The 53,990-nt window shown below is 65.1% G+C and carries 63 protein-coding genes and 1 pseudogene (1 of these 64 running past the window's edge); 34 read left to right on the top strand and 30 right to left on the bottom strand.

The window, feature by feature from the left end; genetic code table 11:
* Positions 1-412, top strand: partial view of a chloride channel protein gene (locus VB777_RS16495; protein WP_197170546.1) — the 3' portion only. The gene continues 1,664 nt to the left of window position 1, outside the view; the window shows 412 of its 2,076 coding nt (coding positions 1,665-2,076); its start codon lies beyond the left edge, outside the window; its stop codon occupies positions 410-412.
* Here the strand turns inward: VB777_RS16495 and VB777_RS16490 are convergent.
* The 5 genes and pseudogenes from VB777_RS16490 to VB777_RS16470 all read right to left on the bottom strand — a co-directional run bounded on the left by VB777_RS16490 (position 342) and on the right by VB777_RS16470 (position 4,099).
* Positions 342-551, bottom strand: coding sequence for a hypothetical protein (locus VB777_RS16490; RefSeq protein WP_323250317.1), 210 nt, complete (start codon positions 549-551; stop codon positions 342-344). The two genes, VB777_RS16495 and VB777_RS16490, sit on opposite strands and share 71 nt — an antisense overlap.
* A 150-nt stretch (positions 552-701) precedes the next feature.
* Positions 702-1,181 carry a L,D-transpeptidase gene (locus VB777_RS16485; RefSeq protein ID WP_322758462.1) on the bottom strand — a complete coding sequence of 160 codons (480 nt, stop codon included), beginning with the start codon at positions 1,179-1,181 and terminating at the stop codon, positions 702-704.
* 360 nt (positions 1,182-1,541) lie between these two features.
* Positions 1,542-2,129, bottom strand: a complete 588-nt coding sequence (locus VB777_RS16480) for an inorganic diphosphatase (RefSeq protein WP_322758461.1) — start codon at positions 2,127-2,129, stop codon at positions 1,542-1,544.
* 70 nt (positions 2,130-2,199) lie between these two features.
* Positions 2,200-2,466: pseudogene (locus VB777_RS16475) on the bottom strand (carboxypeptidase M32); the annotation flags it as partial.
* A gap of 118 nt (positions 2,467-2,584) precedes the next feature.
* The gene (locus VB777_RS16470; RefSeq protein WP_323250314.1) at positions 2,585-4,099 is read right to left on the bottom strand and encodes a carboxypeptidase M32; all 1,515 of its coding nucleotides are present in this window, start codon (positions 4,097-4,099) and stop codon (positions 2,585-2,587) included.
* 553 nt (positions 4,100-4,652) lie between these two features.
* Between VB777_RS16470 and VB777_RS16465 the strand changes: the two genes are divergently transcribed.
* The 3 genes from VB777_RS16465 (at position 4,653) to VB777_RS16455 (ending at position 6,905) form a co-directional block, all read left to right on the top strand.
* A complete protein-coding gene (locus tag VB777_RS16465) occupies positions 4,653-5,174 on the top strand; it encodes an SLOG family protein (protein WP_323250312.1) in 522 nt (173 codons plus the stop codon).
* A gap of 50 nt (positions 5,175-5,224) precedes the next feature.
* Positions 5,225-5,842 carry a siphovirus Gp157 family protein gene (locus VB777_RS16460; RefSeq protein ID WP_323250311.1) on the top strand — a complete coding sequence of 206 codons (618 nt, stop codon included), beginning with the start codon at positions 5,225-5,227 and terminating at the stop codon, positions 5,840-5,842.
* 85 nt (positions 5,843-5,927) lie between these two features.
* A complete protein-coding gene (locus VB777_RS16455) occupies positions 5,928-6,905 on the top strand; it encodes an RAD52 family DNA repair protein (protein ID WP_323250309.1) in 978 nt (325 codons plus the stop codon).
* 68 nt (positions 6,906-6,973) lie between these two features.
* Here VB777_RS16455 and VB777_RS16450 read toward each other — a convergent pair whose 3' ends face one another.
* The gene (locus VB777_RS16450; protein ID WP_323250307.1) at positions 6,974-7,450 is read right to left on the bottom strand and encodes a hypothetical protein; all 477 of its coding nucleotides are present in this window, start codon (positions 7,448-7,450) and stop codon (positions 6,974-6,976) included.
* A gap of 77 nt (positions 7,451-7,527) precedes the next feature.
* On the opposite strand from VB777_RS16450, the gene VB777_RS16445 reads away from it, so the two are divergent.
* The 4 genes from VB777_RS16445 (at position 7,528) to VB777_RS16430 (ending at position 11,309) form a co-directional block, all read left to right on the top strand.
* On the top strand, positions 7,528-9,873 hold the full coding sequence (locus VB777_RS16445) for an ATP-dependent RecD-like DNA helicase (RefSeq protein ID WP_323250305.1): 2,346 nt from the start codon (positions 7,528-7,530) through the stop codon (positions 9,871-9,873).
* 54 nt (positions 9,874-9,927) lie between these two features.
* On the top strand, positions 9,928-10,296 hold the full coding sequence (locus VB777_RS16440) for an AbrB family transcriptional regulator (protein ID WP_323250303.1): 369 nt from the start codon (positions 9,928-9,930) through the stop codon (positions 10,294-10,296).
* A gap of 81 nt (positions 10,297-10,377) precedes the next feature.
* The gene (locus tag VB777_RS16435; protein ID WP_323250301.1) at positions 10,378-10,908 is read left to right on the top strand and encodes a GNAT family N-acetyltransferase; all 531 of its coding nucleotides are present in this window, start codon (positions 10,378-10,380) and stop codon (positions 10,906-10,908) included.
* Positions 10,905-11,309, top strand: coding sequence for a PPC domain-containing DNA-binding protein (locus tag VB777_RS16430; protein ID WP_197163954.1), 405 nt, complete (start codon positions 10,905-10,907; stop codon positions 11,307-11,309). The genes VB777_RS16435 and VB777_RS16430 overlap by 4 nt, the downstream gene beginning before the upstream one ends.
* Here the strand turns inward: VB777_RS16430 and VB777_RS16425 are convergent.
* From VB777_RS16425 to VB777_RS16415, 3 genes are read right to left on the bottom strand one after another with little or no spacing between them, the layout of a single operon-like run.
* On the bottom strand, positions 11,287-11,484 hold the full coding sequence (locus tag VB777_RS16425) for a hypothetical protein (RefSeq protein WP_323250298.1): 198 nt from the start codon (positions 11,482-11,484) through the stop codon (positions 11,287-11,289). The genes VB777_RS16430 and VB777_RS16425 overlap by 23 nt on opposite strands.
* Positions 11,485-11,509: 25 nt before the next feature.
* Positions 11,510-12,019, bottom strand: a complete 510-nt coding sequence (locus VB777_RS16420) for a hypothetical protein (protein WP_323250296.1) — start codon at positions 12,017-12,019, stop codon at positions 11,510-11,512.
* Entirely contained in the window at positions 12,006-12,716 is a 711-nt protein-coding gene (locus tag VB777_RS16415) for a hypothetical protein (RefSeq protein WP_323250294.1), read from the bottom strand. Before VB777_RS16415 ends, VB777_RS16420 begins: the two co-directional genes overlap by 14 nt.
* A gap of 352 nt (positions 12,717-13,068) precedes the next feature.
* On the opposite strand from VB777_RS16415, the gene VB777_RS16410 reads away from it, so the two are divergent.
* Complete coding sequence (locus VB777_RS16410; protein WP_323250292.1) at positions 13,069-13,284, top strand: hypothetical protein; 216 nt, start codon at positions 13,069-13,071, stop codon at positions 13,282-13,284.
* A 215-nt stretch (positions 13,285-13,499) separates the two neighbouring features.
* Here the strand turns inward: VB777_RS16410 and VB777_RS16405 are convergent, their stop codons facing one another.
* From VB777_RS16405 to VB777_RS16395, 3 genes are read right to left on the bottom strand one after another with little or no spacing between them, the layout of a single operon-like run.
* Positions 13,500-13,985, bottom strand: coding sequence for a GNAT family N-acetyltransferase (locus tag VB777_RS16405; RefSeq protein ID WP_323250290.1), 486 nt, complete (start codon positions 13,983-13,985; stop codon positions 13,500-13,502).
* On the bottom strand, positions 13,972-14,253 hold the full coding sequence (locus VB777_RS16400; RefSeq protein WP_323250289.1) for a DUF1778 domain-containing protein: 282 nt from the start codon (positions 14,251-14,253) through the stop codon (positions 13,972-13,974). Before VB777_RS16400 ends, VB777_RS16405 begins: the two co-directional genes overlap by 14 nt.
* Positions 14,254-14,293: 40 nt before the next feature.
* Positions 14,294-16,432 carry an AAA family ATPase gene (locus VB777_RS16395; RefSeq protein ID WP_323250287.1) on the bottom strand — a complete coding sequence of 713 codons (2,139 nt, stop codon included), beginning with the start codon at positions 16,430-16,432 and terminating at the stop codon, positions 14,294-14,296.
* Positions 16,433-16,602: 170 nt separating this feature from the next.
* Between VB777_RS16395 and VB777_RS16390 the strand changes: the two genes are divergently transcribed.
* The 9 genes from VB777_RS16390 (at position 16,603) to VB777_RS16350 (ending at position 29,793) form a co-directional block, all read left to right on the top strand.
* Positions 16,603-17,523, top strand: a complete 921-nt coding sequence (locus tag VB777_RS16390; RefSeq protein ID WP_323250285.1) for a hypothetical protein — start codon at positions 16,603-16,605, stop codon at positions 17,521-17,523.
* Positions 17,524-17,682: 159 nt separating this feature from the next.
* Entirely contained in the window at positions 17,683-21,198 is a 3,516-nt protein-coding gene (locus VB777_RS16385; protein ID WP_323250283.1) for a helicase-related protein, read from the top strand.
* 3 nt (positions 21,199-21,201) lie between these two features.
* Positions 21,202-24,105: a DUF1156 domain-containing protein gene (locus tag VB777_RS16380; RefSeq protein ID WP_323250282.1), complete on the top strand. Its 2,904-nt coding sequence runs from the start codon at positions 21,202-21,204 to the stop codon at positions 24,103-24,105.
* A 15-nt stretch (positions 24,106-24,120) separates the two neighbouring features.
* A complete protein-coding gene (locus VB777_RS16375) occupies positions 24,121-27,456 on the top strand; it encodes a DUF499 domain-containing protein (RefSeq protein WP_323250280.1) in 3,336 nt (1,111 codons plus the stop codon).
* Positions 27,457-27,498: 42 nt separating this feature from the next.
* Entirely contained in the window at positions 27,499-27,813 is a 315-nt protein-coding gene (locus tag VB777_RS16370) for a hypothetical protein (protein WP_323250279.1), read from the top strand.
* A 4-nt stretch (positions 27,814-27,817) separates the two neighbouring features.
* Positions 27,818-28,495: a TerB family tellurite resistance protein gene (locus VB777_RS16365; RefSeq protein ID WP_323250277.1), complete on the top strand. Its 678-nt coding sequence runs from the start codon at positions 27,818-27,820 to the stop codon at positions 28,493-28,495.
* A gap of 30 nt (positions 28,496-28,525) precedes the next feature.
* The gene (locus tag VB777_RS16360) at positions 28,526-28,885 is read left to right on the top strand and encodes a hypothetical protein (RefSeq protein ID WP_323250276.1); all 360 of its coding nucleotides are present in this window, start codon (positions 28,526-28,528) and stop codon (positions 28,883-28,885) included.
* A 29-nt stretch (positions 28,886-28,914) separates the two neighbouring features.
* Complete coding sequence (locus tag VB777_RS16355; RefSeq protein ID WP_323250273.1) at positions 28,915-29,169, top strand: hypothetical protein; 255 nt, start codon at positions 28,915-28,917, stop codon at positions 29,167-29,169.
* Positions 29,170-29,229: 60 nt separating this feature from the next.
* Positions 29,230-29,793 carry a hypothetical protein gene (locus tag VB777_RS16350; RefSeq protein WP_323250271.1) on the top strand — a complete coding sequence of 188 codons (564 nt, stop codon included), beginning with the start codon at positions 29,230-29,232 and terminating at the stop codon, positions 29,791-29,793.
* A 45-nt stretch (positions 29,794-29,838) separates the two neighbouring features.
* Here the strand turns inward: VB777_RS16350 and VB777_RS16345 are convergent, their stop codons facing one another.
* The gene (locus VB777_RS16345; RefSeq protein ID WP_323250268.1) at positions 29,839-30,477 is read right to left on the bottom strand and encodes an HNH endonuclease signature motif containing protein; all 639 of its coding nucleotides are present in this window, start codon (positions 30,475-30,477) and stop codon (positions 29,839-29,841) included.
* 344 nt (positions 30,478-30,821) lie between these two features.
* Here VB777_RS16345 and VB777_RS16340 point away from each other — a divergent pair, with 344 nt between their 5' ends.
* Together VB777_RS16340 and VB777_RS16335 are read left to right on the top strand one after the other, a co-directional pair.
* On the top strand, positions 30,822-31,757 hold the full coding sequence (locus VB777_RS16340) for a zincin-like metallopeptidase domain-containing protein (protein WP_323250266.1): 936 nt from the start codon (positions 30,822-30,824) through the stop codon (positions 31,755-31,757).
* A gap of 158 nt (positions 31,758-31,915) precedes the next feature.
* Positions 31,916-32,128, top strand: a complete 213-nt coding sequence (locus VB777_RS16335) for a hypothetical protein (protein ID WP_157911048.1) — start codon at positions 31,916-31,918, stop codon at positions 32,126-32,128.
* A gap of 47 nt (positions 32,129-32,175) precedes the next feature.
* On the opposite strand, the gene VB777_RS16330 is transcribed toward VB777_RS16335, so the two are convergent.
* The 3 genes from VB777_RS16330 to VB777_RS16320 all read right to left on the bottom strand — a co-directional run bounded on the left by VB777_RS16330 (position 32,176) and on the right by VB777_RS16320 (position 34,110).
* Complete coding sequence (locus VB777_RS16330; RefSeq protein WP_323250264.1) at positions 32,176-32,667, bottom strand: hypothetical protein; 492 nt, start codon at positions 32,665-32,667, stop codon at positions 32,176-32,178.
* A gap of 5 nt (positions 32,668-32,672) precedes the next feature.
* Positions 32,673-33,122 (bottom strand): hypothetical protein, encoded by a 450-nt coding sequence (locus VB777_RS16325; protein ID WP_323250262.1) that lies wholly within the window; start codon positions 33,120-33,122, stop codon positions 32,673-32,675.
* A gap of 64 nt (positions 33,123-33,186) precedes the next feature.
* Positions 33,187-34,110, bottom strand: a complete 924-nt coding sequence (locus VB777_RS16320; RefSeq protein WP_323250259.1) for a major capsid protein — start codon at positions 34,108-34,110, stop codon at positions 33,187-33,189.
* A 77-nt stretch (positions 34,111-34,187) separates the two neighbouring features.
* On the opposite strand from VB777_RS16320, the gene VB777_RS16315 reads away from it, so the two are divergent.
* The 4 genes from VB777_RS16315 to VB777_RS16300 all read left to right on the top strand — a co-directional run bounded on the left by VB777_RS16315 (position 34,188) and on the right by VB777_RS16300 (position 36,003).
* Positions 34,188-34,934, top strand: coding sequence for a C39 family peptidase (locus tag VB777_RS16315; protein WP_323250257.1), 747 nt, complete (start codon positions 34,188-34,190; stop codon positions 34,932-34,934).
* A gap of 17 nt (positions 34,935-34,951) precedes the next feature.
* Positions 34,952-35,209, top strand: coding sequence for a hypothetical protein (locus VB777_RS16310; protein ID WP_323250255.1), 258 nt, complete (start codon positions 34,952-34,954; stop codon positions 35,207-35,209).
* An 83-nt stretch (positions 35,210-35,292) separates the two neighbouring features.
* Positions 35,293-35,613, top strand: coding sequence for a hypothetical protein (locus VB777_RS16305; protein ID WP_323250253.1), 321 nt, complete (start codon positions 35,293-35,295; stop codon positions 35,611-35,613).
* Between the two features lie 174 nt (positions 35,614-35,787).
* Positions 35,788-36,003 carry a hypothetical protein gene (locus VB777_RS16300; RefSeq protein ID WP_323250251.1) on the top strand — a complete coding sequence of 72 codons (216 nt, stop codon included), beginning with the start codon at positions 35,788-35,790 and terminating at the stop codon, positions 36,001-36,003.
* A 33-nt stretch (positions 36,004-36,036) separates the two neighbouring features.
* On the opposite strand, the gene VB777_RS16295 is transcribed toward VB777_RS16300, so the two are convergent.
* Together VB777_RS16295 and VB777_RS16290 are read right to left on the bottom strand one after the other, a co-directional pair.
* A complete protein-coding gene (locus tag VB777_RS16295; protein WP_323250249.1) occupies positions 36,037-36,321 on the bottom strand; it encodes a hypothetical protein in 285 nt (94 codons plus the stop codon).
* Between the two features lie 5 nt (positions 36,322-36,326).
* A complete protein-coding gene (locus VB777_RS16290; RefSeq protein ID WP_323250247.1) occupies positions 36,327-37,193 on the bottom strand; it encodes a hypothetical protein in 867 nt (288 codons plus the stop codon).
* A gap of 195 nt (positions 37,194-37,388) precedes the next feature.
* Between VB777_RS16290 and VB777_RS16285 the strand changes: the two genes are divergently transcribed.
* Positions 37,389-37,673 (top strand): hypothetical protein, encoded by a 285-nt coding sequence (locus tag VB777_RS16285; protein WP_323250246.1) that lies wholly within the window; start codon positions 37,389-37,391, stop codon positions 37,671-37,673.
* A 15-nt stretch (positions 37,674-37,688) separates the two neighbouring features.
* Here the strand turns inward: VB777_RS16285 and VB777_RS16280 are convergent, their stop codons facing one another.
* From VB777_RS16280 to VB777_RS16270, 3 genes are read right to left on the bottom strand one after another with little or no spacing between them, the layout of a single operon-like run.
* The gene (locus tag VB777_RS16280) at positions 37,689-38,288 is read right to left on the bottom strand and encodes a hypothetical protein (protein ID WP_323250244.1); all 600 of its coding nucleotides are present in this window, start codon (positions 38,286-38,288) and stop codon (positions 37,689-37,691) included.
* Positions 38,289-38,318: 30 nt separating this feature from the next.
* Positions 38,319-38,810, bottom strand: coding sequence for a hypothetical protein (locus tag VB777_RS16275; protein ID WP_323250242.1), 492 nt, complete (start codon positions 38,808-38,810; stop codon positions 38,319-38,321).
* Positions 38,807-40,234 carry a DUF4055 domain-containing protein gene (locus VB777_RS16270; protein WP_323250240.1) on the bottom strand — a complete coding sequence of 476 codons (1,428 nt, stop codon included), beginning with the start codon at positions 40,232-40,234 and terminating at the stop codon, positions 38,807-38,809. The genes VB777_RS16275 and VB777_RS16270 overlap by 4 nt, the downstream gene beginning before the upstream one ends.
* A 304-nt stretch (positions 40,235-40,538) precedes the next feature.
* On the opposite strand from VB777_RS16270, the gene VB777_RS16265 reads away from it, so the two are divergent.
* A complete protein-coding gene (locus VB777_RS16265; RefSeq protein WP_323250238.1) occupies positions 40,539-41,450 on the top strand; it encodes a hypothetical protein in 912 nt (303 codons plus the stop codon).
* Between the two features lie 112 nt (positions 41,451-41,562).
* Complete coding sequence (locus VB777_RS16260; RefSeq protein WP_323250236.1) at positions 41,563-42,096, top strand: DUF6155 family protein; 534 nt, start codon at positions 41,563-41,565, stop codon at positions 42,094-42,096.
* A 31-nt stretch (positions 42,097-42,127) separates the two neighbouring features.
* Here the strand turns inward: VB777_RS16260 and VB777_RS16255 are convergent, their stop codons facing one another.
* The 8 genes from VB777_RS16255 to VB777_RS16220 form a co-directional block, all read right to left on the bottom strand.
* Positions 42,128-42,661: a sigma-70 family RNA polymerase sigma factor gene (locus VB777_RS16255; protein ID WP_323250234.1), complete on the bottom strand. Its 534-nt coding sequence runs from the start codon at positions 42,659-42,661 to the stop codon at positions 42,128-42,130.
* A gap of 22 nt (positions 42,662-42,683) precedes the next feature.
* A complete protein-coding gene (gene terL, locus VB777_RS16250; RefSeq protein WP_323250232.1) occupies positions 42,684-44,351 on the bottom strand; it encodes a phage terminase large subunit in 1,668 nt (555 codons plus the stop codon).
* On the bottom strand, positions 44,351-44,899 hold the full coding sequence (locus VB777_RS16245) for a hypothetical protein (protein ID WP_323250230.1): 549 nt from the start codon (positions 44,897-44,899) through the stop codon (positions 44,351-44,353). The genes terL and VB777_RS16245 overlap by 1 nt, the downstream gene beginning before the upstream one ends.
* Positions 44,896-45,255, bottom strand: coding sequence for a hypothetical protein (locus VB777_RS16240; RefSeq protein ID WP_323250228.1), 360 nt, complete (start codon positions 45,253-45,255; stop codon positions 44,896-44,898). Before VB777_RS16240 ends, VB777_RS16245 begins: the two co-directional genes overlap by 4 nt.
* 3 nt (positions 45,256-45,258) lie before the next feature.
* The gene (locus tag VB777_RS16235) at positions 45,259-45,606 is read right to left on the bottom strand and encodes a hypothetical protein (RefSeq protein ID WP_323250226.1); all 348 of its coding nucleotides are present in this window, start codon (positions 45,604-45,606) and stop codon (positions 45,259-45,261) included.
* A 97-nt stretch (positions 45,607-45,703) separates the two neighbouring features.
* Complete coding sequence (locus tag VB777_RS16230; RefSeq protein ID WP_323250224.1) at positions 45,704-46,396, bottom strand: hypothetical protein; 693 nt, start codon at positions 46,394-46,396, stop codon at positions 45,704-45,706.
* Positions 46,397-46,775: 379 nt separating this feature from the next.
* Complete coding sequence (locus tag VB777_RS16225; RefSeq protein ID WP_323250222.1) at positions 46,776-49,301, bottom strand: AAA family ATPase; 2,526 nt, start codon at positions 49,299-49,301, stop codon at positions 46,776-46,778.
* On the bottom strand, positions 49,288-49,464 hold the full coding sequence (locus VB777_RS16220) for a hypothetical protein (RefSeq protein ID WP_231597000.1): 177 nt from the start codon (positions 49,462-49,464) through the stop codon (positions 49,288-49,290). The genes VB777_RS16225 and VB777_RS16220 overlap by 14 nt, the downstream gene beginning before the upstream one ends.
* A gap of 88 nt (positions 49,465-49,552) precedes the next feature.
* Here VB777_RS16220 and VB777_RS16215 point away from each other — a divergent pair, with 88 nt between their 5' ends.
* From VB777_RS16215 to VB777_RS16185, 7 genes are all read left to right on the top strand, one after another.
* Positions 49,553-49,903 (top strand): DUF2786 domain-containing protein, encoded by a 351-nt coding sequence (locus VB777_RS16215; protein ID WP_323250220.1) that lies wholly within the window; start codon positions 49,553-49,555, stop codon positions 49,901-49,903.
* Entirely contained in the window at positions 49,849-50,403 is a 555-nt protein-coding gene (locus VB777_RS16210) for a hypothetical protein (protein WP_323250218.1), read from the top strand. The genes VB777_RS16215 and VB777_RS16210 overlap by 55 nt, the downstream gene beginning before the upstream one ends.
* A 74-nt stretch (positions 50,404-50,477) precedes the next feature.
* Positions 50,478-51,161, top strand: coding sequence for a helix-turn-helix transcriptional regulator (locus VB777_RS16205; RefSeq protein ID WP_323250216.1), 684 nt, complete (start codon positions 50,478-50,480; stop codon positions 51,159-51,161).
* Positions 51,162-51,287: 126 nt separating this feature from the next.
* Complete coding sequence (locus tag VB777_RS16200; protein ID WP_323250214.1) at positions 51,288-52,052, top strand: hypothetical protein; 765 nt, start codon at positions 51,288-51,290, stop codon at positions 52,050-52,052.
* Complete coding sequence (locus VB777_RS16195) at positions 52,049-52,333, top strand: hypothetical protein (RefSeq protein ID WP_323250213.1); 285 nt, start codon at positions 52,049-52,051, stop codon at positions 52,331-52,333. The genes VB777_RS16200 and VB777_RS16195 overlap by 4 nt, the downstream gene beginning before the upstream one ends.
* On the top strand, positions 52,326-52,577 hold the full coding sequence (locus tag VB777_RS16190) for a hypothetical protein (protein ID WP_323250211.1): 252 nt from the start codon (positions 52,326-52,328) through the stop codon (positions 52,575-52,577). The genes VB777_RS16195 and VB777_RS16190 overlap by 8 nt, the downstream gene beginning before the upstream one ends.
* Positions 52,567-53,220, top strand: a complete 654-nt coding sequence (locus VB777_RS16185; protein WP_323250209.1) for a hypothetical protein — start codon at positions 52,567-52,569, stop codon at positions 53,218-53,220. The genes VB777_RS16190 and VB777_RS16185 overlap by 11 nt, the downstream gene beginning before the upstream one ends.
* 171 nt (positions 53,221-53,391) lie before the next feature.
* Here the strand turns inward: VB777_RS16185 and VB777_RS16180 are convergent, their stop codons facing one another.
* Entirely contained in the window at positions 53,392-53,589 is a 198-nt protein-coding gene (locus tag VB777_RS16180; protein ID WP_323250207.1) for a hypothetical protein, read from the bottom strand.
* Positions 53,590-53,990: the final 401 nt, after the last annotated feature.

The following is a 53,990-nucleotide window of genomic DNA, read 5'->3' as shown; positions in this document are numbered from 1 at the left end:
CGCCAAACAGCATTGGACGACCCAGCAGATCGCCCAAGAGGGCCCATCGCACCGCCTGGATAAGCAAACGAACCGTCCCGCCGACGATTGCGCCATGGACAGTGAGCCGCGGCTGCTGGATTGCCGCCGCGGCGAACTGGTCTGGTTACCACTTTGCGCCAGCCTGGCTCAACTGGAGGAACAGTTGCTCTCCCAAGGACTGCGCCAGCTGCCGGTCTTCGACCTGCCGCAATCCCGGGAGGGGGCTTTGCCCCATGGGCTACCGGCCCGAGGTCTGCCGCTGAGCCGACTGCGGGGACTGGCCAGCCGGGATGGCATGGCCCTGGCCCTGGCCCGTCAGATCAGCTGGCCAGATCGCAGGCCTGGGGATCCAACGGACCCGCCACCGGATCCACCTGGGACAGACGGCTGAGAATGCGATGCAGATCGAGCTCGGAGAGCTCGCCATTGCTGCACCACTTCAGAGCTGTGCTGTTGAGCGGATCAAAGCTGTGGGGGTGATCCGAGGGATGCAACGGAAATCCAGCGCGAAGGGGAACAGAACGGGCCATGGAGCCGGCGGAGATCGAAAGCGTGCAATCGCGCCAACAGCAACGATTGCGTTGATTCGATCACGAAGATGCTCATGACACTACGGGCTGATCCCGTCCTACCTAGGCCTTCGCGGGTGGATCTGCAGAATGTTTTTGGTTCCTGCCCGATCAGCGGGTCACCACCACAGGCGTCCCCACCTCGACCAGGTCAAACAGCTTGCGGACATGGTCGGACAACATGCGCACGCAGCCATTGGTGACCGCCGAGCGGGAACTCACGGTCCAGGACCAGGCGCTGGGAGTGCCATGGATGCCGTACTGGTTTACGCCACTGCTCTTGAAGCCGAGCCAGCGATCACCCAGCGGACCATTGGCACCCACGACAGGGTTGATCTTGCCGCTCTTCGTGCTCTGGTACTGAGGATTGACCACCTTGTTCTCAACCTTGAAGCGGCCCGTGGGGGTGGGGGTCCTGGGATCACCGATGGCGACTGGCCAGCTGCTGATCACCTTGCCGTTCTCCCGCAGGCTGATGGTGCGCCGCCCAAGCTCCAGGAGGATCTCACGGGTGATCGGCGCTGTGGCAGCGTCAGCAGCCCCAGGTCCAGCCGGAGCGGCCCCTGGAGGCGGCGTGTCAGGGGAAACCACCGTCGCGGGAGTCGTTGCTGCGGGAGCCGTTGTTGCGGGAGTCGAAAGGCTTGTCTGGGGCTGGTTGACAGCGGGTCCGGTGGCAGGTGACTCGCCAGCTGAAGGCAAAGACGACGTGGCCTCTTCCGCCACCACGGCGGTGGCGCCCAGACCCAGGGACCCAGCACTCGCCAGTACAGGCAGGGCTATCAGTGCCGCGACAGACCGGGAGTGAAGAAAGCGCACCATGGCTGTCAAGGTGATTGGAAGAGACAACGTCATTGCAAAGAAGACTAGGGAGCCCCGCTGAGTGGCGCTTGGAACCGAAGGCTCCTTGGCCCCCAGCCCTGCCGGCCTCTGGTCGGGAGGCTCCGATGAGGATCAGCCGACCAGCTGGGGCTCGATGACCTCGAGATAACGCGCTTCGCACTCTTTGATGATCTTCACGGCTTCAGCACTGTCGAAGAAGCCATTGACACGGCAGGTGCCAGGCTTCTTGAGATCTTTGTAGTGCTCCCAGTAGTACTGGGTTTCCTTGAGCCAGTGATCACCGAGCTGGGTGTAGCAGGTGATGTGGTCCATGCGCTTGTCATCAGCCAACACGGCAATCACCTTGTCATCCACTTCACCGCCATCATCAAATTTCATGATGCCGATGATGCGGGCTTCCACCAGGCTGCCGGGCACCAGAGGTTCGGTCACGCTCACGATTTCGATATCAAGCGGGTCGCCATCCTCATCCCAGGTGCGGGGGATGCAGCCATAGGCAAAAGGATAGGCAAGGGAGGAATAGCCAACACGATCAAGCTTGAGTTGCCCGGTTTCGGTGATCAGCTCGTATTTGTTAATGGTGTTGCTGTTCAGCTCCACAATCGTGTTCAGCCGCAGTTCCGCTTCATCGGCGAAGGCCGGCAGCACATGCAGCAGATTCATCATCATGCGGCTTGGGGCTTGATCAATGTTCGCCATGAAGCACTTCAAAACGGCTGGCGGGCATCCTACGGATCGCCCCAGACCGCTTCGCCATCCCATCAGGCACTCAGTCCGGAGCCAGCAGACGGAGCACCTTCTGCCTGAGATAGGTCAGGAACGGATCCGCACGCAAGGGCTGGCCGGTGACCATCTCCACCAGCTCCTCGCCGTTCACCGAGCGACCCAGCGGCCAGACCTGCTCCGCCAGCCAGCCGCGCAGCCTCTCCTCCTGACCCTCCGCCACGCATTCCTCGATCGGACCAGTCCGCCGCTCCATGGCTTCGGCCAGCTGGGCACTGATCAGATGGCCCAGGGCGTAGGAGGGGAAATACCCGAAGAGTCCTTCAAGTCAGTTCCAACGGACCTACAGGTGGCCTGACCTGTTGCCCCGTCCGGGTTCTGAGGTCTGAGACGGCGAAGACAGGACCGGATGAGCAGCCTTGGTTCAGCTCCTACTGGAGCTCGGCCACCTTCGCCCTGAGGTAGGTCAAAAAGGGCTGGGCGCTGAGGGGGTGGCCCGAGACTTTCTCGACCAGTTCTTCGGAGTTGACCGACCGACCGAGCGGCCAGACGGTCTGGCCGAGCCAGGCTTGGAGCCGGTTCTCATCTCCGCAGGCGATCAGGGCCTGGATCGAACCATTTTCCTTCTCAAAAGTCTCCGAAAGCTGGGCGCTAATAAGGTGTCCAAGGGCATAAGAGGGGAAATAACCCATGAGTCCTTCTGCCCAATGGATATCTTGAAGGCACCCCTCGGAGTCAGTCTGGGGCTGGATTCCCAGCAGGTCCTGCATCCGTTGGTTCCACTGCTGCGGTAACTCGTCCACCGGCATCTCCTGTTCGAGCAGGGCCAGCTCCAGCTCGTAGCGCAGCACGATGTGCAGGCAGTAGCTGAGTTCATCGGCCTCAACGCGGATCAGACCGGGCTTGAGCGGGTTGAGGGCGCGCCAAAAGCCGAAGGCGCCATTCCATGGATCGCTGCCGAGTCCGTCGCAGAAGCGCGAATGCCAGCGCTCAGCGAAGGCGCGGCTACGGGCCACGCGGCACTCCCAGAACAGACTCTGGCTTTCGTGGACCCCCATGGACGTGGCTTCTCCGAGGGGCCAGGGGAAGTAGTGGTCGTCGCTGCGGGGCAGTCCCTGCTCGTAGAGCGAGTGGCCCCATTCATGGGCCGTGGCCAGAAACGCCGAGAGGGGCTGGCCCGGCACCACCCGAGTGGTGATGCGGAAGTCCTGGGGACCAACAGTGCAGGAAAAGGGGTGCGCTGAGCGGGAGCGTTGGCATCGCGCGGGGTCGTAGCCCCAGCTGTCGAGCAGCTCGCTGCAGAGCTGCTCCTGCAAGGCCTCAGGCAGATCGATGGCTGGGGGCTGGGTACTGCCGATGGACCTCACCTGGTCCAGCATCGCCGGCAGCTCATCCTTCAGCGGCGCAAACAGCTCGGCCAACCTTGTTTTGCTGATGTCGGGTTCAAAGGGTTGGGCCAGGATTTCCCAGGGACTGCGCGTCACCGGTTCGGCAGCGGCCAGCTGGGTGGCCTGCTGGCGACGCAGGGCGATCAGCTCCTGGAGAGCCGGGGCAAAGGTCGAAAAATCGTTCCGCTTGCGGGCGTCCTGCCACACCGCATTGCCGCGCGACTGAGCCTTGGCCAGCGCACTGACAAGGGCCGGATCGAGGCAGCGCTGACGTTCAAGCTCCAGGCGCAGCAGTTGCAGGTTGCGGCGGCGTTCGGGTGAGACCTCTGTATCGAGCTCGCTCTCCGCTGCCGCCACCAGCTCGGCGTATTCCGCACTGCTCTGCCGTTCGTGGAGCTGGCCGGCCAGAAGAGCCAGCTGCTCGCCGCGCCAGGACGCACCAGCAGTCGGCATCACAGTGTTCTGGTCGTAGTAGAGGGCGCTGCTGATTGAACCCAGCAGGCGTGTCTGATGCAGGTGCTGGTGAAGCTGAGAGAAAGCAGAGCCTGCGGATGGCATGGGCAGACGGAACCAATGGGCTCAGCATGGCGTCGCAGGTAGCCCAAGCGCTGCGGCTGTCGAGGCCAGAACCGTCAGTCCTTCAGGTGACCGGGCCAAGCCCGGAACACTGCGCTTGGCGCACCGCAGGGCTCCGGTTGGCGACGGCCGTCCTTCAGCGTGCCACGGCTGCGCCGTGGCGTGCATCGGCCAGCCGCCGCCGCCCTCCGCTCCGGGGCCGGTGTGGGGGTGGGCAGGCATGGCGGCCCTCCCGCGGCTGCGGTGGCCGGGGCTTCGTCCGCCTCGATGGGGCTTGGGTGATGCCTCAGCTTCCCTCGCGCGGCTGCGCGGCCGGCTGGGCATTCCGTGCTGAATCTGGCGGGTCTGCTTATTAGCTTTCCGATCCATCAGCGCATGCCTTCGCTTTGCGTAGATCCATTGCCCCGCAGCCGCTCTGCCCGCTGCTTAGTGGGTTTGTACTGGTAGAATAAGAGCTGCGCCAAAGGCCACGAGCCCATCGCCTGCGGCAACGAAATCCTCGGACAACTTGCCCCGTTCGTTTGCTCTGTAGCCCATGAGCTTGTTCTCTGCTGCAGTGGCCCAGGCCGCTGCATTGCCTTCCCTTGGCCTCCTGTCGCCGCCGGCGTTGGCCCATCGCTCGGTTGTCATCGTTGCCGCTGGTGGCCGTGATCTCGTCTGGCCCCAGGAGCGCATCGCATCTGCTCTCCTTCAGCGCAGCGGTGGCCGGCCTGTCCATCTGTTGCTCCATGGCGGTGCCCGTGGTGCGGATCGCGCCATCGGCCGTGCGGCCCAGCAGCTCGGCTGGCGGGTCCAGGCCCTCGCTGCTGATTGGCGCCGCCATGGCCGCGCTGCCGGTCCGATCCGCAATCGCCTCCTGCTGGAGCAGGCCCTGGTGGAGGCCCAGGCCCACACCTCCCCAGCATTCAGCGCTTCGGTGCTGGTGATCGCTTTCCCCGGTGGGGCAGGCACGGCCTCGCTGGTGCAGCAGGCCCGCCGTTGCTCCTCCAGTTCGCCGGTGCCGGTGGTGGTGATGGAAGTGCCGCCGCCCTTCTCGCCGGAGCCCCTCGGCGCCTGAGGCGCACCGCTGCCCCGTTCTTCTCGTCCCTCATCCCCATTCACCACCCCATGGCCGTTCTCACCGCCCCCGCAGCTCCTCTCGCCCCGGCTCTCCCTCAGGCCGCTGGCCCTTCCTGCACCCTGCAGCGATCCGGCTCGCTCTGGCAGCTGGGCATCGAGGCCCAGGAGCTCACCACCGCCATCGGCCAGCTGGCTGAACAGCTCGAAACCGATGACGACAGCCGCGCCCAGGCCCTCGGCGAGCTGGAAGCCGCCCTGCTGGCCGAGGAAGGGAACAAGGCCGCCCTCGCCGCCAAGGCCGATGCCACCTGCTGGGTGATCGAGCACCTGCGCGGCCAGGCCGCCTACCGGCAGCAGCAGGCCAAGCGGCTCACGGAGCTAGCCCGCTCTGATGCCTCCCGCGCCGATGCCCTGGAGGACTCCCTGGTCCTGGTCCTCACGCGGCTGCAGCCCACGGCCACCCGCTTCTCGTTCCCGAACCACGAGCTCAGCAGCCGCAAGTCTCAGGCGGTCGAGATCGAGAACGAGGCCCTGCTCGATCCCGAGTGGCTCTGCGTCAAAACCACCTTCTCAGCCGACAAGACCGCCATCAAGGCGGCTCTCAAGGCAGGCCAGCAGATCACCGGCGCCCAGCTGATCTCCCGCCGCTCCTGGCGCATCTGTTGAGCGGGGCACAGCCCCCTCGCGACTGGGGGTTCTGGCTGGGCAGCCGGGGCCCCCTTCCCTCCTCACACCATTGCTTCCCATCGCCATGACCGTCGCCGCTCCTTCCGCCAACGGCACCAGCCGCCCCGCTGCTCAACGTCCCGTCCAGCGGCCTGCCTCAGCCCTGGAGCTGATCCGCTCCGTCGATCGCGCCGTGGAGGCTCCAGCACCCACCTCAACACCGGAAGCCCCCCAGGCTCCGCCTTCCGGCTTTTCCCCCGAGCAGCTCGCGGCGCTTTCCGCCCCCCTCGATCGGGCCAACGTCCGCCAGCGGGAGCAGGGCCGCAGCCGCGTGAGCTACCTGGAGGGGTGGCAGGTGATCGCCGAGGCCAACCGCATCTTTGGTTTCGATGGCTGGCAGCGCCAGACCATCGCCGTCCGCTGCGTCGCCCAGGCCGAACGCTTGATCGGTGCCAGAGGCACGAGCCGAGATCAGAAGTCGGGCTGGGGCGTCACCTACACCGCCCGGGTACGCGTCACCGTCACCGCCGGAGGCCTGACGCCTCTGTTGCGCGAGGGCAGCGGTGCCGGCCACGGCATCGACGTCGACCTGGGCCAGGCCCATGAGTCCGCCCTCAAGGAAGCCGAGACCGACGCGATGAAGCGTGCGCTGATGACCTTCGGGAATCCGTTTGGCCTCGCCCTCTATGACAAGCGCCAGCGCGAGGTCACCAGCTCAGCGGCTCAAGAACGCCCAGCGGTCCAGCCCCGCCAGGCCCAGCCGCCTACGCAGCACCAGGCAAGGGTATCGACACCGGCAGAGCCCCCGGCTCAGGCTGCTGTCCCTGCAGCCCAGCAGGATCCGGGGCTGCTCCCCCTCGATGCGGCCACGATCCGCACGTTGCACGGCGCCATCCGCCAGCTCCCTCGCCCCCTGCTGGAGGCCCTCACCCAGGGCTTCCGCAAGCGCTTCTCCATCCCTGAGGAGGCCACGACGATCGCTGATCGGATCCTGCAGAAGCGACACCACGACTGGATCGAGGCGTTTTTAGTGCAGCACCAGGCTGGTCATCAGCCCGGTTGAGGTCGTCGATCGCAACCAGCCCGCAGCTGCATCACGACATCGTCTGTGGCTGCGGGACGCACTCCACCTCAGATCGGCCAGACATCCTCAAAGTCAACATCCGGGTCGTTGTATCTCTCGACGGCACCAAGCCAGTCCGGCAGCTCGTCCTTGATCTGCTGTTTCAGCGTGGCAAGCTCCTCAGGCTTGACCAACCCTCGTTCAGCCATGAAGGCATAGAACTTCTTGAGGCTGGCGGCATTGGCCTTGACGGTTGTCTTGTTGGACCACATCGCCTTGTGGATAAACCAGTCGCCAAGAAACTCGCCGACGTAGCAAATCCCATCAGCAGCCGTCAGCGTATCTGCGTAGAGAAGGAAGTGATTCAGGTAAAAGTCGAGGTTGCTGCAATGGCTTCTGATTGTTGTCTCGCCAAGTCCAGCCTTTTTGAGCCAACGCCTGAAGTCACCGAGCAGAGCAGCATTCTCCTGGCGGAGCTGTTGGCATCGGCTGTCGACATCCGATTCATCGTCGAGCATGAGAGGTCGCTCATCACTGCTGGCCATGCCGATGCCGGTCGCATCGGCCCTGGTGTTCCACTCATGCTGCCTGCAACCATGGCCCGGTGGCACCGCGGGGAGGCATGAACAAGCCGATCGCTGGCCAGTCCTCCGGAATGCCGGATAACGCCGCCCAACCCACCGAGGTGCTGGCCGGCTCGATCGAGCGGGTCACCTTCCACAACGCCGAGAACGGCTTCTGCGTCCTGCGCATCAAGGCGCGTGGCCACCGCGACCTGGTGACGGTGGTGGGCCACGCCGCTGAGATCAGCGCCGGCGAGTGGGTCACCGTCAGTGGCGTGTGGGTGAACAGCAGGGAGCACGGCCAGCAGTTCAAGGCGGCCTTCCTGCGCTCCTCACCCCCTACCACCGCCGAGGGGATCGAGAAGTACCTGGGCTCGGGGATGATCCGGGGCATCGGCCCGATCTACGCCAGCAAGCTGGTGGCCGCCTTTGGGGCGGAGGTGTTCGAGGTGATCGAGCAGGCCCCCGAACGCCTGCGGGAGGTGCCGGGCATCGGCCAGGTGCGGGCCAGCCGCATCGCTCAGGCCTGGGCTGATCAGAAGGTGGTGCGCGAAATCATGGTGTTCCTGCACAGCCATGGCGTTGGCACCGCCCGAGCGGTGCGGATCTTCAAGACGTATGGGAACGACGCCGTGCAGGTGATGGCGGAGAATCCCTACCGCCTGGCCCGCGACATCCGCGGCATCGGCTTCCGCACCGCCGATGCGATCGCCGCCCGGCTGGGCATCGAGCCCACCGCCACGATTCGTCTGCGGGCCGGCATCAACTACGCGCTGCTGGAAGCCAGCGGTGAGGGCCACTGCGGCCTGCCCTCCGCCGAGCTGCTCAAGCTGGCCGGTGAGCTGCTGGCGGTGGAACGGCCCGCGCAGGAGCAAGACGAGGGCAACGGCGCCAGCCGCCGTGTTCCCCTGGAACCCGCCCTGATCCAGACCGCACTTGATCTGGAACTGAGCGAGGGCTCGGTGGTGGCCGACACCCTGGCGGGCGAGCCAGCGATCTTCCTGGCCCACCTGCACCGCGATGAACGCCGCATCGCTGAATCTCTGCAGGAGCTGGGGGAAGGGGCGCCGCCCTGGGGCGCCATCGACGCGGCCAAGGCGATCGGCTGGGTGGAGCAGCGCCTGGGTCTGCAGCTCGCCGCCAGCCAGCGAGAAGCGGTGCAGCAGGCCCTGAGCAGCAAGGTGCTGGTGATCACCGGGGGACCGGGGGTGGGCAAGACCACCTTGATCAACGCCATCCTGCAGATCCTGGCGGCCAAGAAGCTGCGCATCCAGCTCTGCGCTCCCACTGGCCGGGCCGCCAAGCGCATGGCCGAGGCCACCGGCCTGGAGGCCAAGACCATCCACCGGCTGCTGGAGTTCGACCCGGCCAGCTACGGCTTCCGGCGCAATGCCGAGCTGCCGCTGGAGTGCGATCTGCTGGTGGTGGATGAGACCTCGATGGTGGATGTGCCGCTGATGGCCTCGCTGCTGGCCGCCATCCCGCCGGAGGCGGCCCTGCTGCTGGTGGGCGATGTTGACCAGCTGCCCTCGGTGGGGCCCGGCCAGGTGCTGGCTGATGCGATCACCAGCGGCGCCCTGGCGGTGACCCGGCTGACGGAGGTGTTCCGCCAGGCGGCCAGCAGCCGGATCATCACCACCGCCCACGCCATCAACGCCGGCAGCGTCCCCGATCTGCGCTCCCCGCCCGAGGGCAGCAGCAGCGACTTCTACTTCCTGCCGGCCGACACCCCCGAGCAGGCGGTGAGCCTGATCCTCAAGGTGGTGGGCGAGCGCATCCCCGCCCGCTTTGGCTTTGATCCGGTGGGCGAGGTGCAGGTGCTCTGCCCGATGGCCCGCGGCGGCTGCGGCTCGCGCTCGCTGAACATCGAGCTGCAGCAGCTGCTCAACCCCGATCCCACGGAGCAGGTGGAGCGCTTCGGGTGGCGGTTTGCGCCGGGCGACAAGGTGATGCAGATCGCCAACGACTACGAGAAGGAGGTGTTCAACGGTGATGTGGGCACCATCGACGCCATCGACTCGGACAACAGTGAGCTGAGCGTCCTGTTCCCCACCAGCGAAGCCGGCCCCGGGGTAGGAAAGGCGGGCAGCCGTGCAGTGGTCTACGGCTGGGGAGAGCTGGATCACCTGGTGCCCGCCTATGCCTGCACCATCCACAAGAGCCAGGGCAGCGAATATCCCGCCGTGGTGATCCCGCTGCTCACTCAGCACTACGCGATGCTGCAGCGCAATCTCGTGTACACGGGCCTCACCCGCGGCAAGCAGCTGGTGGTGCTGGTGGGCCAGAAGAAGGCCCTGGCGATGGCCGTCAAGAACCACCTGGGCCGCAGGCGCTACACCAAGCTGGCGGAGTGGTTGGCACCGGGACAGCTTTCAACGGACATGGATCGCAACCACGGCAGTTGACAAGGCCGGCAAGCCTGGCAATAAGAGGCTGTCGATCCAGCCAACTCCCTCATCATGCTGACCGGTGCTGATCTGCTCGCCAAAGTCAAGGAGCTGGGCGATGCCTCCAAGTCCGATCTGGTGCGCAGCTGCGGCTACGTCTCCACCAAGAAAGACGGCACGGAGCGCCTGAACTTCACGGCCTTCTATGAGGCCCTGCTGGAGGCCAAGGGCATGAACCTCGGTGGTGGCGGTGGCCGCGGCGGCAGGGGCCGACCGGGCCGGCAGCTCAGCTATGCCACCAAGGTGCAGTTCAACGGCAATCTGCTGGTCGGCAAGGCCTACACCGCGCAACTGGGCCTGGAGCCCGGCGATGAGTTCGAGATCAAGCTGGGCCGCAAGCAGATCAAGCTCATCCCTCTGGGTGCTGCTGAGGAGGAGTGAACGACAGCTTGCTGCGCAGAGCGCCTGCGGTGCATGGCCCCCTCCGGGCAGCTGAACGAGACAATCAACTCCTCTCGCTGCTTGTCTCTGGCCACGCCCACCACGCCCCTGCAGATCCGGCCCTACGAGGCAGCCGACTGGCCGGCGGTGTGGGCGCTGCTGGAGCCGGTGTTCCGTGCGGGTGAAACCTTCCCCCACGACCCAGCCATCAGCGAGGCCGAGGCCCAGCTGGCCTGGGTGGAGCACAGCCAGGCGGTGATGGTGGCTGTGAATGCGGCCGGAGCTGTGGTGGGCACCTACTACCTGAGGCCCAACTCCCTCGCTCTTGGCGCCCATGTGGCCAATGCCGGCTACGTGGTGGCCGAGCACTGCCGGCGCCAGGGAGTCGGCAGCCGTCTCTGTCAGCACTCGCTGCAGGCGGCGCGGCGGCTGGGGTTCCGGGCACTGCAGTTCAACCTGGTGGTGAGCACCAACACCGCCGGCATCCGCTGCTGGCAGCGCAATGGCTTTCAGGTGGTGGGCACCCTGCCTGGGGCTTTTCGCCACCGGCAGCTGGGTTACGTGGACGCCCTGGTGATGTTCCAGGGACTGGTGGAGGGCCCAACCCCATGAAGGTGCTGCCACTGCGGCTGACACCGGGCGACGATCTGCGCCAGGCGCTGGAGACCTGGATGGGCGAACAACAGGAGCAGGCCGGCTGTCTGATCAGCGCCGTGGGGAGCCTGTCGGTGGCCCAGCTGCGCCTGGCGGGAGCAGCCGAGGCCACGGTGATCAACGGCGAGCTGGAGATCCTCAGCCTCTCCGGCACCCTCTCGCCCGATGGTGCCCACCTGCACATCGCCGTGGCCGACCGCAGGGGCACAGTGATCGGCGGCCACCTCTGCGCCGGCTCGCTGGTGCGCACCACCGCCGAGCTGGTGATTGGCCTGCTGCCGGACTGGCAGTTCAGCCGCGAACTGGATCCAGCCACCGGCTACCCCGAGCTGCGGATCACTCCTCAGGCTCGGAGCTGAGGGGCGGCAGCCGCCGTTCCACCTGCAGAAACACCAGCCAGGCCACACCGGCACTGATGCCGCCGGTCCAGTCGTTGCGCAGCAGCTCCACGATCGACACCGTGCTGGCGCCGATGCGCAGGCCGCGCAGCAGGAAGCGCCCCAGCTTCTCCAGCGATTCCTGATTCACCGCCATGGGCTGGGGCCAGCGCAGAAGGGCTTCAGGTTGGCGGAAGGGGTGCAGGTAGCCACCGCTCGATCGCTTCCGGAGGCACGCCCACCTGCTGAGCGATCAGCAGCACCAGCTGCTCGAGCCGGGCGAGGCGCTGCTCCATGGCCTGGAGCTCTGCGGTGCCGGCCTTGCCGCTCGTGCCACCCGTGCCCTTCCCACCTGAGGGAGGTTTGGGCTTGGGAGGGGGCAGCAGGGACTGGGGTGGCGGGCCGTTGGGGTCCGCCAGCAGCAGGCCCACCATCACGTCCTTATTGGCGCGCTTGGCCACCTTGATGCCCCTCTGCGCGCAGAGCTCCTGCAGGGTGTCGTTTTTCAAGGCCCGCAGCTCCGCTTCCGTGGCGGGCGCGCCGCCCTCGGGCTGGATCAGGGCGCGGGGTTCCTCGACCGCGGTGGCGCCATCGCCCAGCTCCTCCGCCAGACCGCGATAGAGCCGCGCATCGGCCTGGGCCAGCTCACGCAGGGCGGAGCGCATGGTGTCGGCGATCTCACCCATGGTCATCGGCTCCTTTGGCTTGATCCTGGGGCTGCGGCTGGGGCTGCGACTGGTTGGGTGGCTGCAGCTGGGGGGTTGTGGGCTCAGCCGGCTTTGGGGGCTGGCTCCCGTTCAGGCTGACGTCGATGGGCCCAGGCACACCGTCGCCAGGGGGTGGGGTTGTCGCAACTGCGGATCCGTGGCCGTTGCCACCTGGTGGGGGTGGCGGCGGCGTCAGCAGATCCTGGGACTTATTGATCAGCTCCTGCTGCTTCTGCTTGAGATCGCCGAGGCGGTCCTTGGTGCGGCCCCAGCGATTGATGAAATGAATCACGGCCCGCATCAGATCACCGAGATAGCCGCCGCCTTGAAAGGTATGGCGGCCTTTCTTGTACCTGCTGAAGCCATTCACCAGATCATCGCCGGCATCTTCAATGTCTCCCGCGATGGCCGTCACGATCTCCAGGAGCTCATAGAGTTCCTTGCGTTGGGGCAGGTCACGGCTGGCCAGGGCCGTGATCCGTTCCTTGAGGAGAGCGGTTTCATCCTTGGCCTTGTTGGCCAGGCGCCGGTGCTGGGCCCTGCTGCGCATCAAGCTGGAGTAGCAATTTCTCAGCTCCAGATAGGTGCTATTGAGCACCTCGCGTTCCAGTGGTTCCGGATCTGGCGGGAAATCAGAGGTTGGGGGCAGGAAGACCATGCCAGGCAGCACATCGACGTCCATCTTCCGAATGCAGCTGCAAGGTGCGGCGATTCACAGGAGGCTGGATCTATGCGTGTGGTGAATAGTTCCGGCATCAACCCGCGTGGAGACTGAGGCGAGAGGGGTGCAGAAGGAGCTGCAGATCCGCAGCAATCTTCACAATGTCGCTGGAATCGTCCGTGCTCCGAACAAAGCGGAATCCGTCCGCCAAAGACCGCAGGCTCGCTCGCGGCCCCCAGCCCCGGGCACCGGCTCAGCCTGGGGCGTACAAGGCCAGGGCGGCCTGCAGCAGCTGCTCTTTCGCAGGAGGATTGATCCAGAACGGGGCCAAGGGGCTGAGGCTGTGCTCACTGACGCCTGCTCCACTCTCGCCATGCCCCAGATCGACCTGCTCCTTGCTGCTGAGCTGTTGGTGGTGCTGCTTCTCGTCGCCACCATGGATGCAAGCTCCCCGCGGGCGGGGGCGGCAGAGCCACCGCTGCAGGAGCCAGAGCCCCCCGTGCAATGGACTGCCGAGACCGACCTCCATGCCCAACGCATCCTGCGGCTGGAGGAGCGCCGGACCACAGGCCTGGCTCCTCTGCGCTGAGGCCTGCAGAGGTAGACCTTCTCAGGAACTCGATGAACGAATGCGCGGCTGAGACACCAGCTGCCGCAGCAACACCACGAAGCTCTCCCCCTCGCGCCGCACCAGCATCACCGGACAGGCCGACACGCCCCACCGTGATGTCGCCGCCTTCTTCCAGGAGCGCTTCTGATGTTGGGATAAGCCATGGGATGGGTGGCGAGGGGATCTTGGGGCTGTCAGTCGGCTGGTTCTGAGAGCTGCAGCATCAACGTCGAGGCACTGAGCGGCGAGGGGCGAAACCCGAGCGAGCGGTAGAACGCAGCCGCCTGCTCGTCGATCGCGTGCACCAGCAGGGCTCTGGCGCCGATCAGGCGCCTGGCGGCAAGGCTGCGCCGCAGCGCATCGGCCACCAGGGCGCGGCCCAGCCCCTGGCCCTGCTGGCGACGATCCACCGCCAGCCGGCCCAGCACGACAACGGGAAGGGGGTCGGGCATGTTGCGGCGCAAGGCACCGGGCACCTCCGCCAGCACGATCGCCCCAGCCGACAGGCAGGCATAGGCGATCACGGCGTTGCCCTCATCTGGGCAGAGCACCACCGTGCGCGACACGCCTTGGCGCTCATTGGCCAGGGCCCGCTCCTGCAGCCAGCGGTTCAGGGCGGCGTTGCCGCAGTCGAAGCCTTCCAGCTGATGCTGCGGGCCGAGGGGCTCAGGCGGGCGCATGCCAGGGCTGCGGCGTACCGAGCAGACGCTCGATGCTGGCCTGATCCTGGGCGGCAGCGCCGGAATCCTTCAGATCAGCCAGCAGGGCCGTGGTCTGCTCCGGCGTCAGGGAAAACAGCGTGCGATCGAGGAGCACATCCCGCGCCCGCTCCTGGCAGCTGCGCAGGATGAATTCGGTGCGGCTGATCCCTTCCGCTGCAGCAGCCTGATCAATCAGCTGGCGCTGCTCAGCCGAGGCCCGCAGCTGCAGCACCTGATCGCGCGCCATCCCCCACATTCTCGCTGTCATGACATTGTAATGCGCCCGTTTAGGCCGGTTGGTACACCGCCAGGGCCGCCTGCAGCCGCTCCTGATGCTCCTGGCGCAGCTCTGGCGGGGCTTCGATGCGGATGCCGGCGCCAAAGGCAAACAGCCAGGTGCGCAGGTCGATGTCGGCCATAACGGTCCAGCTGGGCAGATCCAGCTCCACCGGATAGGGATGGCTGTCGGCTGGAGAGCCCGGCTCCAGCACGTGCGGCGCCTTGGGGTGAAACCACCAGGTATCGCCCGGCAGGGGCCGCGACAGGCGGGTGTGCTCGATCGGGTAGCGCTGCAGGCCTTCGCGGATGAAGGCGAAGCACCAGCCCTGGCTGCAGAAGCGCAGGGTGCGCAGTTCCCGCTCGCGGCTGCGGCCGCGGGGATGGCAGAGCCGCAGCTGGGCCGCAAGGTCGTCGCCGAAATAGATGCCGCCGCTGTGATGCAGCAGGGTCTGCAGGCGAGCGAGGGCCTGATGGTGGCTGTCATCGCTGCGGCGGGTGCCCCGTTCGCTGCGGCGCAGGGCGAGGCGATCCAGCCGCTCGCAGCGGATTAACCCCTCCTCCTGGCCGGGGCTGTCCTCCTCAAACACCAGATACCAGCCGATCGTTTGAAACAGCAGCTGCAGCGGCCACACCCGAAACGTGCCGAGGGGACTGCCGGGGAAAGAGGCCACCGAGGCGTAGCGCTCCAGCTCGATGCGCCGCCGTTCCACGATCGCCGTCTCCAGCGCCTCGGCCTGCCGCTCGGCGGCCAGGGAATCGGGGCGCACCAAGGCGCTGCTCACGATCGAGCGGTTCGCGAACGCCCGCACGGGGGTGGTGCCGTCCACGGCGATGCCGCCCCAGGCGAGGCGCTGCTCCAGCTCCCGCAGCAGGTCCTGGGCGGTGGGATCGGCCAGCCGGCCGGCCGCCTGGCTCACCACCCCATGGATCTCCCGCAACCGGTGAGCCGAGAGCAGGGCGGTGCCGATGGCATAGCCGTGGCGCACGTTGTCGTTGCGGTGGCGGAAGCCGTAGGGGGTGAGCAGCTTCTCGAGGTCCTTGCGCAGGGTGGCGGCCTCGGAAGGCAGGTAGGCGCCGGGGATGGCCTCGGTGCGCTCGATCAGGTGCTCGGGCAGGGGCACGCCGCCTGCCTGATCAAAGGGCTGCTGCAACAGGTGGCGCAGCAGGGTGAACACCCGCACGAACACCGGCCCATCGCCCATGGGCGGGAAGCCACCGTTCACCCCACCAGGCCAGGGTCCTGTGGCGTGCGGCTCGGGCTGAGCCGGCGCCAGCTGGATCGGCGCCAGGGCGGGCTCGGCGCTGCAGAAGCCGTTGGCCTCCAGCCAGCTCAGATCCTTGCGGATGGCGCTGGCATCCCCAAAGCACTCGCCGTGCAGCCGGCGCAGGTAGGTGGCGGCCTGATCGGCGAGGTCGCCCTCGGGAAGGGGCGAGACGATCGCCTCCAGCTCGGCGCGACTGGCGGGGTCGGCCGCGGAGAGTTCCGGGTAGCTGCTCATCAGGCGCAGGAGGTAGAGGAGCCGCTCGAGATCCAGCAGCCGCGAGTAGCCGTGCAGGGCAAAGTGCTTCTCGCGGTTGCGGGCCGAGCGGATGCGGTGATCCAACCGGGCCAGCTCGTCGCGCAGCAGCGGTTGGAGTTCCCGCTGGTGGGTAGGCACTACGGCCACTACCGCCGCAAAGCCCTCGGCCCTGGATGGCCCGAAGACCGGATCGGCCAGGGCGGCGGCCATCTCGCGGATCACCGGCTCGGGCACCAGGCGCTTGCGGGTCTGATTCCACTGCAGGCACGTACCCAGGGGGGTGTAGAGCCACCAGCCGATCCACTCCACCGGAGCGGGGAGGCTCAGGGCCTGGGTGATCGCCAGGCGCCAAGGGCGGCGGGCGTGGGTGGCATCCACGATCACCGGCACACCGGCCGCCACCGACTCGCGGATGCGCCGGTGCAGCAGGGCCTCGATGTCGCGCCAGGGGCCCTGCACCGCCGCGTCGCCGAACAGCTCGCCGCGCACCACATCGGTGGAGAGCACCACCGCACCGGTGAGCTGGGCCAGCACGCCGGCCAGGGTGGTCTTGCCGCTGGCGGGCGGGCCGATCAGCAGGTGGCAGCGCAAGGGCGCTGGCGAGGACGCAACAGGCGAGCTGGTCATGGCAGAAGCGTGGCGGCTTGAGCGCGCCACGGCAAGGCTCTACAAGCGAAAGAGCAGATTCAGATTCGCGCTCTCACTGGGTTCTGTCGAGCGGCTTTGCTCTTTCGCAGGGAGAACAGCAGAAAAACGGCCCGCGCTGCTGAGGCTGCTCCCAGCGCCTCCTCCATCCCATGGCTTCCCCGCGCCCCCCGTCGCTGGCCCAGGCCCATCACTACCGGCTGCCGGAGCTGCTGCACGACATCCGCCTGCTCGATCTATTGGAGCTCTGCGGCACCACCGTGCAGACCAGCCGGCTGCTGCAACTCAGCCAGCCCACCATCAGCCGCCGCTACCGGCTCCTCTCGGAGGACTTCGGCCTGGTGCGTGATCGCCGCCAGCTCTGGGGATGCGGCTATGGCACCTCGGCCGCGATGCGCCTGCTGCGGCTGGGTTGCCGCGCCCATCGCCTCGCCGCCGGTGTCGCCCGGCTGGGCAGCGACCTACTGCATCACTCCCTGCTGGCGGGTTGCCCCTGGCTGCTACCCACCCCCCAGCGGTTCCGGGCGGCGGCCAACTGGCTGGAGCTGGTGCGCCAGGGCGTGCTCGATGGTGCCCTGATCTCAGGCCTGGAGCTGGAGGAGGCGGAAGGACTGAACCACCAGGAGCTGGAACTGCTGCCGCTGGGGCAGCTGCCCCTGGCCCTCGCGTTCTGCCCCAAGGCGCCCGTGCTGGTGGGATCTGCCCCCGGCAGGCCTGCCCCCGGCGGGCGTGTGACGGAGGTGCTGGTGCCAGATCGGGGTGTGGCGCCCGGCCTGCGGCGGCTCCTGCGCGAGCTGGGGCTCCCCCTGCGCAGCGGCGGCAACAGCCTGCAGACCCCAGACGACTGGATCGGCCGGATCCAGGGCAGCGCCCTGGCTCTGGTGGTAGCCGATCGGGAGGCCGACACCTGGGCCTGCCTGCAGCGCTGGCCCCTGGGCCAGGGGCCACGGGCTTCCCGCCCGCACTGTCCGGTTTGGCTGGCGTTGCCGGCCGACTGGCAGGAGCACCCGGTGTTGCGCCACACCGCCCAGGAACTGGGCCGGATCGGCGCCGCGCAACAGCTGGAGGGCTGAAAGTATGTGCTCCGTGCATAGATCCAAGACTCGCGGCTCGAAGTGCTTCTGGTGTGCTGCCACATCGCTGCCGCTAGGTGCAGACTGGCCGCAGCGTCCCCTCACACTCATGCCACCCCACCCGCCACAGGCGGTCGAACCACAGGGGGGCACGCCGCGATGACCGCCCGCTTGGAAGACCTCAAGCCCGATGCCCAGGTCAAGGGTCTGGTAGGGCGCGAGGCTGTCCGCATCATCACGGCCCAGATGATGGGCGAGGCCGCCCAGGTGGTGTATCGGGACGGTCAGGGCACGATCGATACCCAGATCCTGTTTCGGGACAAGGAGGCCGAGCTGGAGATCGTCTCCGGTGGCCGCAAGTGGAGCTTTGAGGGCGACGGCGACCAGTTCCGGCTGGTGAGCGAGGCCGAGCGCATCCGGCTGGCCTACCTTTTCGACCCCTATGTGGCGGTGAGCGGCAGCGCGATCGACCCGCTGCCTCACCAGATCAGTGCGGTCTACGAGCACATGCTGCCCAGGCAGCCGATGCGCTTCCTGCTAGCCGACGACCCAGGCGCCGGCAAGACGATCATGGCCGGCCTACTGATCAAGGAGCTGCTGATCCGGGGCGAGCTGGAGCGCTGCCTGATCGTGGCGCCGGGGTCGTTGAGTGAGCAGTGGCAAGACGAGCTCAAGGAGAAGTTCGAGCTCAACTTCGAGCTGCTCACCCGCGACCTGATCAATGCCACCGGCCTGGGGAACCCGTTCGAGCAGCGTCCGTTGCTGATCGCCCGGATGGACATGCTCGCCCGGGATGAGGAGCTGCAGACCCGGCTGGAGCAGGCGCCGGAGTGGGATCTGGTGGTGTGCGACGAGTCGCACCGGATGAGTGCCCACACCTTTGGTGGGGAGATCAAGCGAACCAAGCGCTACGAGATGGGTCGGCGCGTGGGGAACCACGCCCGAAACCTGCTGTTGATGACAGCCACGCCACACAACGGCAAGGAGGAGGACTTCCAGCTCTACATGGCCCTTCTGGATGAAGACCGCTTTGAGGGGCAGGAGCGCGATGCCGTGCACCGGAGCGATCCCACCGACCTGATGCGGCGGCTGGTGAAGGAAGACCTCTACACCTTTGAAGGCAAGAAGCTGTTCCCGGAGCGCAGGAGCTACACCGCCCAGTACGAGCTGAGCCCCAGCGAGAAGGTGCTCTACGAGCGCGTCACCGAGTACGTGCGTGATGAGATGAACCGCGCTGATCGCAATGCCGATAAAGAAGGAGGTGGCAAGCGGCGGGTGAACGTGGGCTTCGCCTTGATGACCCTGCAGCGCCGCCTGGCGAGCTCACCGTTTGCGATTCACCGCTCCATCGAGCGCAGACGGGAGCGGCTGGAAGCTCGGCTCAAGGAGGAACGGCTGCTGCTGGAGGGGCGGCAAGTGGGTGACCGGCTGCAACTGGAGCGCAAGCTCGCGGCTCTGGAGGCCGATGACCTCGACGAGCTCTACGAGGAGGACACCGCCTCTGAGATCGAGGAGGTTGAGAACGCCTTCACCGACAACGCCACCTCAGCTCAGACCCTGGCGGAACTGGAGCACGAGATCCAGGTCCTCAAGGAGCTGGAGGTGCTCAGCAAGCGGGTGGTGAATTCAGGCACCGATGCCAAGTGGATGGAGCTGGACCGGATCCTCGATGCCCCTCAGATGGTGGATGAGAACGGGGGCCGGCGAAAGCTGGTGCTGTTCACCGAGTTCAAGGACACCCTCACCGACTTGGCCCGCAAGATCCGCAACCGCCTCGGCCGGGAGGAAGCGGTGGTGGAGATCCATGGCGGCGTGCCCCGAGACCGGCGGCGGCAGGTGGTGCACGCCTTCATGAACGATCCACAGGTGGTGGTGCTGCTGGCCAACGACGCCGCGGGGGAAGGCGTGAACCTTCAGCGGGCGCACCTGATGGTGAATTACGACCTGCCCTGGAACCCCAATCGGCTGGAGCAGCGCTTCGGGCGCATCCACCGGATTGGTCAGCAGGAGGTCTGCCACCTCTGGAACCTGCTGGCGCAGGACACCCGCGAGGGCGAGGTCTACATCCAGCTGCTCGAGAAGCTCGACAACGCCCGCAAGGCCCTCGGCGACAAGGTGTTCGACGTGCTCGGCCAGCTGTTCAGCGGCCGTTCGCTGCGGGAGCTGCTGATGGATGCGGTGCTCTACAACGCCGATCCGGCGGTGAAAGCCCGCATGCAGGAGATCGATGAGGCGGTGAAGTCCGATCACCTGCTGGAGCTACTGGAGCGCCGAGCCCTGGTGAAGCAAGGGATGGACACCAGCAAGGTGCGAGATCTGCGCCAGCAGATGGAGCGGGCGATGGCGCGCCGCGTCCATCCCCACTACGTGCACGACTTCTTCCTGGAGGCATTCCGGCGGCTGGGCGGCAAAGCCTTCCCCAGGGAGGAGGGCCGCTACGAGATCACCCACGTGTCACCGCAGCTGCTCGATCGCGACCAGCAGATCGGAGTGGGGGTGCCGGTGCAGCCCCGCTACGAGCGGATCTGCTTTGAGAAGGAGCATGTGGGGCAGAGCCCCAGGGCCGAGCTGGTGAGCCCGGGCCATCCCCTGCTCGAGGCGTGCATCTCCCTGATCTGGGAACGCCACGGCCAGGTGCTCAGCCAGGGGGCGGTTCTGATCGACGACGACGATCTGGGGGCCGAGCCGCGGCTGATGTTCTGTCTGGAGCATGGCCTGCAGGATGGACGCCGTAACCGTCAGCGGCAGCAGCAGCTGATCTCCAACCGGCTGGTGTTCCTGGAGATCGCCCGCTCCGGCGCGGTGAAGAGCGCCGGCTCCGCTCCCTATCTCGACTACCGGCCGCTGCGCACGGGTGAGCTGGAGCTGATCCAGCCGCTACTGGGGGATGGCTGGCTGAACCAGGACTGGGACCAGCTGGTGCTCGCCCACGCGATGCAGAGCCTGGTGCCCCAGCACCTGGAGGAGATCAAGCGGGAACGGCTGGAGCGGATCGACAAGGCACGCCAGGAAATCCAGGCCCGCATGCAGCGGCAGATCAACCACTGGTCGCGTCAGTACGAGGAGCTCAAGCACAAGGACACTGCGGGTAAGCGAACCCGCCTGCCGGCGCATGTGGCCAAGGAGCGCGCCGAGCTGCTGGTGAGCCGGCTGGGCAAACGCATGGCCGCCCTCGATGCCGAGGCCCAGATCAGCGCCCGGCTGCCTCTGATCAAAGGAGGAGCACTGATCGTGCCGGGAGGACTGCTGCGCCAACTGCGCGGCGAAACACCCGATGCCAGCGTGGATGCCGAAGCCCGCAGGCGGGTGGAGCTGCTGGCCATGGAGGCGGTGTTTGCAGCCGAACGCGCCCTGGGCCGCACCCCGGTGGACAAGAGCGCCGAGCGCGGCATTGGTTTCGACATCGAATCTGGGGGACCCGATGGTTCGCTGGTGTTCATTGAGGTGAAGGGCCGGGTGGAGGGAGCCGACTCATTGACCCTCACCTACAACGAGCTGAAGTGTGGCAACAACCAGCCCGAGAAGTTCCGGCTAGCGATCAGCACGGTGAGCGGCGATCGAGCCTCCCCGCCGCGGTATGTGAGTGGGATCGACTGGGGCCGCCCTGGCTTTGGTTCCACCGGCTCCAACTTTTCCCTTTCTGATCTGCTCTCCGTTGCGGAGGACCCGCACTAACCCATGACCAGCGACCACCCCGTCAAACGCCGCAAAAAGCTGATCGAGGTCCTATTGCCTCTTGATGCCATAAATAACGAAGCCATTCATCGGAAATCAAAATCTCCCAAGGGCTTTCCAAGCGCCGTGCACAAATGGTGGTCACCAAAACCTCTTGCATCATCACGCGGCGTCCTATTCGCACAGATGGTTGACGATCCATCTGAAATACCAGAAGAATTTCCCGACCTAGAGTCCCAGGATAAAGAGAGGCAGAGACTCCTGCGGCTAATATCGGAACTTGTTAAATGGGATAACACTCGGAACGAGAACATCAGAAAGGAAGCACTAGGAGAAATACTCAAGACATGGCGGAGAGCCTGCCAAGATAATCTTGATAAAGGGATACGGCCTAGTTTGTTTAATCCGGAGACTCCACCATCAGTGTGGGATCCATTCGCGGGAAGCGGAAGCATCCCCGTGTCAGCCCAGTGGCTTGGGATTCCCGCGGTAGCGAGTGACTTGAATCCCGTATCGGCGATTATCAATAAAGCAATTATCGAGTATCCATATCAATTCAAGGGAAAGGCAGCCCACTCGCTTTCCTCTGCGAACACGCAGGGGGCCGCTTTTATCCAAGACAACTGCGAAGGGCTAATCCAGGATATCGAGTACTACGGAGAAATAATTCTTGAACGAGCAAAGCAGAAGCTGAGCGACCTGTATCCATCCTACAGAATTGACCAAGAACTCGTAGATTCTAGGCCGGATCTTGCCCACTTGAAGGGCCAAACCTTAACTTGCACCGCTTGGATTTGGGCACGGACTGTCGAAAGCCCAAGTCCAGCTTTCAAGAACTGCTTTACCCCTCTCGCGACATCCTATCTGCTTTCTAGCAAGCCTGGGAAAGAAGCCTACTGTCTTCCCACCTACAAAGATGGCATTCTTGGATTCGACGTTTACCACGGGAAGCCGTCAGATTTGACTGCAATCAAGAAAGGAAGTAGTGCAGGAAAAAGATCTGCATTTATTTGCCAGGCTTCCGGAGATCCTGTTAACTATCAATATATTCGCGATCAAGGGCAGCTTGGAAGAATTGGTTCAGTGTTAATGGCGGTTGTGGCTCAGTCAAAGAATGGCCGCGTTTATCTGCCTCCAAGAGGCATAGACGCAGAGGCGGCGAAAGATGCAAAGCCGTCATGGAAGCCTGACCTTGACATACCAGAAAACCCAAGAGACTTTAAGACTCCGCTTTATGGCATGAAGAAGTTTGGAGATCTATTCACAGATAGGCAGCTTACTGCTTATTCAGTCTTTGCCGATGAGGTGCGTCGAATTTTTGCTGAAGCCTCTTCGGAGCTGGAAGCAGAAGAGAGCCATGAAGGTGTTATTCAGCAGAAAAAGCAGTGCTTGGCTCGCTATAGGGAGGCCATAGGTGTCTATCTTGGTATCTCAGTAGATCGAATGATCTATTATGGAACAAATCTATCGGGATGGCTGCCAAAAGATAGTGCTTTACGCGATTGCATGCCCCGTCAAGCGCTCGCGATGACATGGGAGTATGCAGAAGCAAATCCTTTTGGGAAATCCAGTGGCGACTTTCGCAGTTGCCTGAAGATTGTCAAGGATTTCCTTGAAGCTGCTACGCCAAACTCCCCCGGTCATGCATATGCGGCCCCGGCTCAGTCTTTCACGCCTGAGCCCGCGAGTCACAAGCAAGTAATAAGCACAGACCCGCCTTACTATGACAACATATGCTACTCAGAGCTAGCTGACTTTTTCTATGTATGGCAAAAGCGGATGTTTGCTGGAAGCCTGCCCGGTTTGTTTGAAACAATAGCCAGTCCAAAAGGAGAAGAGCTGCTCGCCTCCTCTTATCGATATGGATCACGTGAGAAGGCTGACAAAGCGTTCTTGGATGGGATGACGGGAGCACTTGTAAATATTGCCAGTAGAACGCATCCCGCGTATCCAATTACTTTGTATTATGCTTTTAAGCAAACTGAGAGCGTAGAAGACGGTGGTCACGCAAGCACTGGTTGGGAGTCATTCCTGGAAGCAATAGTTTCTGCTGGGCTTTCAATAACCGCAACTTGGCCTCTTAGGACAGAAAAAGAAGGGCGGCTCTTGGCTTCGGGTACCAATGCCCTCGCTTCATGTGTCGTCTTGGTCTGCAGGAGCAAAGACAGTTCCGCGCAATCTTTGACCAGAAAAGAATTCCGACGCCTACTGCGCAGATGCCTCGCAGAATCACTTAAGAAACTTGAAAGTGCCAATATTGCTCCGGTTGACATAGCGCAAGCTGTCATTGGGCCAGGCATGGCGGTGTTCAGCAGTGCCTCTGCAGTGCTCGATCAAGGCGATAGACCGATGTCTGTCAGAGATGCTCTTGTTGAAATCAATGCTGCTCTCGATGAGTATTTAACTCAGGACGAGGGAGAACTAGACGCTGATAGCCGATTTGCCCTTACCTTCTTTGAAAGCTATGGTTATAGTGAGCGCAGCTTTGGCGATGCCGAAGGACTTGCGCGAGCGCGTAATGTTTCAGTGGAAGGAGTCGCTCGTTCAGGAATTCTCAAGGCTGTCGCAGGCAAGGTCCAGCTACTTCGCCGAAATCAACTAGATGACGACTGGGATCCCATGCAAGATGACAGGCTCTGCATCTGGGAGGCCACACAACATCTCATTAAACGTCTGGATAGTGGCGAGTCGTCGGCCGCTGCTCTACTGGCTCGGCTCAAAGAAATCTCTGGTCACGGCAATCTGCCAGCCAACTGCAGAGCGTTGGCCTACCGCCTCTACAACCACTGCGAAAAGACCAAGCAGCCAGAAGAAGCACGTGCTTACAACGGCCTTGTGATCGCCTGGCCCGAGCTTGAAAAACTCTCAGCCCTGGCTGCCAACCCCGTTCAGTCCTCTCTGCTGTAACCCCCACCCAGTCCCATGGCCATCACCAACAGTGAGCGCGTCGGCAAGGCGCTGAACGAAGTCCGCGATGGGCTGCAGCCCTACCTCCAACGAGAGCTCTCCCTGAGGTTGAGCTCGGATTGGCAGCAGCGTCTTGAACCAGGCAGCAACCTGGATGACGTCTCCGCCCTCCTGGGACTGTTCATGAAGTACTGGGGGGATGTCTTCAAGCAGCTGCTCAGCCAGGAAGATCGGGCCTATGTGAGTGAGCTCAAGGTGGCCCGCAACAAGTGGGCCCATTCCGAGCCAATCACCTCAGACGACACCGACCGCTACCTCGACACCGCCGTTCGCCTCTGCCGCAGTATCAACGCTGTAGCCCAGGCGGAAGCCATCCGCGACCTGCGCTCCGAGCTGCAGCAGCAGGTGTACACCGAGCGGGCCCGCAACAAGGTCCGCTACAAGACCACCACCGAAAACCAGGTCAAGGCGGGTCTGGTGCCCTGGCGGGATGTGATCACCCCGCACCAGGATGTGATCCACGGTCGCTATCAACAGGCTGAGTTCGCCGCCGACCTCGACCAGGTGCGCCAGGGCAAGGGCAGCTCGGAATACACCGACCCTGCCGAGTTCTTCCGCCGCACGTACATCACCGGTGGCCTCAAAGATCTGCTGCGCATCGCCTTGCTTCGCCTCAACGGCCAGGCCGCTGACCCGGTGATCGAGCTGCAGACCAACTTCGGCGGCGGCAAGACCCACTCGATGCTGGCCTTGTATCACCTCTGCTCAGGCACCCCGCTCAACCTCCTCACCGGCCTCGAAGAGGTGTGCGCCGAGGTGGGCATCAAGAGCGTCCCTAAAGCCAACACTGCCGTTCTGGTGGGAACGGCCTTCAGTGCAGCGGAACCCACCACCAAGGCCGACGGCACTGTGGTGAACACCCTCTGGGGTGAGCTGGCTTACCAGCTGGGTGGCCCAGCGGGTTACGCCATCGTGGCCAACAGCGACCGCGAACGCATCTCCCCCGGTGCCCGGGATATCGCTGAACTCTTCCGGCAGTGCGCTCCCTGCCTGGTGCTGATCGACGAGTGGGTGGCCTACGCCCGCAATCTTGTCGGCAAAGACGACCTGCCTGCCGGCACCTACGACTCTCAGGTCTCCTTCGCGCAGGCGCTTACGGAAGCCGCCAAGCAGGTGCCCAATGCCCTGCTGTTGATCTCCGTGCCACAGAGCACCAACGAAATAGGGGGCTCGAATGGTGAGAAAGCGCTGGAGGGCTTGCGCAATGTGCTGCAGCGCATTGCAACGGAGTGGCGCCCTGCCAGTCCAAACGAAGGCTTTGAGATTGTGCGTCGCCGCCTGTTTGAGCCGATCCCAAGTGATGAGGCCGGGGCCCATCGTGACGCCGTCGTCCGCTCCTTCAAGGAGATGTACTCGCTCAACAAGAACGAGTTCCCCGCCGAGACACGCGAGGCCGACTACGGCGACAAGTTGACGGCCTCCTATCCCATCCACCCGGAGTTGTTCCAACGCCTTTACGACGACTGGAGCACCCTCCCCAACTTTCAGCGCACCCGCGGCGTGCTGCGCCTGCTCGCCAAGACCATCGAGGAGCTCTGGAACGGCGGCAGCAAAGACGTAATGATCATGCCCTCCTCCATGCCGCTCGATGACCTCGAGGTCAAGAACGAGCTGCTGCGCTACCTGCCCAATGAGTGGGACCCAATCATTTCCCAGGACGTCGACGGTGAGGGCTCGATCCCTGTTCGCATCGACGCCGCCAACAGCAACCTGGGACGGCTCAGCGCCTGCAAGCGCGTTTCTCGCAGCATCTACATGGGCACCGCTCCGGGTTCAGGAGCCGCCAAGCCCGGTATCGGCGATCAGCGCATCAAACTCGCCTGCGCCATGCCGGGAGAAGCTCCAGCGGTGTTTGGCGATGCCCTACGGCGGCTGAGTGATCAAGCCCGTTTTCTCAACCAGGACGGTGACCGCTACTGGCTCGACACCAAGCCCAACCTCAACCGCACTGCCGACGAACACAAGCAGAGCTATCTCAACGACCGAGACACCTTGCTGGTGGAGCTGAACCAGAAGCTCGACCGCGAAGGCAAAAGTCGCGGGGCTTTTGCCGGACTGCACCTCACTCCTCCCAACAGTGCGGCCGTCCCCGATGAACCGGCCACCCGTCTGGTGGTGGTGCCCTCCCAATATCCCCACAAGAAGGGTGAAGACAGTGCAGCCCTCACTTGGGCGAAGGAGGTGCTCTCCGCGCGTGGCACCAGTCCGCGCCAATACGCCAACACCCTGGTGTTCCTTGCGGCCGACGAGCGGTCCCTTGAAGATCTTGCGGACGCTTACGCCTCGCAGAAGGCCTGGCAGCGGATCAGCGACAACCGGGAGGAGCTTGATCTCACCCTCAGCCAGGTGAACCTGGCCGCCAAGCGCATCAAGGACGCCACCGACGCGATTGATGTCCGCATCCCGGAGACCTGGTGCCATCTACTGCTCCCTCACCAGGCCCAGCCCGGAAACCAGGGTCCGTCCTGGGATGAGTTCCGCCTTACCGGCGGTGAACCGCGCCTCGCCGATCGCGTCTCGAAGAAATGCAAGGACGAGGAGGCGCTCTATGTGGAGATCGGCGCCAGCCGCATCCGCCGCAACCTCGACAACTTTCTCTGGGCCAACCGTGACTCAGTCAGCGTGCAGGAGCTGGTGGATTGGTGCCGGAAGTACCTCTACCTGCCCCGGCTGAGCAGTGACGACGTGATCTTCAATGGCCTCACCAATGCCCAGGCCTCCCTGCAGGGCGAAAGCACCTTCTATCTGGCGGAAGCCTTTGATGAGGCCAGCGGACGCTTTATCGGCCTCAAGCCCCAGGGGCAGTTTCAGAGCGCCGCCACCATGCGGATGCTGATCGTCAAAGACGAGGTGGCCCTAGCCCAGATCGAGGCGGAGCGGGCCAAGCCCGTCGATCCTCCCCCCACAGGCACGGGCACCGGCAGTGGCACCGGAACTGGTCCTGGCCTTGGGACTGGCACTGCCACCGGAACGGGCACAAGCGCGACCAACACCAACACCGCCGAAGGCACTGGCAAGCCAGGGACTGGCGTCAATCCACCACCCCCGCAGGCGTCGCCACAGCGCACGACCTTCACCGGCTCCCTGAAGCTCGAACCTGTGCGCGCGGGCCTGCAGATGGGCCAGTTCCTCGAGGAGGTGATGAGTCACCTGCAGGCTCTACCCGGCGCCGAGGTGAACCTGTCTGTGGAGGTCCACGTCAAAGCCCCCAACGGCATCGACGACCAGACCGCCCGCATCGTGCTGGAGAACGCAGCGGCACTGAAGCTAGATAACCCGCAGGTCTACTAAGCCTCCATTTCAAGCCACTCCACCCATCAGCCCTCAAGCACCATGGAAAACCCAGAACCGCTTGTTCTTGACCGAAGACGCCTGAGCCTCGGCAAATACACCCACTGGGCAGCCAACCTCTCCGAGGAGGAGATGTATGGGTTGCTCTGGCTTTTGGGTGAATTGGGCATCAGAACCAGTGAGCACAACCTGCTGAGTTCCATCCAGGAAGTCGGCAGAGCAAGAACAGGTTTGCTGGGTGCTCTTGGTTTTGTCCACGGACACCCCGTCACCCAAGAGCAGGCCATAAAGGCCATACGCAATGCCTACAAGACCAGCCCTATCCGTCAAGATCTGAACCAAGTCTCCAATGACTAATCAAGTGACCCATCCGCTGCTTGCCTATCCAGAAGCTGAGCGCGTTGCCTACCTCTCAATCATTGCTGAACTTAGCAACGTTGACAGGAAGTTCGACGAGCTAGAGAGAAAGCATCTGGATGAGCAGCTGAAGGCCTTTGAAATTTCAGATGAAGGCAAAGCCAAGGTCTACGCCGCTGTCTTTCACTTCAAGGAAGAGCACAGGTCAGAAGTCCTAGCGTCTCTTCATTCCCTCGATGACAGCGATTTGCGCTTCACCTTGATTTCCGATCTCTTCCTTCTTGCATTGAGTAACGGATATATCTCCGTGGAGGAACTCGAGTACGTGCAGGAGATTGGAAGCCAGCTTGGCATCACGAGAGATCAAGTGATGGCCATCAAAGATGTTCAATTCCACCTGTGGCAGCTGAAGTCAACGCCATCCGATTCAGATGCCTTCAAGGCCATGCTTAAGGAATGTGCCAGCAATCTTGCTGCGGCAGGTGTTCCGATAGCCGCAATCGCTGGCTCGGGAAGCGTGTTTGGCCTCAGCGCTGCAGGCATTACCTCTGGCCTGGCCGCCCTAGGCGGTCTGATTGGTGGCGGGATGCTTGCCGGCACTGTCCTTGTTGTTCCTGCCATAGCGGTGGGTTCAGCCTGGGGGGTGAAAAAGCTCGTTGACCTTGTCACCGACAAGAAGTAATCATTTCGCGCGTCCCGTTCTTCTTTAGCCATGCCCAACACACCTGAAGACCTACCAGTAGCCCCTGCTGCGTCTCTTGATATGAGCGTGATTCTTGCCAAGGGGCTTGTCGAAAACCTTCCGGCGATTCTTTCTTCTTTCAAGGAGGTCTATGCCTTGCGCGCCAAAGAGAGCGCCTTCAAGGCAGCACTGGAGGCTCGTTGCGCCGACATGAAGATCAACAGTCAGAACTTCACGACCCTTGTCCAGAACCTGACCGAGCTTTCAAAGAGTGAGTCGGCAGACGAGGAGACAAAGTCAATGTACCGGGAGTTGATCCGCTCGCTATTTGAGCTGTTTACAGCCCGTTCGAAGGAATCGGATTCGTTTTCCAGATTTCTCAACGGATAGCCTCGATGTGGGGAATCAATCCATTCACCGTGGGTAAGATCATCGTCGGGGTTGGTGTCTCCAGTGCGCTACTGGGCAGACACGGCTCCCTGAAGCAGTTGACAAGAAAGATCAAGCTGCATGTATCGGAGCAGCATGCGGAAGGGGCAAAGGCCATGGCGCGTTCTGTCGCCCTTCAAGATCAGTCGCTCTATGAGAGACTAAAAAAAGAGCTCGAACGCGAGCTTTCGCCGGAGGAATACGAACGCGTCTTCGGTGACTCTAGTGATCCACCGTCTCGCTGAACCGTGACCTTAGCAATACTTCTCCCTGACGCGCATACGTGACAGGTCTTCTCACCGGTCTTGGTGATGGCTTTGTCACGCAAGAAGCCCATTGGCTACCCCGAGATCAGCTTCCTGTCAGTTGACGTTCTGGCCCTGCTGGCCAAGCTCCAGCAGGAGATGGGGCTCGATGCAGTAGGTCCTGTCTCTTTCAGTCTGCAGACGATGGAGACCTTGGCTTGCACTCGCTGGGAGCATGGGAAGCCGGGTGGGGATATCTTCTTCCACTCGCTGTTCAACCGCCCTGATGTGCCTCAGCCAGTAATTGAACACGTTCTGCGTCATGAGCTCCTGCACCTGAAGATCCCGGCCAGGGAGATCGATGGCAAGCTGATCTATCACCCGCCTGAGTTCTGGGTGGCGGAACAGGCTCTGGTTCCCTGGAAATTGGCGTCGTGGGGGTGGATGGTTCTCGCCTTCTGGGAAGTCATCAAGACGGACATCCCGAATGAACGCGTTTGGGTCAAGAAGTCTTGGCGGAAGCTTCAGAACTACCCCTACCCAAGCTGGCAGATGATCCTTGACGACCAGAGTAGATACTCTGACAAACAAGGCCAGATCCAGGTCTTAATGGAAAGTCTCTAATGAGCCTGAGCTACGAGTTTTCGGCCATGCCTGCCTGCCACCTGCCTACTTGATCGGGGACCGCACCTTGGCCCCTTTGCGGACATTCTCGTTGGCGCTAATCACCTGCAGGTTGCCAGGATGATGCTGGCCACCCTTTGCGAGAGGGATGACGTGATCCACGTGGTACTGAATGAATCCTGCCACTTGATTGAGTCTGTCCCGTTGTTCATAGATCTGCTGGATCAGCTCCTCTTCTTCGTCGCTCAGCTCCGGCGTTTGCTCGCGAATCCGCTGTTTCCTTCTCTGCAGATAAATCGCGGATTTGTGCCTGTCCACTTCGTGGACAGTCTCTGGTGGCGGACAACTCATCCCAGCCAGGTCCAGAGCTTCTCGCTCCAGTGTCCAGAGTTCGGCGCGTAGCGGCTTGGAGCACCACTGGTGATAACGAGTATCTCCGTGGAGATCGATCACATCCCGAAAACGGCTGACGACGTAAATGAAGTCATCCCCAAGCCGCTCGCCTGTCCACTGGGTCCAGCAGCGGGAGAGGTAACGGTCTTTGCCGCTAACCCAGATGAACAGGGTCGGAAGTTCAAGGGCCTCTTCTCCTTTCGCAGGTCCGCGTCGGGCATAGGTGCGATCGCCCTGCTTCGTGATAAGTCCGCGGTCGTTCGACTGGATGACGCGGAACTTCAGCTCCATGGCGTGGCGGGTTCACTCGCCTGCTGTGCCCAGCAGCCTATGGCCCAGAAACCCGACGAGCACGGGCCTGCCGGGGGGCGGACTTCCACTGAAGACCCAGTAAGGGGTCGCGCAGGAATCCTCAGCGTGCGCGGCCGCGCAAGGGCTTCGCAAGCCGGCCCGCCACTGGCGATGAGACGCCGGTGGCACTGGGTTCACGGAGCGCTGTGGCCGGCCCTTGCCGCTGGCCGCGCCTGCGCTTGCGGTCCTGCGCTTGCCCATCCGTGGCTGTTGCTTCACCATCCCGCTCCCCCCGGTCAGCCCAAGGAGCTGCTGCTGCCAAGGTCTCGCCTGAGGAGAAGCTGGTGGCCTCCCTGGTCGCCCTGCTGGAGGCCGGCACCACCCCCTGGCGGCGCGAGTGGGATGTCGCCTCGGGGGGCCACCACGTGAATCTGCTCTCCGGCCGCCGCTACCGCGGCGCCAATCCAGCACTGCTCACCCTGGGCATGCACCTGCGGGGGGCAGCCCTGCCCTACTGGTGTGGTTTTGCTGAGGCCAAGGCCCTGGGAATCTTCCCCCGCAAGGGCAGCAAAGCGGTGCATGTGCTGCGGCCCCAGGTGCATCAGCTGGGCGAAGGCTTGCTGGCGGAGTCGGGTTCAGCTGCTGAGGGTGGCCAAGGATCAGCTTCCGCCGATGGCCAGCCGTCGGTTCAGGCTGGCCGCAGTTGGGTCAGCTACCGGCCGGTGGCACTCTTCAATGCTGCCGATCTGGAAGGCGAGGCCCTGGAGGCGCTAATCCAGAAGCGCCGCCAGGCCGAAGGGGCCGTGCTGCGGTCCGAGCCGGAGCGGCTGGGGGCAGCAGATGCCGTGCTCAGCAGCTGGCCGGTGCCCGTGAGCTTCGCGGGTGATCGGGCCTGCTACCTGCCGGTGCCCGATCGCATCCAGCTCCCTGATCGCACCGCCTTCCACTCGGCCGGAGCCCTCTATGCCTCCTGGGCCCATGAGGTGATCCATTCCACAGGCCACAGCTCCCGTCTAGCCCGTGATCTCTCCGGCGGCATGGGAGAAGGAGGCGATGGCGGCCGGGCCTATGCCCGCGAGGAGCTGGTGGCCGAGCTGGGCGCCGTGCTCCTCGGCGATCGCCTCGAAATCGGCAGTGCCATGGCCAATCACGCCGCCTATCTGTGCCACTGGGTCGAGCTTCTGCGTGAGTCACCGCGGGTGCTGTTGCAGGTGCTCAGTGATGCCCGCAAGGCTGCCGATCTGGTCTGCCCGGAAGCACCTGCGGCGGATGGGGGTTGAGCCTGCTGCTGATGGGCAGGCCTTGGGCTCTGGCGATCACGCCACCCGGCCTGCCCCGGCTTGCGCACCGCGCAAGGGCTGACGCGAGTCGCTGCGCGACCCTTGCGCGGCGCTGGCGGCGCCGGGGCTCAACGGCGGTGTCGTTCGCCAGCCCAGCCATGGCCGCCACTCCCCTCAGCCGCTCCTGCCCGATCCGCATCATCTCGGTGCATCTCCTCGATGCCGCCGGCCAGCTGCTGCGGGTGCTCTTCCTCGATCGCGAGGGCCACATCAGCGCCAAGCCGCACTACGTGCCTCGCGAGCAGGCCCTGATCCTGGCTGCCAATCAGCAGCGGGTGCTCGGTCCCCAGGCCGAGGTGCGGGTGCTCTGAGCTCCCGAGGCCGGAGGCCCTCCGCCTCCGGCTTTCAAGCCAACAGCTCAGGTCATCAGGTCGTCCATCAGCGCATCCGGCAGGGGTGCCGCAGCGGCCAGGGCCTCGGCCTCGCCGATCAGGGCGCTCTTTGTGAGGCTGGCATCGAGCAGCACGCCGTACTCGCTGGAGCAGTGCTCGATGATCTCGGCCTTGGTCATCGCCGCAAAGTCCGGCATGGCTACGGCTGGATCGAGCACATCAGCTTCGATCGTTGTGGAGGCCTCGGGCTCCTCGTTGCTCTCGGGTGCGTCAGGGAAGCGGTCTGCCGGCTGGCTCTCCGGCCCTGGATCCTCGGGATCGGGCTCCTCCGGTTCCATCGGTGGCTCCGGCTCTGGTTCAGCAGGCAGCACCGCTGCGGAGCCAACGCTCCAGCCCAGCGCCTGCCAGCCGCTAGCGTGCACGGCCCACACGTAGATCTCCTGCTCGTCCTTGTGCAGCAGCACCCAGCCGGTGCGGGGATCGATCGGGGTGGCGCTGCTGATGGTTGTGCTCGTCATGGCGCTCAGGCGGGGACGGTGGCGGTCAGGCCCACATGCAGATCCGCCGGCGTGGAGGGGGTCACCACCGCCTTGGCGAAACAGATGCAGGGCCACTGCACCCGCGCCTGATCGGCGGCGGTGATGTTGATGTCACGGCCGCTCAGGTAGGCCTCCACCCGCCCGCCTTCTGCCGGCAGCGACACCTTCACGGCACTCACGAAACTGCCAGTGGCGCCATCGATCAGCAGCGGTGCCAGCTGCAGATCCACCGTGATCGCCGCGGTGTGGTGGGAATGGCTGGCCACCAGCGTGAACCGCACCGCCGCATCGAGCTTGGTGGTCAGCCGCACCACCTCACCGCTCACGAACCGTTTGGGAGCAGGCCTCAGGGCGCCGTGGGCGATCACACCCGCCAGGGTGGTTTCGGCATCGATCAGGGGGTTGCCGCGGTGCGGCTGGGCAATGGAGGGCATGATGAGGCTCCAGGGATCGGAATCAGAAGGGGTGGCTCAGCGGGTGGGGCTCAAGGTGGGCTGATCAGGGTGCGGCCAGCAGCGGCGGCGTGATCCCATGCAGCCGCCCGGCGGCCCTGGGGTGGAGCACGGCAAAGCCCACGTACCAATCCACCCGCGTGCGGAACACCGGTGCATCCGGCACCTCGCCCAGATCCCGCACCGAGATGCCGTAGCGGCCCTGGAACGGTCCCTGCAGCCCGGTCACTCCCTGATCGCCCAGCGCCAGGCAGTAGATCGAGCTGGTGCCGCCGGCCTCGCCGTAGCCCAGTACCTCCCGGCCTTGGGCATCGCGATCCACCGTCAGGATCTCGCAGTCCTGATATCGGTGCACCGTCATCCCCAGGGCGTTGGTTTCCGCCACGTAGGAGCAGCAGTTGCTGCTGCGAGCCAGGGCATTGAGCTGGCGGCGCATCGCGCGGCCCATCAGCAGCACCTTGGGCCGGCCCATGCCGTCCACCGCGTCGATCAGCTCATCGAGCAGGTCAAAGCCCAGGGGCTGGTTGCCGTTGTCGATCGCCATCGCATCACCCGCCGGCAGGCGCTTGGCCAGGCCGTCAAACGCCCGTGCATCCGCGGCGGCATCGCCGTTCACGATCGTCGCCTCCAGGGTGAGGCGCATCGAGCGGATCTTCATTTCGATCTGGCTGGCGCGGGCCTCCGGGCCCATCAGGTCCACGATCGAGCGGTCCACATCCACATCCCCACCAAAGAGATGCACGGCCTCGGCCCGCTGGTCGATCACGCCGTAGCTCTGGCTGTAGCCCTCGTTCACGGCGCGGAAGCCCACCGCCGGCAGCTCCTGCTCGGCGGCATAGAAGAGGCCGCTGCCGTTGATGTTCAGAAACGGCAGCCTTGCCAGCAGTTCACCCTCCGAGAAGGTCTTGAGCACGGCGAGGTGCTCGAGGCGGGTTTCGTACTTGGCCGCCTCGATCAGGGTGAGGCCCATGGGTGAGGTGGGGCTGGGCCCCATGCAGGTCACGGGCTATTGCCGAGGCGGCAACAGCAGAGGACTGCCCTGCTGCCATGACCATCACCGCTGCCTCGGCCACCTCTGCTGCTCAGGCACCGTTCAGCGCGGAGCGCTGGCGTCAGTTCTGGGACCACTGGCAGGCCCAGCCGCAGCAATGCGACGGCATCGAGCAGTTGCGCCAGGCGGTCATGGCCGCCGATCCACAGGTCCTCACCGAGGCCGCCCCCTGGCGGCAGACCTTCTCCTCCGCTCCACCGGCACCGCCGGCTCCGGTTCATGCCAACCCACTGCCGGTGGCCTGGGAGAACCAGAACGACAACGCCTCAGGCACCGGCTACCGCGAGTGCTTCTCCAGCAGCTGCGCCATGCTCGCCCGCTACTGGGGCAAGGTCAGCAGCGACGACGCTTACAACCTGATCCGCGCCCGCTACGGCGACACCACCTCCGCCGAGGCCCAGCTGGCGGCCTTGCGCTCGCTCGGGCTGACGGCGAACTTCGTCACCAACGGTGATCGGCCGATGCTGGAGGCCGAGATCCAGGCCGGCCGTCCTGTTGCTGTCGGCTGGCTGCATCACGGTCCCGCCACGGCCCCCACAGGCGGCGGCCACTGGAGCGTGGTGATCGGTTTCACCGAGACGGTCGCCATCCACCACGACCCCAACGGTGAGGCCGACCTGGTGCCGGGCGGCTACACCGCCAACACCAATGGGGCAGGGCAGCACTACAGCTGGACGAACTGGCTGCCGCGCTGGGAAGCCGACGGGCCTGCCACCGGCTGGTTGCTCACCTGCCAACCCTGACCCCAAGGAGCAGGGCCATGGCGGATCCAGGGGGCTTTGATCGCGAGCGCTTCCTGCTGCGGGCCGTGGCGGGGGTGTTCATGGCCCAGTTCGCGCTCTATGCCGCCGGCTTGGGCGGCTGCTTCTGGCTTGGCCTGCAGCAACGGCCTGGTCCGGCCTGCAGCCGCTACGCCCAGAACCTGCAGCAGACGTTTGAAACGGCGCTCGGCACCTCCCTGGCCCTGCTCGGCGGCAGCAGCCTGGCCACTGGTCGCCGCAAGGATCCCGATCCCTGAGGCGGCTTGCTCCGGCCCTCTCCAGTCTGGGGCCCTCCTGCCGTCGGGCCCCCGCTGGGATCGGTCCCGTCGCTGCGCCACCCTTGGCTCTGCTGTCTGCCCGCTCACCGTTCTGCTCACCCGAGAACGATCCGTTCCTGCTGCTCGAATCCACCCTGCGGTCGATCGAGCAGATCCTGCGCCGTAACCAGGGGCTGCCGCTGCGCCGCACCTGGATCGAGCAGCCCTATGGAGAAGAAGAGATCACCCTCCTGGAGGAGGAGGTGATCCCGGCGATCCAGCAATGCCTGGCCCGCCTTGATGAGCTCGATCAGCGCCTGCTGGCCCAGCAGGAGCTGCTGCACCGCTGCCACCTCGAGGCCGAGCGCGAGGCACTCTCACGGCTGCGGCTGCAGATGGCTTGAGGCGCTGAGCCGCACACGGCCATGGGGTCGGCGAGGAATCACCAGCACGGCCCCGAAGCGCAGGGCTGCGCCCTGCTCGCCACGCCCTGGCAAGGGCTGACGCGAGTCGGCTGCGCCGACCCTTGCCAGGGCGTGGGGTCCGGGGCAATCGGGCGGGTGTTCCTCGCCGACCCCATGGCCTCCTCTGCTCCCCTCGCCTGCCCCATCCGCCAGCTGGTGCTGCACCGCTATCCCGCTGGCCTCAAGGTCGCCGGCGCCGAGCGCGTCACGGTCTTCTATGGCCGCCGCGGTCGCCCCGTCAAAAAGCCCCGCTACATCCCGATGGAGCTGGCCCACCAGCTCGCCCGCAAGCTGGCTGCCAAGCACCTCGGCACCGTCTCGGTGCTCTGAGGCGGCGGCCTTCTGGCCCGGCGCTGCCGGGCCTCAAAGCCAGCGGCGGTAGCGGCTGCGCTGCCGTCTGGCGGCGGCTTGCTCAGCTCTGCTGCCGAACTGGGGGCTGGTGCCATTCCGGCGCCGCCGCACCCACACGCCCTGACGGATAAGGCGGCGATCGGCCCCATTGGCCTGCTGCACCGACACCAGGCTGCCGTAGCCCGCTTGCTGCTGGGCCGTGGCACGGCGGCGGGCCTGGCCGGCGTTAGCTGCCGGCACCACGGTGGCGGTGGTGCGGCGGCTCCAGAAGGCCAGGTAGTAACGCCAGCTCGCCACTGCGATCAGCGGCGGGGGCTGCGGCTGCTGGTCGCAAAGCCCGCCCGGTAGAGCTCCGCAGCACTCATCGCTTGGGGGTTGAGCACTTCCCCGAATCCCCCAGCGGATGCAGCGGCTGCCGGCAGGGCACCCGCCGTCCCCATCGCCCCACGCTGCTGAAACAGGAAGCCATACACCGGATGAATCCGCAGCTGATCGAGGAACTCCGCGGTCGTCATCGGCCGGCCGTCGTCGCCCAGCAGCGGCTGGCCCTGGCCATCGAGCGGTTCGAGCACATCGCTGCCGTCCTTGCTGGTGCTGAGGCGAAAGCTCTCGCCCAGCTGCCCCTTGAACACATCAAAGAAGGTGCCCCGTCCATCACCGCCGGTGCGGCCCTCCGCTTCTGAGAAGGCGCGCTCCAGCAGCCGCTCCTTGCGCAGGGCCAGCACCTGGGCCTGGGCGCCATCGCGTTCGGCCGCCACCGCCGCCACCTTCTTGGCAGAGGCTTCTTCCATCTGCCGCTCGCGCAGCTCCACCTGCTGCTCCAGCAGTTGCTTCTGCCGTTCCGCCTCCTGCAGGCGGGCGTATTCCTCCGGGTTGATCTCCGAGAAGCGGGTCAGCTGCTGGCGCAGGCCGCGCAGTTCCTTCTCCAGCTGGTTGCTGCGGCGGCGTTCGGCCTTGAGGGCCTCGCTCAGGCCATCGCTGCCCTGGCCGCTGCCGGAATCCGCCTCGAGCGAGGCACTGCGATCAGCAGCGGTTGTGGTCGGGGCAGCTCCGTCGCTGCTGAGGGGCTGCTCAGCGGCCTCAGCTCCTGGGGCATCGAGGGGATCGTTGCTGCTGCTGATGGTGGTGCTGGTGGCTGTGCTGCTGCTGGGGGTGGTTGCGTTGGCCATGACCCGTCTCGGCTGTCAGTGGATCGGCAGCCCATCGCGGCGCTGCCACCTGCTGTTGCCGACCAGCCCTTGCTTCGCCGAAAACTGCTCCGCTGCGGCCCCCTTCAGTCTGGCTACGGGCGTCAAGGCTGAAACAAGCGCCCCGGCTTGTGGACGTTGGCTCCGCTGCGCTCCGCATCGGCCGGTGGGTCGGCCTTGACTCCCTCCGCCAGCCCTCCGGCGTCCTCCGCTGCGCTCACCGTGGCCCCTTCTTTTTCCAGCTGGTCGTTCTGCGATCTCGATGATTGGTGCACAGTCCTGCAGAACCAGTTCCCCGGCAATCACTATTTCCTGCCTCTGCTCCAGGCCGAGCTGGATCGGCGGTTGGCTGCCATGCCCCTCCAGCCCGCTGATCCAGAGCTTGAGGCCCTCGTGGCGGCGGCCGAGCGCTCCTGGTCTCCACAGCAATCCCCGCTCGAACCCTTCGATTGGCTGGCCTGAGCCAGCGCCGCCCGCTCAGCTGCGGCGAGCGGGCGGCCGGTTCGGTTTGAGAGTGCCAAAGATCCGCTCACCGATCAGCGGCTGCACCAACGCACCGATGCCGCCAGATCCGTAGCTGGCGCCGAACTCCAGGCCATGAAAGGCGGTGTGCTGGGCGTAGGGATCCACATCCGCATCACCGGCGGCGTTGAGCAGCGCCAGATCCCCCAGCCAGATCAGTCCCTCGCAGGGCGCCACCACGGTTTTGCTGAGCGCACCTCGCGGTGCGACGCTGCCGCCAGCGGCTACCCGCCGGCCGTGCTGCTGCCACACCAGCGCACTGCTCAGCCAGATCGCCCCTGGGTTGGGCGGCAGCCGGGCGGCGCGGCAGAGGTAGCCGTTGTAGGTGAAGTCACCGGTGTCCACGCCGGGGCCGTTCTCCTTGGCGGAGATGTAATTGGCCCGCGCGAGAAAGCACTCGAGCACGTGGCTGGCCACCACCGCAGAGGTGGTGTCGCCGGGGATGGCGTTTTCCGCCAGCAGCAGACGGGCATTGGCAAAGGGCTGCAGGGGGGTGGCTCCCCAGGCAGCGGTGTTGCCCCTGTGCTGGCCGCTCGAGAAGCGGCGGGGGCTCACTATCGCTTGCGACCGCCAGGACGTCATCGCTCAGCCCCGCAGCATGGCGGCCGTGCCCATCGAGCCTGCAGCGGCAGTGGTGAAGGCCACCCAGCTGGCCAGCTCCGGCAGCAGGAGCAACAGCTGCTCGCCGTTGCGCCGCCGTTGGCTGAGCAGGGCAGCAGCCTCGGAGCGGGGGTTGGCATAAACGGTCTCCCGTTCCTGCCGCAGCAGGCTGGTGTCGTAGGCGATCACATCCGCTTTCTGCAGCGGTGCATCGCCGGCGGCGGCCACCGAGCCGGCGATGGGTCCGGAGCTGCTCTGCTTCTCGATCGCCTGCTCCTGGTCGGGGCCGGCCGCCAGCAGCTGCTGATCGATCAGCGCCACCGCATCGAGCAACGCCCGCGCGCTCAGCACCCCGGCCGGATGGTGGCGCTCCAGCGTCGCCATCGCCCGGCTGATCGCATCCAGACAGGGCACGGTGGCGGGCAGGGCCAGGGCCTGGCGGATCGCCTCGGGGTCGCTCGGTTGCCAGCTGGTCATGCAGAAGCCGGGGCGACGCCGGCCAGATCCCCCAGCCATTGCCGCAGGGCCACGTCGCTGACGATGCCCCGCTCGTGCAGCTGCAGCATCTCCGTCACCGTGGGCTGGGGCTTGGGCGCTGGTGCCAGCGGGCTGATCTCCACCAGCAGCGCGGGGCCCTCCTGCACGGGAAGCGGTTCACCGGTGATGGCGCACCAGTGCTGCAGCAGCGAGGAGAACATCGAGGCCTTCTGGATCGCCTGGCTCTGCAGCAGCGCATAGGCCTGCGAGGCTGCCATCGAGATTTCGGTTGCTGTGCGCGGTGCCCCCTGGGCGGCGGCCGGAATCAATGCATCGCGGCGCATGCCCTGATCGAGCGATTCCAGCCAGGCGCGGTGCTCCGCCAGGGAGCGGGCCTGGATCTCCACGAACTGGAAGCTGGCACCCTCCGGTAGATCCAGCACCGTGTTCGGCCCCAGCACCACCGGCTCCTGCTGAGAGGCTCCGTTGCCGCTGCCCATCGCTCCGGTGACCCCGGTGCGCACCCCCACCGGCAGGGCTGTGCGGTAGAGCAGCTCCTGGTAATCGCTCTGGCAGCGGAAGTGGTTGAGGTACTGATGGGCCAGGCCCAGATGCGGCAGCTCGCCGTCTCCAAAGGCCGCGCCATGGCTGGCATACCAGATGGCGGGCAGCTGGCGGATGCCGCGGTAGTGGCGCTGCTCGAGCCGTTGCCGCCGCCAGCCGCTGGGGGCCTGGGGATCCGCCACCAGGGTTTCGGTGGTGAGGTCCATGCCCACTCCGCCTGGACCGTCGGCAACCAATGACGCCGTCAGGTACTGCCAGGGGTGAGGCGGCGGCTCCTGCATGGAGGCGTTCTCCCCATCGGCGAGCAGGCCATCGGCCCGCCGCTCACGCCAGGTGATCGCATCCGGGAGCGCATGGTTGCCGGGCAGGTGCCAGTGCAGCACGTTGCGGCGCTCCAGCAGCAGCAGCCGCGGCAACGACAGCCGATCACCGTTGCGCAGGGCCTGCTGCCGGTCTCCCTCGCTGGGCCATTGGTGGTGCGGTGGGATCACCCCCACCAGGGCAGCACCGTCCCGCAGCACCAGCAGATCGGCGGCCTCCAGGAACACCCCCAGGTCGGTGCCGCAGCCATCCACATCGCTGATCACCGCCTGCAGGGAAGCCGGAAGCTCGCGCCAGTGGCTGGAGGCCAGCATCCCCGCGAAGGTGCGCAGCGCATCGCGAAAGAAGCCTGAGGGCAGGGCTGCCTCCACCCGCCGCCGGTAAGCGCTCTCGGGCTCCCGTTCACCCCGGGGCAAGTAGTGCTCCCGCCGCCCGGCCAGCAGCTGCCAGCAGTCCTGCACCAGCTCCAGTTGCGGCAGCAGCGCCGCCAGGGAGGGATGCAGCGGCCAAGGCAGCGGACCGTCGACGGATGCAGGCAACCGGGGATCAGCAGCACTGCCAGCTATTGCCGGTGCAACGCCCCGCGATCAGTCAATGCGCCTGGAAGCAACGCGGTCTGCGTCTAGGCCAGCAGCAGGGATCAGGATGGTTCAGACCCGCAAACCGCACCTACGGTGGGTCACAAGGTCAGCGCAGATCCACTGCCATGACAGGCAGCCAAATCCACACAGCTGATGCCTTGAGATTGGTTCTCGGAAAACAATCGGCTTGCCGGACTGGTTCTCGGAATCGCTGAAGAAAAGTTATACATACCCCAACCCCTAACCTCGCTCATCTTAAACGATGTCTGATGAATTACGCCAAAAGGCCAGATCAATTGCTGAAAATATTTCAAGACAAGATCCAAGTCGGATACGGCAAGCTAATGCCTATGCACTTGAACAGGTTGCTGATGAATTTCGGCGATTCAAAGAAGGATTTGATTCTGGGGACTGCTATCTGTGCGGACGGCCTCTTGCAACCTTCAGCGAAAAGAATATATGTCTTCACTGGCTGCTTAAGCCAAAGGGTTTCAAGAAGAAGCACTTTCCCCCACTTGGGTTGACTTACGGATTTTTCAGGATGCAGAGCTATCTCCGATGGGTTGCCAGCCAGGAGGGATTCGCGAAAAACATTAATGACATGCAAGACGAGGCAACTGATAACAGAATATCTGAGGTCACGATCTGTTATCGTCATTTAGAATGGTCATTCTCATGCAGAGAAAGCGACTATCTAGGACACCCCAGCACACAACATGGCAGACATCAGCATTTTCATTTTCAGATGCGTGTAGGCGGGAAGCAATTTATCAACTATTCTGACTTTCACGTGCCCTTCTCTGAGGAAGATATCATCAAGATCGAATCCATTCGGACCTTCCCAGAGGCTTTTACTCATGAATTTCCATTCGGCTGGGGAATGGAGGACGCGTTAAGCGAGGAGATATTGCCCGAGATTATTAAATCCGCAACACTACGAACCGACGACAATGATCCCAGTGTGTTCAGCATTAGTTCATTCGTGCAAGCAGAAGAAGGACACCTCATCAGTGGTGATGATATTGCGGACCTGATAGAAGAGGCAAAGACCAAGAAAGTGGCATTGTCTAGCCTTCTGCATAAACTGCCAAACGCGAGGGCTCAGATTATCGTATCTCCAGACTCAGACGTTGTAAACAAAGCTCCACGGAGCCGAAGAAAGACGGATGTATAACATCAAGATACAGAAGACGGGAGCGTAATCTGGATTCGATGCCTAGATTTCAGCCCGCTTCTGATCTTGGCGTTAAGCACCCAGATTCCCAACTCCCTGACTGGCACTAGGAATGTCCAAGCTGTCGTGGTCAACCGTTAAATCTGCTGCTTCCGAGCTGAGCCAGAAAGAGCTGCTCAGCCTGGTCGGTGAGCTTTATCGCCTCTCCAAGGACAATCAATCCTTCCTCCATGCCCGCTTCGCGGACAAAGATGCTGCGATGGAGGATTGCAAGACGCTCGTCTCTGAATGTCTATATCCGGATGTGCAGCGCGATCGCCCGCTGCAGGTCGCCAAGGCCAAAAAGGCTGTTGCCGATTTCTGCAAGGCGGTTGCTGATCCAGCCGCCCATGCCGACCTTATGCTCTTCTTCGTGGAGCAGGGCAATGCCTTCACGCTGGAATATGGCGACATCGATGCGGGCTTCTACAGCGCCTTGGTGGCCATGGCACGCCGCGCCGCCGAGGTGATCCGCAGCCTGCCCGTCAACCTGCAGGAGCCCTTCAGGGAGCGGCTGGGAGAGGTCGTGCGCTCATCCTCAGGTATCGGCTGGGGCTATCACGACGACCTCACGGACATCTACGCCGCCGCGTTCCCTGATCGGTGATCGGCGCTGAGGCGTGCTTGTGCGGAGCTGCTTACTCCTGCTCTGAATCCGCATCACGCACAGCCATCGCCACCACCCGCACGCTGCAGGCCTGGCTGATTTCCCGCCAGCGCTCCAGCGTGATGCCCAGCCGTTCCAGCACCACCTCCAGCGGCTGACCCTCCCGCAGCAGCTTCTGCCCCCGCACATGCAGTTCCCGCCAGCGGCCCGGCACCGAGATCGCAAAACCCTTGTCGCGCAGGTAGTGGGTGATCTCACCGTTCACAAACGGCCTGGCGTAGGCGATGAAGTGGTTGGGGCTGCAGCCCGGCCGCTGCATGTCGTAGCGGCGTGAGGCCTTGATCAGCCCGATCGCCGCCAGCTGCTCCAGGTCTTCCCTGGGATGGCCGGTGCGGCGCGCGTAGTTGGCCGCCACCCTGGCGGCAAAGGACAGGTGCTGCACCACCAGAGCATCAGCCGCGGCATGGGGTGAGCAAGGGCGCGGGCCAGCTCGACGGCCTGGCGTTGCAGGGCGCGCACTGGCCTGCTGCGGCCGGGGGCGGTGGGCTGGCGGTGGGGTGCTCATCAGGTGCGGGATGGTTGCGGGGTCAGCGGGAGAACAGCAGCGGCCGGGGCGTGGCCTTGCCCTGGCTGCGCCAGTGCTGGTTCTGCAGCCAGATCACGCCCTGGCAGAAGGCATCCACCAGGTCGTCGTGGGCGCCGTTAGGGAACCCCAGCAGCTCGCTGATCAGCGCCTCGTTGCCGCTGCAGAAGGCCAGCTGGCCGGCCTCCAGCAAGGGAGCCACCGCATGGGCACGGCTGACCTTGCTCCCCTGGGGCCGCACGGCAATCAGGCCCGGGATCTGGCGGCGCAGCAGCTGACACACGGCCGGGCCATTGGCCGCGTCCTCAATCAGCACCGCATGGGGCAACAGCGCCGGCCCCAGCGACGTGAGGGTCTGGCTGAGGAAGTGCACCACGCCCGGCAGATCGAGGCGGTGCTGCTGACTCCAGAGCACCTCGATCCGGTGGCTGCTGGGGTCCTGTTGAGAGGCGGAGGCCTGGGCTGGCAGGGCAGGCATGGGGGCAACCGGTGGGCGTACCCGCGCGGCGCTGCGGTGCAGCTGCTCACCGCGGGCCAGCGCCTGGGCAACCGGATGACGGGCCTCGGGCTCCGCCAGCAGGCCCAGCAGGCAGAAGCCGCAGTAGTCGTTCTCCTGCCCGCCCTTGAAACTCAGGTCGCAACTGAGCACCACAGCGGCACAGGGCCTTGGCTGGGCTCGTGTGTCTTGGTGGTCGTTGCTGGTGGTCGCTGCGGGGCGGATCCACTCGCGCCGGAACAGCAGGCCCTCTGCCGGTGAGGGCCGCTGCTGATAGAGCGCATTCCACCAGTAGCTGCCGGCGCGGATGCGGATCTGCTCCAGCTCCGCCAGCGGGAAGCGCTCCGGGCAGAGCGGCTCACCGGGCTGGCGCCAGTCCTGCTCGATCGAGCAGGTGGCGGGGAACGGGATCTGTTGCCGGACGGGTTCGGCCAGCGCCGGCAGGTTGACCACATGCCAGTGCTGCGGGGCGGCGCCGGCTTCCTGCTCCAGCAGCCAGCCGATCAGATCGTCCTGATGCCAGCGGGTCAGCACCACCACCTGGGCGGCGGAGCCATGACTCGCAGCGGCCCCGGGTTCAGCGCGGGTCAGCCACACCGACTGGAACCACTCGATCAGCTTCTGGCGCTGCGCCGCCGAGTTGGCATCCTCCGGGCCCTTGTAGGGGTCATCGATGATCCCCAGCGCATAGCCCTTGCCCGTGAAGGGGCCGCGCACCCCGGCGGCGATGCAGCCGCCGCGCTCGGGGGTGAGCCAGTTGCCTACTGCTGTGGAGTCTGGCGAGAGGGAGTGACCGACCGCGCGGTAGTAATGCCGCGCCTCACGGCTATGGGCATAGGCCAGCTCGGCCGAATAGGAGGCGATCGCGCAGAAGCGCGTTGAGTAGCGACTCACCCAGTAGGCCGGAAACAGCTTGGAGACCAGCAGCGATTTGCCGAGCCGCGGCGGGCAGCAGACGATCAGGCGGTTGAGCTCCCCATCAGCCACCCGCTGCAGCAGGCCGATCAGCCGCTCGGCCCAGGTGTGGAAGGCGTAGCAGGGATAAGCGGCCACGATGAAATCCCGGAAGGCCTGAACGTCTTGATGACCAGGCTGCTGCCGTTGGGCATCCGGCACCCCCAGTAGGCCGGCATCTCCCCACAGGTCGGTGGCCGGATCCAGCAGCAGCCCAGCCATCAGCTTTTCGCCTCCGGCGGTTTGATCGGCGCCCGCAGCAACCCACCGATCTCGGCGATCACCCGGAAGGCACCCACCGCGGCGTTGAACTGGCCCGCATCCATCGCCCGCCTGGCGCAGTCATTCAGCGCAAAGATCTGCTCGGCCTGGTGGCGGCGGCGGTCAGAGATCAGCTCCTCCACCATTCGCTGCCGCGCTAGGGCCAGGTAGCGGCTGATTGTTTTGATGTTGGTGATTCCCCAGTTCTGGGCTGCTTTTTCCCTGATCTGTGCCAACGGCAGCCGCTGGGCGATCCACAGCTGCGCCTCGGCGATGCGGGTCTCCACCTCCATATGGGTGGCGCGGGGTTTATGGGTCTGGCTGCGGCGCCCCCGCGGCGGGTTGCCCTTGCCCACCGGCCGGCTGGGGTCTGCAGCCGGCCAGACGGGCTGGCCATCGGCGTCCTGCTGGGGTGGCGCCTGCCGCAGCTCCTCCAGCAACGCCTGATCGGCATCTGGGGTCTGGGCTTCGCCGCTGCCGACAGACTTGGCTGGGGCACGGCGGCTCACAGCAATCCCTCCCGCAGGATCAGCCGCACGTAGGCGGCCCACTGCTCGGGGGTGAGCACCACCCGCCAGGTGCCGCCGCGGAAGCGCACCAAGGTCGCCGCGAACCCCGCAGCGGCGTGCTCGGCCTGCAGGGCGGCCTCCTCTGGCTTGAGACGGGCCGCCGCGGCGGTGTTGGCCCAGCTGGCCACCTGGATCACGTGGGCCGGCACGCCATCGAGATCGCCGGTGTCACCGCCGGCCGTGGTGGTACGGCCGGCGCCGAGCTTGCGGCGCACCACCAGGCCCAACAGATCGCTCAGCAGCTGGGCCGCTTCTCGCTCGGCCGCATCCCCCTTGCGCTTCTGGGGATTGGCCATCGTTCAGCTCCGGCCCGGCTTGATCGTCCAGAACGCCTTGCCGTGCTTCTCCGTGGCGGCGCCAGTGGCGACCGCCAGCCGCTGGGCCTCCTTGAGGGCCTGCTCCTGCTGTTGCAGCGGCTCGGGGTAGGCGTAGCTGGTGCGCCCGGCCGACCAGCAGAAGCTGCAGCCGTTGTGGGAGAAGGAGGCATCCAGCTCGCCGGCCTCAAGGGCCCCACTGAGCTGCTCCAGCAGCAGGCAGAGCTCGGCTTCGATGCTTTTTTGCTGCAGCTTGAGGACCGTGATGCGATCGAGCAGCGCGTCGAGGGCGGCGCCAGCCATTGGGGAAGAGCTGGCGGTGGTGGCAGCCATCAGCAGAGCCAGCAAGGAGCGAAGAGGCGCAGGCAAGAAGCCCCCGCAACAAATCATAGCGGCTCGATAGTCCGAACAGATGAGTTCGGACAGTGCATCACCAGGGCCGAAACCTGCTCACGTAGCCCGCCCAGGCCGCTGCCCAGGCCGCCAGGCATTCCTCGCGGGAATACAGCGGCGAGAGGCGGGTCTCCCCCGGCCGGGCCCAGATTGTTTGGCCGGCGTCGTACTCCACGCCCCAGGTCGCTTCCAGGGCCATGTAGCCCCCGAGTTGGGCGCGGGTGCAGTAGCTGCCAGAGCCGGGCCGCGAGAGGGTCTTGAGGTCGGCGAGCACCCGCAGGCCGCTGGCGTGCTGGATGTAGCCGGTGTCGTACGTGCCGGCCAGGTTGCGGATCAGGCAGCAGGTGGGCCGCTCGGAGGCGATCACCGTCACCTGCTGCCAGTGGGGGTGGGCCAGCAGCGGCTCGATCCAATCGCGGTAGTAGCCAGACCGCAGGTGCTGCAGCTGCTGGCTGGCCTGCTGGCGTTGCTGGGGCAGGGGATGGAAGCGGCTGTGCAGCAGCGCCTCCAGCGCCAGGTGCACGGTGTGGCCCCGCGGCTCCCAGACGTGGCGGGTGGCCTCGATACGGGCCATCGCCCAGTCGCTCTTGGTTGAGCCGACCACGCCGGTGACCGACACCGCGAACAGATGCTCCCCCAGCCAGTAGCAGTGCTCTGGATCCGTGCGCCGCAGGCCTGGAATCGGTCTGAGCCAGGGTCCGGCAGCGATGGTGAGTGGGCTGGTTGGCATGTGCTGCACCATCAACAGAGCCTCACGTGAAGCACTAAAAACTTGTGATTCTTTAGAACCCGTTGCGGCGCAATGGATCTGAGAGGATCCACGACGAGTGAAACTTTGTGATTCTTGTGGGACCCTTGCGGCGCAACGGTTCCACAAGTTTCCAGATCGTTTCCACCTGCTACGAGGCGTGAGAACGTCTGCGCTGGAGTGGGTTTCAAGGTTTCCGAAGTTTCCAGCCCTCTTGTGCGCTGGAGAAATAGGGCAACAGCGCCGCTGAGGGGCAGGCAGGACCCCAAAGAATCACAGATTTCCGGGTTGTTTCCAGCTGCCATCAAGCGCCGGAACGCCTGCCCTGGAAGGGCTCCACAAGAATCCGAAGTTTCCATACCTAGAGTTCGAACTCACGTGCCAGCCATTCCACGCCGGCTGCACTGAGGCCATAGCGCAGGTAGTAGCTCTGGCTGCCGGTTGAGACGCGCGTGGTTGTCACCAAGCCGTCGAGCTTCCCGAGAAACCGACCGAGGGTTTTGTAGGCGCTCAGGGCCTGAGCCTCGAGATCTCTCATCAGCCGTGCTTCCGCCGGCGCCAGGTCAATGGCCTGCAGCAGCTCCAGCAGGCCCACCCCGGCCAGACCGTTGGTGTGCAGGGCCTGCAGATAACGCAGGGCCTCCTTCTGCTTCTCGCTGGCCTTGCGCACCCGCTGGGCGGCGCGATCGAGATCGCTCTCCTGCTCCTGCTTCTCCTGCAGGTCGTCGTAGGTGCCCAGCCGGGCAAAGGACCCGGTGTTGCCGTCGATCGCCACCACCAGATCCGCGGGTGGGCCGGAGCGGGCCTCGCGCACCAGGCGGCGCTGGGGTGAATCCTTGATCAGCCGGTTGCCCTTGGCCAGGTAGTGCAGGGTCAGGATCGTGTTGGCGGCCCCGGCGATGGCGTTGTGGCCCGAGAGGGCCTCGGTGCCGGTGGTGTCGTTGGCCTTGTTGCAGTGGTGGATCAGCAGCAGCGTGCCGCCGGCATCGGTGATCTGGTGCTTGAGGTCGTAGATCAGCGACCCCATCTCCGGATCGTTCTCCCCGAAACAGCAGCTGCGGGTGATCGAGCGCAGCGAGTCGAGGATCACCACCGCTCCAGGGTGGGCGGCTAGGCAGGCCAGCAGGGCATCGAGGTTGGCCTCGGTGGCGCGAAAGCGGCGCGACCAGAGCAGCAACGGGTGATCCCAGATCCCCAGCTGCTGCAGCATCTGGGCGGTGTCGCCGTCGCCCTGGTCATCGGTCACCAGGATCACCGGCCGCGGTTCCTCCGGCGCCCCGAAGCCCAGAAAGTCCTCGGCGCAGAGCAGGCAGCGGGCGAGGGCATGCACCAGCCGCGTCTTGCCCACCTTGGCCCGGCCGCCCACGATCGAGAGGTCGCGGCGCGGAACGCAGCCGGGGATTTCCCACTGCACCACGGGTTGCGGCATCGACAGGCGCTCGGTCTGATCGAGACCGCGGAAGCGGTTGCCGTTGCGCTGGTCGTGGGCCTCGAGGATCAGCTGGCCGATCTCCTGGAGCCGCAAGGCTGTTTTCAGTTGCAGGGCGGCATGGGCCTCGCGCACGCGGGCCGAGCGGCGCAGGCTGTTGCGCTCTCGCCCCACCAGGGATCGGATGCAGTGCTCCAAGGCATTGAGGCGGCGGTTGATCGGTAGGTGCACCTTTCCCCAGCGCACCCGGGTGTCGGGTCTGGGGGAGAAACGCTGCGGGCCAGGCCCGGAACTCTTGGTGCCCCTGGCATTGCTGCTGGTGCGGTCGCTGCTCTTGCCACCGGGATGGCGCCCGCCGGTGTCGCCCTGGCTGCGGCGGCTGCCTGTGGCCTGTGCCCCAAGAGGCCTGGGGGTGTGCTGGTCGATGTTGATGGGGGGCTCCGGCGGCAGCCAGCCGTGCTGACGAGCGTGGAACCAGAAGGTGGCGGCGCTGATCTGCTCGCCGCCCGAGCTGGCCACCTGGCGGATGTCCCAGCCGCAGCTGGCCGATGGGCTGTGGGCCTCCATCAGGGCGATCGCCAGCTCCCGGTCGTGGCCGACCTGCTGGCAGGCCTGGATCAGTCCCCAGAGGAGATTGCGGTAGTCGGCGTAGGTGTTGCTGCCGGCCACGCGCCTGGGGATGGCAGCCAGGGCGGTGCGGATCTGCTCCAGCGGCCGTGGCGGCCCGAAGTCCTCGTCGCCCAGCTCGGGCAGTGGAATCCCAGTGCCTGGGCCGTCGTTGGGCTGCTGCAGGGGAATCGCTGGTTGCGGTGCGGTGCCGGCAGCTGGTGCGGCGAACTCATCGGGCAGCAGCGCCAGGGCGAGGTCCTCCGTCACGTAGCGCTGGTCGCTCACGTGCACCAGCTCCACCAGAGCGGTGGGCTCACCGGCGGCATCCACGTACCAGCAGCCCGGCAGCCGCATCACCCGCGAGGCGTCCTTGCAATGGGGATCGCCACCGGCATAGGCGATCAGCTCCGCCTGCAGCGGCGCCCACTCCTGCGGCGGAATGGGCTGCTCCAGCAGCCAGTAGCAGTGGGCTGACTTCCCGCCGCTGAGCACGATCAGCGAGGGCTCGGGCAGCCCCAGCTCTCGCCAGGCATTCAGCTGCCAGGCTATCGGCCGGTCGTCCCACTCCACAAAGAACGCCCGGCAGGCCGTGATCTCGCTCTTGCGGTCGCCGCCGTCGTTGATCACCAGGTAGATGCCGCGGCCTTCCCGCTGCCACTGCTCCGCCACCGCCAGATCGAAGGGCCCTTTACGGGCACCGATCACCGCCTTGGCTGGGTTGGCGCGATGGGGGAAGGCGCGCAGCCGGGCGCTGGCCGGGTTCTTGCCCAGCAGGGAGAGGAACTGCTTGGCGGCAGCGCGGTCGATGCAGGCCTGAGTGGGACTGGTGGCCGCTTCAGCGCTGGCCATGTTGTCCCTGACGCTTACGGGGGCTGCTGGCCAGCTCGTCGCGTTCCATGGCCTCGGCCACGATCAGGCGGATCACCGAGGAACGCGAGAGCACACCGCCGCGGGTGCGCGCATCCAGCCAGTCCCGCTGCTCAAGCGTGAACTGCACGGAGAGCGGGGTCATCATCGAGGACATGGGAACCTCGGCATGTCGAATCAGCTTATTCATGCTGGCACAGGCTCGCTAAGCTGATCCGGTTGACGAATGGGGCATGGTCGACAGCGCAGCGGCGGATCGGGCAGCGGAGAAGGTCCGCAAGCTGGTGGCCATGAGCGCCTCACCCCACCTGGAGGAGGCGCGCACCAGCGCTTTCCTGGCCTGTCGCCTGATCCGCGAGCACGGCCTGCAGGTCAGCGGGCACCCTCCCTATGCAGCGTCCGCGCCAGGAGTGCCGACGGCAGGGGTGCCCCACAGGCAGCCCACAGCCGACCCCCATGGCTTTCGCCGCATCCGCGTGCGCCATCCCGGCCGCTGCCTGTGCTGCGGCAACCCGATCGCCCCGGGGGAGTGGGCGCTCTGGTGCCGTGGCAATGGCTTGCGTCACCCGCTCTGCGCCACCTGAGCCGTTGCTGCGCCGCCGAGATCCAGCAGGCCTTGCTGGCGCTACTGACGGGGGAGGCCTTCCTGGCGGATCGGCCCTGGAGTGAGATCTGGTGGGGGCGGATGCGGCTCGATCTGGCCAGCGGCTGGCAGCTGGAGATCGCGATCGAGCGTGACCAGCTCGGCGCCCTGCATTGGGCGCAGGCGCCCGACGGCCGTGACTGGGTCTACGGCTGCCAACGCGACGACTGGACCCTTGGCCCGGACAGCCGCATCGTCGAGCCCGTGGCGTTGCTGGAGCCGGAGCAACGCCAGCAGCTGGAGCAGCTGCTGCGCGAGGCCATCTGCTGGCCAGCGCCGGTGGTCCCCGGCGGTTGGGTGGTGCCGATGGGGGATGTGCAGACATCCCGTCACTACCGGCGGAGAGGGCGCCGCCCGGTCCATAGCCCAGTCACCAGGGCTTATCGGGGCACCTCAGGCCGAGCGTCCAAGACAGGGTCGCCAGCGCCCACACCGCTCTGAAACAGGCACGTCAGCGGTTCATGGTCATGAATGGGATGTCTTAGCCTTTCGCTAATGGCCAGATCGCAGTCCTGATGAGCTCTGAGTACCGGTACATCGAGGCCAAGCAGCTCGAAGCCGGTCAGGAGTTCGGGCGCATGCTCAGGCGCTGGCGGGAGCTCAACAACTGGACCCAGTACACCGCCTACAAGTGGGCCAAGGAGGCCGGCTTTGAGGTGATGGCGCCCAGCACCTTGAGCGTGTTCGAAAACGGCAAGGCGCCCAAGCCAAGGCCGGAGAGCTTCTTTGCCCTCGCCGAGGTCAACCGCCGGCTGGCCGCCAAAGACTTCAGCGGCGTGCGCACCAGAGCCCTCAAGGATCTGATCAGTCAGGCCAAACCCTTGATGGATGACGCGGAGCGGGTGTGGGGGCCGGCGGAGTTCTGGAGCTGTCACCTCGGCCTGTTGCCAGTGCCGAGCGCCTACCAGGCGCCTGCCGTTCCGGTCCAGCCCGAGGTCGATGCCGCAGAAGCCGAAAAGCTGAGTGAGCAGTGGCGCGGTCAGCTGGCGCAGACCGCCAAGCAGCACGGCATCGGCGTGATGGAGGCCCTGGGTTCCGCCGCCAAGGTGGCGCCAGCCAAGCAGCGGCAGGCCTTTCAGGCGATGCTGGCCGGCTTTGAGCCGTATTCCGCCGAGCAGCTGCAGGGCATGTGGGACGGAGAAGCGTGGTTGCCGCAGCGCTGGCTGGAGGAGTGGTCCACCAAGACGGGCGCCAGCTGAGGCAGACACGAACACCTCCCGGACAGGTTCGGAGTACGCCATGTCTTGCGTTGCGCAAGATACAGATTCGGATTAGCGAGCCGCTAATATCCAGGCCAAGCGGGCGCCGGTCCCGCAGTGCCTTCGATGACCACCACCCCCTGCGGGCGGATGGAGCCGACGCCAGGTCCCACCGCCACCTTTGATCTCAACCAGGCCCTGTTGCAGAGCCGCGAACAGGCCCGCGCCCAGTGGGCCGAGGGTCTGGCCCAGTTCCAGTCCCAGATGGCCGCCATCGCCGAAACCTCCATGCAGGAGGTCGTTCAGGCGGCGGCGCCGGCCTTTGCCCTGGGCTTTTCCTTCTCGGCCCAGAAGCTGATCAACGAGGAGCACGAGGTGCTGCGGGTGACCCTGCGGCACCGCGGCGGCGCCGAGGAGTTCAGCGAAGCCCAGGCACCCCAGGAGGGCAGTGCGGCCTGGCATGCGCTCACCGCCTCCCTGTTGGCGGGCCTGCTGGGCATTCCTTTGGGCAGCGCCCCTCGGACTATCGAGCCGATACAGCCGCAGCCGTCGGTGGCGGGCGCCGGCACTGAGGCCGCTGCCTCCGCTGCCGCCGCCGCCCCCGCTGCGGACGACCCTGGCGCCGCAGACGACGAATGGGACAGCGGCGCTCCGGATATGCCCGAAGCCAGCGACTCCGGCCTGGAGCCCCTGACCGACGAGGAGATCGCCACCCTGCACAAGTTCCTCGGGGCGATGCCTCAGGAGGCGCGCAAGCGGTTCACGATCGAGTTCCGCCACCACTTCCAGGTGCCCAGGGAGGTGCGGACGATCAAGGACCGCATCACCCAGCGGCGCCACAAGGACTTCATCGACGTGTTCGAGCGCGAGCTGGCGGGGGGGCAGTCATGACTGGTTCGGCTACTCCCTCTGTGGCAACTGGCTTTTGCCGTCGTCGCTGGCTGCTGCAACACCGTGGCGATGGCCGCTATCTCGCCGACCTGGCGGAAGGGCGCGTTCTGTGGACCAGTAATCCCGAGCGGGCCTGGAGTTGCCTATGGCCCCAACGCGCTGCCCAGCTGGTGCGGCGTCTGGCAGACCGGCTGCCGCCGGCGGAACGCCTGCAGCTGGTGGAGGCGCGCTTCACGGTGCAGCCAAAGCCACGTTGCGCGAGCTGGCCTGGTCATGGCTGAGACCAGAGCTGCCAGCCGTCGCACCTATGCGCGACCCCAGCCGAGGTCACAGCACGGCCGCCACTACCTGTGCGTCTGCGTGCACAGCGATGTCTACCGGCAGGTGCGGCAGCTATCGGCCGAGCACCAGCTGAGTCTCTCCGGCGCCGCCCATCACCTGTTGCGGCTGGGCGCCGGCCTGGAGCCCCTGCTTCCCCTGTCCTCTTCCCCGTCCACTCTTTCGAGCAAGTCCCATGGCGATTGAACTCAACGACGGCAGCCGCATCGCGGCGCCGGTGATCCGTCAGCAGCGACTCGGTGAGGTGGCCTACCTGGCGATCGTGCGGCCCGAGCAGCGCGATCGTTTGCGCAAGAACCTCAGCAGCGGCGCGATGGAGCCGATCCCCAACGGCACCGACCGTCAGGGCCGGCCCAAGGTCAAGCAGGAGATGGTGGTCCATGCGATTGCCATGCCCGGCACGACGATGGAGGCCCGCATCGGTGATGAGGGCGGGGTACCGGCACCGGGGGATCGGGTGCGGCTGATCCTCAAGGCCAAGGGCTTTGGCGAGTGGATCGAGGCACGGCGCCAGCACCGCCGCGGCCGGCTGAACGTGGGAGATCTGCTGGTGCTGGAGACCCGCTGGGCCCAGCAGTACGACCAGGACGGCAACCCCAAGGGCCCCAAGATCGAAGACCAGGCCGCCGCCGACTCGGTGCCGCGCAACGTCACGATCGGCTTCTACGGCCCGCTGAGCATCCGCGAGGGGAGTGACCCGGCCTGGATCGAGGCAGCGGAGCAGGCCTACCGCTCGGATGAAGCCGCGGCCCGCCAGCAGCAGGCGATCCCGCTGGCGGATGGGGAGGACTACGGCGATGAGTTCGCCGATGAGGAGGTGCCGTTCTGAGCCATGGGGCCGAGTCCTGAAGCAGCAGAACCACTGTGACCTTCGGGACTTGGCACTGGATCGCTGTTATACCCGCCAGGGCCATCGTGACTGACTCATCAGATCGAGAGCACCGGCCAATGCTCAGGCTGGCTGATGTGGTGCTGGCCATCACTGAGCGGTATGACGCCGCTAAATCCTCAGGGATATGGCCACAGGAACCTGTTTGGAAATCACAATCTCGTCAACGAGCTGGTGCAACAGCGTCTGCATCTCCTCGTAGGTCGCCAGGTCATGCCAGCGCGGGTCAGCGACCTTCTGGGCGATCTCGACATCGACCCGGGGAATCTGCAGAACAGACTCCAGCCTGACTTTCTTGGCTGCGATCACATCGGCCAGATCGGGATCCCCAAGAGCTTGAAGGGAGGCGATCTGATGCCTGAGTTCAGAAGCCTCTGGCGGTTCGTCGTGGCTGACGGAAGCCGCCAAGGTCTGAGCTGCCCTGCTGGTGATCTCCTTGACCGCGTACTTGACGATCACTTCTTCCCGAGTGGAGCGGTAGAGCTGGCTGCAGCGGGTTCCTTTGCACTTGACGCTGGCAATCGTTCGACCGGCGACATAGGCCAGGCGGGTGCGGCCGCGTCCCTTTGCGTGGTGTAAAACCCGGGGCCCGAATGCCCTGATCAGAGGGTGAACAGGGTGGAATGACGGGCTGTCATTCCGGAGGTGCAGATGCGCCTCTTGCAGCCACGATGAATCGAGACGATTGACTTGTCAAGTCTTTCGTCTGA

Source organism: Synechococcus sp. CCY9202, from assembly GCF_034931685.1.
In the GTDB taxonomy this organism is placed as follows: domain Bacteria; phylum Cyanobacteriota; class Cyanobacteriia; order PCC-6307; family Cyanobiaceae; genus CBW1002.
Note: the sequence above shows the minus strand (reverse complement) of the source record. Positions and strands in the feature narration are given on the sequence as shown.

Bases quoted from the DNA above. Each gene is read 5' to 3' on its own strand.
- VB777_RS16490 (WP_323250317.1), bottom strand. From the start codon at position 551: ATGGCCCGTTCTGTTCCCCTTCGCGCTGGATTTCCGTTGCATCCCTCG.
- VB777_RS16480 (WP_322758461.1), bottom strand. From the start codon at position 2,129: ATGGCGAACATTGATCAAGCCCCAAGCCGCATGATGATGAATCTGCTG.
- VB777_RS16470 (WP_323250314.1), bottom strand. From the start codon at position 4,099: ATGCCATCCGCAGGCTCTGCTTTCTCTCAGCTTCACCAGCACCTGCAT.
- VB777_RS16465 (WP_323250312.1), top strand. From the start codon at position 4,653: ATGAGCTTGTTCTCTGCTGCAGTGGCCCAGGCCGCTGCATTGCCTTCC.
- VB777_RS16460 (WP_323250311.1), top strand. From the start codon at position 5,225: ATGGCCGTTCTCACCGCCCCCGCAGCTCCTCTCGCCCCGGCTCTCCCT.
- VB777_RS16455 (WP_323250309.1), top strand. From the start codon at position 5,928: ATGACCGTCGCCGCTCCTTCCGCCAACGGCACCAGCCGCCCCGCTGCT.
- VB777_RS16450 (WP_323250307.1), bottom strand. From the start codon at position 7,450: ATGGCCAGCAGTGATGAGCGACCTCTCATGCTCGACGATGAATCGGAT.
- VB777_RS16445 (WP_323250305.1), top strand. From the start codon at position 7,528: ATGAACAAGCCGATCGCTGGCCAGTCCTCCGGAATGCCGGATAACGCC.
- VB777_RS16440 (WP_323250303.1), top strand. From the start codon at position 9,928: ATGCTGACCGGTGCTGATCTGCTCGCCAAAGTCAAGGAGCTGGGCGAT.
- VB777_RS16430 (WP_197163954.1), top strand. From the start codon at position 10,905: ATGAAGGTGCTGCCACTGCGGCTGACACCGGGCGACGATCTGCGCCAG.
- VB777_RS16425 (WP_323250298.1), bottom strand. From the start codon at position 11,484: ATGGCGGTGAATCAGGAATCGCTGGAGAAGCTGGGGCGCTTCCTGCTG.
- VB777_RS16420 (WP_323250296.1), bottom strand. From the start codon at position 12,019: ATGACCATGGGTGAGATCGCCGACACCATGCGCTCCGCCCTGCGTGAG.
- VB777_RS16415 (WP_323250294.1), bottom strand. From the start codon at position 12,716: ATGGACGTCGATGTGCTGCCTGGCATGGTCTTCCTGCCCCCAACCTCT.
- VB777_RS16410 (WP_323250292.1), top strand. From the start codon at position 13,069: ATGCCCCAGATCGACCTGCTCCTTGCTGCTGAGCTGTTGGTGGTGCTG.
- VB777_RS16405 (WP_323250290.1), bottom strand. From the start codon at position 13,985: ATGCGCCCGCCTGAGCCCCTCGGCCCGCAGCATCAGCTGGAAGGCTTC.
- VB777_RS16400 (WP_323250289.1), bottom strand. From the start codon at position 14,253: ATGGCGCGCGATCAGGTGCTGCAGCTGCGGGCCTCGGCTGAGCAGCGC.
- VB777_RS16395 (WP_323250287.1), bottom strand. From the start codon at position 16,432: ATGACCAGCTCGCCTGTTGCGTCCTCGCCAGCGCCCTTGCGCTGCCAC.
- VB777_RS16390 (WP_323250285.1), top strand. From the start codon at position 16,603: ATGGCTTCCCCGCGCCCCCCGTCGCTGGCCCAGGCCCATCACTACCGG.
- VB777_RS16385 (WP_323250283.1), top strand. From the start codon at position 17,683: ATGACCGCCCGCTTGGAAGACCTCAAGCCCGATGCCCAGGTCAAGGGT.
- VB777_RS16380 (WP_323250282.1), top strand. From the start codon at position 21,202: ATGACCAGCGACCACCCCGTCAAACGCCGCAAAAAGCTGATCGAGGTC.
- VB777_RS16375 (WP_323250280.1), top strand. From the start codon at position 24,121: ATGGCCATCACCAACAGTGAGCGCGTCGGCAAGGCGCTGAACGAAGTC.
- VB777_RS16370 (WP_323250279.1), top strand. From the start codon at position 27,499: ATGGAAAACCCAGAACCGCTTGTTCTTGACCGAAGACGCCTGAGCCTC.
- VB777_RS16360 (WP_323250276.1), top strand. From the start codon at position 28,526: ATGCCCAACACACCTGAAGACCTACCAGTAGCCCCTGCTGCGTCTCTT.
- VB777_RS16345 (WP_323250268.1), bottom strand. From the start codon at position 30,477: ATGGAGCTGAAGTTCCGCGTCATCCAGTCGAACGACCGCGGACTTATC.
- VB777_RS16335 (WP_157911048.1), top strand. From the start codon at position 31,916: ATGGCCGCCACTCCCCTCAGCCGCTCCTGCCCGATCCGCATCATCTCG.
- VB777_RS16330 (WP_323250264.1), bottom strand. From the start codon at position 32,667: ATGACGAGCACAACCATCAGCAGCGCCACCCCGATCGATCCCCGCACC.
- VB777_RS16325 (WP_323250262.1), bottom strand. From the start codon at position 33,122: ATGCCCTCCATTGCCCAGCCGCACCGCGGCAACCCCCTGATCGATGCC.
- VB777_RS16320 (WP_323250259.1), bottom strand. From the start codon at position 34,110: ATGGGCCTCACCCTGATCGAGGCGGCCAAGTACGAAACCCGCCTCGAG.
- VB777_RS16315 (WP_323250257.1), top strand. From the start codon at position 34,188: ATGACCATCACCGCTGCCTCGGCCACCTCTGCTGCTCAGGCACCGTTC.
- VB777_RS16310 (WP_323250255.1), top strand. From the start codon at position 34,952: ATGGCGGATCCAGGGGGCTTTGATCGCGAGCGCTTCCTGCTGCGGGCC.
- VB777_RS16300 (WP_323250251.1), top strand. From the start codon at position 35,788: ATGGCCTCCTCTGCTCCCCTCGCCTGCCCCATCCGCCAGCTGGTGCTG.
- VB777_RS16290 (WP_323250247.1), bottom strand. From the start codon at position 37,193: ATGGCCAACGCAACCACCCCCAGCAGCAGCACAGCCACCAGCACCACC.
- VB777_RS16275 (WP_323250242.1), bottom strand. From the start codon at position 38,810: ATGACCAGCTGGCAACCGAGCGACCCCGAGGCGATCCGCCAGGCCCTG.
- VB777_RS16265 (WP_323250238.1), top strand. From the start codon at position 40,539: ATGTCTGATGAATTACGCCAAAAGGCCAGATCAATTGCTGAAAATATT.
- VB777_RS16260 (WP_323250236.1), top strand. From the start codon at position 41,563: ATGTCCAAGCTGTCGTGGTCAACCGTTAAATCTGCTGCTTCCGAGCTG.
- VB777_RS16255 (WP_323250234.1), bottom strand. From the start codon at position 42,661: ATGAGCACCCCACCGCCAGCCCACCGCCCCCGGCCGCAGCAGGCCAGT.
- terL (WP_323250232.1), bottom strand. From the start codon at position 44,351: ATGGCTGGGCTGCTGCTGGATCCGGCCACCGACCTGTGGGGAGATGCC.
- VB777_RS16240 (WP_323250228.1), bottom strand. From the start codon at position 45,255: ATGGCCAATCCCCAGAAGCGCAAGGGGGATGCGGCCGAGCGAGAAGCG.
- VB777_RS16235 (WP_323250226.1), bottom strand. From the start codon at position 45,606: ATGGCTGCCACCACCGCCAGCTCTTCCCCAATGGCTGGCGCCGCCCTC.
- VB777_RS16230 (WP_323250224.1), bottom strand. From the start codon at position 46,396: ATGCCAACCAGCCCACTCACCATCGCTGCCGGACCCTGGCTCAGACCG.
- VB777_RS16225 (WP_323250222.1), bottom strand. From the start codon at position 49,301: ATGGCCAGCGCTGAAGCGGCCACCAGTCCCACTCAGGCCTGCATCGAC.
- VB777_RS16220 (WP_231597000.1), bottom strand. From the start codon at position 49,464: ATGACCCCGCTCTCCGTGCAGTTCACGCTTGAGCAGCGGGACTGGCTG.
- VB777_RS16215 (WP_323250220.1), top strand. From the start codon at position 49,553: ATGGTCGACAGCGCAGCGGCGGATCGGGCAGCGGAGAAGGTCCGCAAG.
- VB777_RS16205 (WP_323250216.1), top strand. From the start codon at position 50,478: ATGAGCTCTGAGTACCGGTACATCGAGGCCAAGCAGCTCGAAGCCGGT.
- VB777_RS16200 (WP_323250214.1), top strand. From the start codon at position 51,288: ATGACCACCACCCCCTGCGGGCGGATGGAGCCGACGCCAGGTCCCACC.
- VB777_RS16195 (WP_323250213.1), top strand. From the start codon at position 52,049: ATGACTGGTTCGGCTACTCCCTCTGTGGCAACTGGCTTTTGCCGTCGT.
- VB777_RS16190 (WP_323250211.1), top strand. From the start codon at position 52,326: ATGGCTGAGACCAGAGCTGCCAGCCGTCGCACCTATGCGCGACCCCAG.
- VB777_RS16185 (WP_323250209.1), top strand. From the start codon at position 52,567: ATGGCGATTGAACTCAACGACGGCAGCCGCATCGCGGCGCCGGTGATC.